Source organism: Paraburkholderia oxyphila NBRC 105797, from assembly GCF_000685075.1.
Classification (GTDB): domain Bacteria; phylum Pseudomonadota; class Gammaproteobacteria; order Burkholderiales; family Burkholderiaceae; genus Paraburkholderia; species Paraburkholderia oxyphila.
Map to the genome: position 1 here is coordinate 1 of NZ_BAYD01000088.1, position 43498 is coordinate 43498.

Sequence of the window (43498 nt, forward strand, 5' to 3'; positions counted from 1 at the left end):
CTTCTGGTGGCTGGGTGATACCGGGACTGGATGCTTGACGTGGCACAACATCGCCGGGGCCTGCGCGACAAGTGTCTTGTTTCCGGGGGCATTCGCGTCTGAAAAGGAAGCATTGAAGCATCGGACACGTCTGAACTACGGGGTGGCCGACACGCATCGACTTTGCGCGATCCCGCGAGCAGTAACGTAATACGTAATAGACCCGCCTTCGGCCAGAACCGCTTATATCGCCCCGCTGAGAGCGGCTGGAAACCGCTGGCGACCCCGCCCCCGGTGTGCTGCATCGACCGTGGCCCGCAGCCGGAAAGTCGTGGCCTCAGCATCGTCCGTGTCCAGTCGCCGTGGGCCATCGCAAACCATCCATCCGCGCGGGCGGATGGCCAGCACCTACCCATTCCCGCCGTTGGCTCCCGGCGGCTTACGCGGGGCTTGCTGAGCCTTTTTGCAACTCAGGGACGATGCGACGTCAGGCTTCGTGCCGGATGGCGTCGAGCGATTCACGTGGCCATGCGCCAAGCGCCGGTTCGCGTGACTTGCCACCGAAGCGGCAGCGGTAGCAAAAGTGCACGCTGACGCCGTTCGCCCCGGCGTGCACCTTGCCGGACAGGCCACTGCCTTCCGTCAGTGTGCGGTTGTGATCGGCGGCAGTGAACTTCAGGACCACACTTTCGCTGATCGTTAGCGATGATTTTTCCCCCACGGTATTCCCCACAACACGGATGCGCTTGTCGGAAACTAGTCGGCCTCGAATCCAACAGGCGAACATCTAACTCGTCGAATCTAAACAGAACAGATGTTTATGAGGCTTGTGCACCGCGAAAGAAATTCATTAAAGTATCCGTAAGGTCGGTCCGATAAAATCGCAACGGTTTGCACTATCCGCCGTCGTCTTGTCGACCCGGTAATCAGGTACGCCGATGCCTCTCGCGCTGAACTTCTACTGGCTGACCAATCTGCTCGCCATCCTCTTCGTGGTCGCGTGTCTCTATGACTCGCGCTACGACGAATATGGCACGCTGACGCTTGCCGCCGCGGCGATGGGCCTCATTGTGATGGCCATCGAAGTGCTGCTGCGCCCCGCTTTCGAGATGTCGCTCTAGCCTTACTTTTGTCTTTCGCGGGACGCAGCGCGATTCCCCTGGCGCTCATCTCTTATTGCGTTTTGCTCTCGTGCGCGCAGCACGCCGATTGCCCGGTGCCGTCCTCATAGCGATCGTGGTGGCGCATCCACTCGCGCATATCCGTCTTCTCGTTGCGCCCCTTCGCCGTGAATTCGAGCATCGCATACGCGCCCAAAACCATTTCCACGCCACGCGCGTAAGCCGAATACGTGTGATAGACGTTGCCCGCTTCGTCGCGATAAAACGCGCTGATGCCCGGCAACTCGTCGCTCACATAGTCCTGTTCTTCATAGTTGTAGAGCGCCTTGCCACGCGCCTTATCCGCGTCGCCGAACGAAACGCGATAGTCGAAGTTGAAGTCGCTGCCATGCGATGAAACCCACGGGAAATGCCAGCCCATGCGCCGCTTGAAGGCTTCGAGCTTCGCGAGCGGCGCGCGCGAAACGGCCACGTAGGTCACGTCGTGATGCTCGAGATGCGGCAGCATGCCGTCCACGTGGTCGGAGACGAACGAGCAGCCCGGGCAGCCCTCCTCCCAGTCGGGGCCGAGCATGAAGTGATAAGTCAGCAGCTGGCTGCGTGGCCCGAACAGCTCCGCGAGCGTGCGCGTGCCTTGCGGCGTTTCGAACGTATACGTCTTCGTCACCTTCACCCACGGCAGCGCCTGACGCTTCGCCACGAGCGCGTCGCGTGCATGCGTAAAGGCGCGCTCCTCGCTGAGCAATGCCTTGCGCGCCGCCAACCATTCGTCCTCCGAAACGATCTTGTGCATCTCCATCATCGACTCCTCCTATGTGTGGATCGGGGTGGGTGCTAGCGCATCCATCCCGGTTCAGCCGAACGCCGTCATTCGAACAGCTCAACCAGACGATCGAGCCCGCTCGCCCAGCCTTCCCGATGCGAGTCGCGCGCGGCTTCGTCGAAGAAACCTTCGTGGCGCAGCGTGATCTCGGTGGTGGCGCCATCGGGGCGCAGCACGACCGTCACGCATGACTCGCGCTCGGGCGTGCTGCGCCACGCCCATGTGAACACGAGCTTCGCCTCGGGCACCACTTCGAGATAGGTGCCGCTCGCGTCGTGCTCTTCGCCGTCGGGCGAGCGCATGATCACGCGAAAGCGCCCGCCCACGCGCACGTCGGCCTCGGCATGCAGGCAGATCGTGTCGAGCGGATGCATCCAGCGCATCAGTTGCGCGGCTTGCGTCCATGCCGCGTAGACCTTCGCGGCGCTCGCGTTGATGCGGCGCCGGAGGACGAGGCTGGGGCCGGCGTGGGCTGCGCCGCTTGCGGGTCCTGCGCTGGCGCGAGCGTCTGCGGTTTGGGCTTCGATTTGGCCTGCACCGTGGTCTGCGCCGTCGCCTGCGCGGCTGCCTGCGTTGTTGCCTGAGTTGCTGGCTGCGCCAGCGTCGGGTTGGGTGGACATGCGTCTTCCTCCACGAAAGCGGCCAGACGATCGAGCGCGCCGCTCCAGAAGCGCTCGTAGTGCGCGAGCCACTGCATCGCGTCCTCCATCGGCCCCGCCGCGAGCCGGCACGCCACCGTGCGTCCGGTCTTCGCGCGCGTGACGAGCCCCGCCTCGGCGAGCACGTCCAGGTGCTTCATCACCGCGGGCAGCGACATCGCAAACGGCTGCGCGAGCGCGCTCACCGAAAGCTCGTCCTGGAGGGCCAGCCGCGCCAGCAGCGCGCGCCGCGTGGGGTCCGCCAGCGCCGCAAAGGTGCGGTTCAGCGTATCGTCTTCATACTTAACCATGAGGTTAAGCATAGAACGTGAGCCGTCGATGTCAAGGCCGCGCGCGGGCTTCGCCCTTGGCCGCACGCGCAGCCCGTAGAATGAGCCTGCGCGGCCACGCGCGCCTGTGCCTGCCCGCCCTTCTCATTCACCTCGAATCGATCACGCCATGCCGTCCAAAATCCGCAATTCGCTGCTCTGGATCTTCGACGCGTTCGAGCGCGAGCCCGACTACCTGTGCAGGCGGATGTTCGGTTGCGACGCCGCCTATATGGACGGCCTGCTGTGCCTCGTCGCTGCCGATCGCGAAAAGCCCTTCAACGGACTGCTGGTCTGCACGTCGCGCGACCGGCACGCGGCGCTCATCGACGAAATGCCGGCCCTGCGCCCGCACCCCGTGCTGGGCAAGTGGCTTTACGTGACGCAGGAAGATCCGGAATTCGAGGCCACCGCGCAACACCTGAGCGCGCTCGTGCTGGCGCGCGACCCGCGCGTGGGTGTGGAGCGGAAGCCGCGCAAGCCGAGGAGCGCGCGCGGCAACAGTGTGCTGCCGAAGTAATCGCGGCCCCCCTGTCCGCGACCCCTGATCGCAGCCCCCAATCGCCCCCCCCCCAAAATGCCGCACGGCCCGCGCCGCCAGAAAGCGGACGCGGGCCGTGAAGCCGGCAAGACGGGCCGCCGTGGCTCCGTCTTGCCGATGACCGGGCTATGTGGGCGCTAGTCGCGCATCAGATAGCCCAGCCGCCCAGGTAGAACGCCACGAGCACGGCGGCGATGAGCACCGTGCCGACGTTGAGCTTGCGGATCTCGCCGCTCACCACGCGGCCGATCACGAGCGTGGCAAAGCCCAGCATGATGCCCGTGACGATGTTGGCGGTCAGCACGATGAAGACGGCGCAGACGAGGCCCGACATCGCATCGACCATGTCGGCCATGTCGAGGCGCGCGACGCTCGAGAGCATCATCAGGCCCACGTACATGAGCGCGGGCGCCGTGGCGTAGGATGGCACGAGGCCGGCGAGCGGCGCGAAGAACATCACCGCGAGGAACAGCAGGCCCACGATCGCGGCGGTCATGCCCGTCTTGGCGCCAGCCGAGACGCCCACCGCCGATTCGATATAGGCCGCTGCCGGCGCACCGCCGAAGAAGCCCGAGAAGATCGAGCTGAGCGAGTCGGCCGTGAGGGCGCGGCCGCCGTTGATGATGCGCCCGTTGGCGTCGAGCTGGCCGGCCTGGCCTGCCACGGCGCGGATCGTGCCGGTGGCGTCGAACACGGCGGTCATCACGAGGGCGAGCACGCTGGGCAGCACGGCGAGCGAGAGCGCGCCCTTGATGTCCATTGCGCCGATCAGCGAGGCATGGCCCGGGCTCGAGAGCGACGGCCATGCGAACACACCGTGGTAGGTGACGGCCGGATCGATGGCGAGGCCGAGCGCCGAGATCGCGACGATCACGATCAGGATCGAGCCCGGCACGCGGCGGCGCACGAGGCCGAAGATCGCGGCAAGACCGACCACCGAGAGGATCGCGGGCAGCGCCGTGATGTGGCCGAGCGTGACCGGCAGGCCTGCGCCCGGGTTCTTGATCACGAGGCCCACGTCATTGGCCGCGATCAGCAGCAGGAACAGGCCGATGCCGATACCGGTGCCGTGCGCGATGCCGTGCGGCAGATTGCGCAGGATCCAGGAGCGCACGCCGGTCACCGAGATGCCCGTGAACACGAGGCCCATCAGGAACACGGCGCCGAGCGCGACTTCGGGCTTGAGACCCTTGCCGAGCACGAGGCCGAATGCGGTAAACGCGGTGAGCGAGATCGCGCAGCCGATGGCGATCGGCAGGCGTGCCCACAAGCCCATCAACAACGAGCCGAACGCCGTGGTGAGACACACGGCGACAAAGACCGCGCTGGTGTCAAAGCCCGCCTTGCCGAGCATGCCCGGCACGACGAACACGGAATACACCATCGCAAGGAAGGTGGTGATGCCGGCGATGCCCTCCTGGCGCACCGAACTGCCGCGCGCGGAAATGTCGAAATAACGGTCGAGAAAACCGCTCGCGCCAACGGCGTCGACGGCATCGCCCTCGCGGATCGCAGCATTGGCAACGTCGGCCATCGGCTGTGCGTGGGGTTCGATCATGGTGAGTGCCTCCTTTATCAGCTTGCTGAAACGGTCCGCGTTCATGTTGCGGATCCGCCATCAGGTTCGTCTCGTCTGGATTGGATTGACTAGGGGTGTCGACGCCAGCCAGGCGCACCTTCCGGCGCGCTATACCCATTCATTTTTTTGACATCTTTTTACAGGGTCGAAGGTTAGGCGAACACGACTTACGCTCCCATCGCGCGAAACACATTGAGGTCATGCCGCGATGCTTATATCGCCGTACACAGGGCGCGTCGCACAGCCACGCCTCGCGTTTACCCCGGTGCGCTGGAGCCGTCTTGCGCATGCCGCTCAGGGCACAACGGGCGGCACGCGCACCCTGATCCGCCCCCAATCGGGTAGCGCGCTGCGGCACGCCTATACCCTGAATGCGCCCTGAATGCACCCGATCGACCCTCCGACAAGGGTTTTGTCAGCGGATTCGCGGCCGTTTCGGCCGGAACAAGGCGCCATGCGGGTTAAACTCTCACGACCCGGTTTTCCCCTCGCCGCGCGCCCTGCGCCGGCCGCTCCTGGAGTTTCTGTTGATGACAGGCGGTTTCCCACGTCCCGTTATTTCCCTTCCGCACGCCTTTGCCCTGCTCGTTCTGGTCGCGCTGTCCGGCTGCAGCCTGTTCCGCCCGTACCAGACGCCCGCGCCCATCGTCGAGGCGACCGTTGCCGTCAGCGCGCCCGAGAATCTCGCGAGCGGACCCGAGGCGGCCTCCGCGCCCGAACCCGCCAGCGCTCCGCAGCCGCCTGAGCCGAAGCCGGCGCCCAAAAAACCGCACTTGCCCATCATCCGGCGCCCCAAGCCCGCGCCGCCGCCGCCGGTGCCCGCTAGCGCACCCGTTGCGCCCACCCCCGCCCCGCTCGTGCAGACGCACACGCTCGAGCGCGGCACCTTCCGCACGCTGCTCGACAGCGAAGTGCAGAAGCCGGACGGCAAGGTCGTGGGCCGCGCCGTGGACATGGTGGCCGGCCCCGGCGGCAAGCCGCAGGAAGTGGTCGTGAACCTGCAAGGGTTCATGGGCGTGGGCGACCGCAAGGCCGACTTCCCGTGGAGCGCCGTGCGCATCAACACGCAGCCGAAGACACCCGCCATCACGCTCGCGCTCACCCCCGCCCAATTGCAAATCCCCGACCGGCCCAAGGCGGGCGCGCCGCAGCCCGGCACCTCCGAGGCGAGTCCGACGCGCCTGCCGATGCTCGACGCCGAGGTCGAGCGCGCCAACGGCGCCAAGGTGGGCCGCGTGGTGGACGTGCTGATCGGCGGCGGCGCCGACCCGCTCGCGGTCGTGCTCGACGTGAGCGGGACGCTGGAGAAGCGCCGCACGATTGCGGCCGACTGGTCGGCCCTGCGCTTCGTCACGAAGAACAATGCGCTCGAAGCCCAGCTCGAGATGAGCGACCAGCAGATCGACGCCTCGCCCCCCTATGCGAACGATCAGCCGGTACGCGCCGTCAGCCCCGCCGCCGCGGGGCCGGCCGCTCCTGCAGCTCCTGCGCGCGGTGCCCAATGACAGGTACCACGCATCCCACGCCCGACCTGCGCAGCGTGCGCGCGCTCGACTGGCTGAACTTTTTCGTCGCGAACGTGCAGACCGGCTTCGGCCCGTTCATCGCCTCGTATCTCGCCTCGCACAAATGGACCCAGGGCGAGATCGGCCTCGCGCTCTCGGTGGGCACGATCAGCGCGATGGTGAGCCAGGTGCCGGGCGGCGCGGCCGTGGACGCCCTGCGCAACAAGAAGGCCGCCGCCGCCTGGGCCATCATCGCCATCATCGTCTCGGCGGTGCTGCTGGCCTCGAGCCCGACCGTCGTGCCGGTGATGGCCGCCGAGGTCTTTCACGGCTTCGCGAGCTGCATGCTCGTGCCGGCCATGGCGGCGCTCGCCCTGGCACTGGTGGGCCGTCAGAACCTGGGCGACCGGCTCGGGCGCAACGCGCGCTGGGCCTCGATCGGCAGCGCCGTCGCGGCGGGCCTGATGGGACTGTGCGGCGAGTACGTCTCGCCGCGCGCCGTGTTCTGGCTCACGGCGGCGCTCGCGCTGCCCGCCCTCGTCGCGCTCGCCATGATCGAGTACGACAAGCACGCGAACGCGCCCAAGCCGCTGAAAAGCGCCAAGGCCGACAAGGCCGCCCAAGCCAGCAAGGCCGCGCCCGCCGACGAGCCGCGCGAGACCCTCTTCGACCTGCTGCGCGACAAGCGCATGCTGACCTTCGCGGCCTGCGTGGTCCTGTTCCACCTCTCGAACGCCGCGATGCTGAACCTCGCGGCGGGCGAAGTGACGGCCGGCATGGGCGACAACGTGCAGCTCGTGATTGCGGCCTGCATCATCGTGCCGCAAGCGATCGTTGCGCTGATGTCGCCGTGGGTGGGCCGCACCGCGCAGCACTGGGGCCGCCGGCCGGTGCTGATCCTCGGCTTCAGCGCGCTGCCGCTGCGCGCGCTGCTGTTCGCCGCGGTCGGCAACCCGTACCTCCTCGTGCCGGTACAGATGCTCGACGGCCTCTCGGCCGCCGTGTTCGGCGTGATGCTGCCGCTCATCGCCGCCGACGTGGCGGGCGGCAAGGGGCGCTACAACCTCTGTATCGGGCTCTTCGGGCTATCGGCAGGGATTGGCGCGACGCTCTCCACGGCGCTCGCGGGGTTTATCGCCGACCATTTCGGCAATACCGTGAGCTTCCTCGGCCTCGCCTCGGCGGGTGCGGCCGCGGTGCTGATGGTCTGGCTCATCATGCCCGAGACGCGCGATGCGCTCGAGGATGAGACCGTCGGTGACAAGACGGCATGATGACGGCCTGAAGACGGCATGGGTGTGGTGCCGGCAGGCCCGGGATCGGGCCGGCCAGCGCCGCACTCGAGCGCATCGAATATCCGGATTGAAAGACGCGAAGCGCGACGACGCTGGGCCTGCCATGACCTAGCGCGGCCAGCGGACGCTGGAACAGAACCTTGGGAAGGCTTGTGGGAGACGCCGGACGAAGGCTCCGGGCGGAGCGCCAAGCCAGGAAAACACCGGAATTGCTACTGAAAAAGACAAAAAGCCAACCGCCCGCATCGAGCACTCGATGCGGGCTCTGCTAGCTGCGGAGCCGCCGCCTCTACCTGGACGCAGCCCTTCTTATGCCACAGTGACGCCCTAATTACGCCGCCAGCGCCTCGTCGAGACGCGCAGCCACGACGCCGCTGGGAAAGGCGTCCAGCTTGCTCGCGAGGATCATCGCGTCGGCGTTGGCCGGGCGATGACGGCGGTTAGGGCTCGGGCGGAACACCGCGTCGCCACGGCGGATCTTCTCGCCGGTCAACGCGCACACCGCGCTGCGACGCGCGGTGCAAACCCGCCACAACTGGTCGGAGTAGCGCCCATAGGTGGCGTCGCTCCAGCAGACGGTGATGCTTTCCGGATCATGACGCCGGATCAAGGTAATGCCTTGCGCATCCCACGAACGCACGGTGGCGCGGCGCCGGTTGGCCGCCTCCGATGCGCTGCGCGTGATCGGTACCGGTTTGCAACTCCTGATGCCATCGGGCTCGCTGTCCGGGCCGAAGGGCTCCGAGGCGGCGGACAGAAGATCAATGGTTTGTTGCCATGCGCTGCCGGTATCTAATTTCGTCATAATGCACCTCGTGCACGTGGAAACGATTCAAATATGCCGGTCGAATAAGCACTCTGCCACGTCGGGATTATAGCGTGCGATTCTCGCAAGCCACAGAAAAAACTGAATATTCACACGATAATCCCGGATGCGCGGCAAATGAAGCCATCGGACTTTCAGGCGTGATTGTAAGACAGCAATGCTAGTTTCTTTACATTTGTGCGTGCGACTTTTTTGCCGGTTTGTTGATCTTTAACATTTTCAGCCAGGAAAAATTAACCGGAAACGCGCTCTGGACACCAGTCGACAATGCCTTAGTAATACTATTGCGCGTCATGCAAAGGCATGCGACACACCGGCGCCTCGTCACTCCGGATCGGCCGCGACGGACGTTGCGTCTATCCCCGGGCCGTTTGGCGGCGACGCCCGCGTAGCCTGGCCGTTGCTCCCCGATCAATGAAACGCATGACACTTCCATGACATATGCATATTGGATTGCCGTTTCATACGGATCATCCGGGACGCGAAGAATTGTCGCACACGGCATGCGCATCCCAGGAAGGTGGGATTTCGAGACTCGCCTCTATTTCATGAGGTATTAATCGAAAATGAATTGTGCTTTAGCCGTTTTGTCATGCGCAAATGGGCCAACTCGAATGCACCAAATGAGCAAGACGCGCGCAATAGAAACGGCGATTCCCGGCCGCAAATTGACCATTCAATTGATGCCTAATGACGGCATGAACAGGATGCAAGCCCGTGCCCGATTTGCCGAATCGGCATCATCTCGCGCGCGTTTCAGGCGCCTCTACCTTGATCGAGGAAATCCGCTGCGCGGCGCCTGAGCATCGCGCCAAAATCGTCGAGCCAGCCAATCGACAGACGCCAGCTTTGCCAATAAAGCTCGACGTCGAGTGCGCGCCCCGGCGTGAGTTCGACGAGCTCGCCGCGCGCGAGGTGTGGCGCAATCATGCGCTCGGGGCACATGCCCCACCCCAGCCCGCTCACGCAGCAACGCAGAAAGCCCGCGACGTGCGGAATCCAGTGCAGCGGCGCGTCCACCTGCGCGCGCGTGATACGCCGCACGAAGCGCTTTTGCAGTTGATCCTTGGGATTGAACTCCACGCACGGTGCGCGGCGCAGCGCCTCGCGCCCCACGCCCTCGGCGAAATAGCGTTCGAAAAACGCCGGCGAGCACACCGCGAGGTAGCGCATGCGGCCAAGGCGCGTCGAGCGGCAGCCCTGCACGGGCTCGGCCTGGGTCGTCACGGCGCCCTGCACGCTGCCGTCGCGCATGCGCTGCGCGGTATGGTCCTGGTCGTCGATCACGAGATCGAGCAGGATGCCACGCTCGACGCAGAAACCCGCCACGGCGTCGATGAACCAGGTGCCCACGCTGTCGTCGTTGACCGCGACGCGCAGCGTGGGGCGCGACGCGTCGAGCGCGCCCGCCACCGTGGGCATGCCGCCGCCCAGCTCCGCTTCGAGCAACTGCACGCGCTCGGTGTGGCGGCACAGCAGCGCGCCCGCCGCGGTGGCCACGCAGGGCTGGCCGCGCTTCACGAGCACGGCGCCCACGCGCTCCTCCAGCAGCTTCACGCGCTGCGAGACGGCCGAAGGCGTCACGTTGAGCGCGCCGGCCGCGCGGTCGAACGAGCCGTGTCTCACGACGGCGGCGAGCGCATCGAGCAGCGCGTAGTCGAGCATTAGCGTTCCTTAATCCAGTTTAAGAAAATGAGCTTTGCTTAATCGGGCTCCGGCGGCAGACTAGCGCCGTTTGCTTCCTCTGTCGAGACACTTGCCGCAACGCCCGCCCGCTCGCTCTCTGCGGTGCGTTGCGCTCCGCACCCCGATTTCAGCCACCGACCGCTCAACCATCATGAACTGGCTCGCTTTTTCGCACGGCGCCGCGCTGTGCGCCTCCCTGATCGTCACCATCGGCGCACAGAACGCCTTCGTGCTGCGCCAGGGCATCCTGCGCTCGCACGTGGGCAAGATCGTGCTGCTGTGCACGCTCTCCGATTTCATCCTGATCGGCGCGGGCGTGGGCGGCGCCTCCGCGCTCGTCGAGCGCTACCCCACCTTCGTGCATTTCGTGCTCTACGTGGGGCTCGCGTGGCTCGTGTGGTTCGGCATCGGCGCGCTGCGGCGCGCGGTGAAGCCCACGCACGCCGTGCTCGAAACGGCGAGCGCACAGGACACGCCCGCGCAGCGCGCCTGGCCGATCATGCTGATGACGCTCGCGTTCACGTGGCTCAATCCGCATGTCTATCTCGACACGTTCCTGCTGATCGGCACGGCCGGCGCGCGCGAGCCGGAAGGCAGCCGGCTCGCGTTTGCGATCGGCGCGATGTGCGTGAGCGCGGTGTGGTTCGTGGGCCTCGGCTTCGGCGCGCGGGCGCTCGCCCCGCTGTTCCGGCGCGCTGCTGCGTGGCGCGTGCTCGATGGCGCGATCGTCGGCATGGTGCTGTTCATCGCGTTCGCCCAGTTGCGCTGAAGCGCGGCGCATAGCGAAGCGCCGGTCTGCCCCTCCCTTCAAGGCCGCTCGAGCCTTCTTCTCGCCCCAATATCCCCTGAGTCCCTGGCCGTGCGGCGTGCCCCCAAAGTCCGCGCCGCGCGGCGCCATGCCTGACGAAGGGGGCGCCGGCCGCATACGGCGTGCCCCAAGCGCCGCGCCCTTTACAATGCCCCCAATGCGATCCGCGCGATGTGGCATCGCCGCGGCACGTTGATGCCGGCTGCATCGGACCTTCACTCTCGTACTGCGTCATGAACACCAGCCAGGCTTATTCGCGGCCCGCCCGCCTGTTGCAGATTGCCTCGTGGATCATCGCCATCGTGTTCGCGATGTTCCTCGACATGCTCGGCAGCCTCGTGATCCGCGACCTCATGTTCGCGCCGCAGGGCGGACCGCCGCGCGCCGGGCAATTCGTCGACAACGCGGCCGTTGCGCCGCTCGAGGCGCAAACGCGCGAACTCGAGCGCCAGCGCGGCGCGCTCAACGACAAGGCGCAGACGCTGCGCATCGCATACGACCGTGCGAACACCGACTATCGGGAAGCCCAGGAGAGCCTGCGCAACTGGCTCGCCACACGCACGGCAACGGGCGACAGCCGCAACGACATCGAACTGCTCGCGCGCACGCGCAAGCTCGACTTGCTGCAGGCGAGCGCCAGCGACTGGCAGCGCCAGCGCGATGCGCTCGCCGACCAGCAGCGCGCGCTCGATGCCCGCAGCGAGCAACTGAACGCCCAGCTCGCGCGCCTGCAGACCGAGGCCGACGCGCGCTACGCCGCCGCACAGCGGCGCTACGAGCTCACGGTGTTCGGCTGGCGCCTCGCGCTCACGCTGCCGATCCTGCTCGTGGCCGTCTGGCTTTTCATCCGCCACCGCAAGAGCCGCTACTGGCCTTTCATCTATGGCTTCGGCCTCTTTGCGCTGTGCGCGTTCTTTGTCGAGCTCGTGCCGTATCTGCCCGATTTCGGCGGCTATGTCCGCGTGCTCGTGGGCATTGCGCTCACGGTGTTCGCGGGGCTCTACATGCTGCGCGCGTTCCAGCGCTACGTCGAGCGCAAGCGCGCCGAAATGCAGCAGAGCCAGAGCGAGCGAGCACGCGGCGTGGCCTGCGAAAAGGCCATCAGCGCCTATCAAAAGAAGCTGTGCCCGTCTTGCGACAAGCCCTGGCACCTGGGCGGCGATCAGGTGTCGTTCTGCATTCACTGCGGGCTGCGACTCTTCGAAATCTGCACGTGCGGCGCACGCAACTTCGCCTTCTTCCCGTTCTGCAATCAATGTGGCACGCATTTGACCCATGCCGATGACGAAGGCGTTGCCACAGATCGTGCCGGCTCGGCAGCAGATTCGGCGCATCGATGACACAATGGCTCCGCCCGACGCGGTAACCATCGAACAGGACCACCGCTATAAGCCTTGTCTGGAGATACTTTCAGATGAACGATCAGGTACTCGACACCTTCGATACGGCGCAGCTGATCCCCGATTTCAATGCGCCGCAACTGCCCAGTGAGCGCCCCGACCACGCGACGCTGCACGCCGCCGAACACAATACGCGCCACTGGACAAGCCGCGAAAGCGGCCCGCTCACGCCAGGCTCCGACGCGCACCGCCGCGAGACCTGCCGCATGTTCCGCGAGACCTTCAACCCCTACCGGCCTTCCGTGCTGGAATGGCCCAAGCTCGAGCCCGAAGCGCTCAAGCGCATCGTCGAGCTGCCGATCTGGGACATCGCGGTGCAGACCGAAGGCAAGGCGCGCCTGCGCATGGCGGCCTACGCCGCCACGATCGACGACCCGGACATGCGCGCCGCGCTCGCGCTCAACGCCTGGGAAGAAAACCGCCATAAGGAAGTGCTTTCGCGCATGGTTCAGGCCTACGGCATCGCGCTCGCGAGCGAGCCGCCCTATGAGTTTCCGAAGGACGCCGAGTGGGCCTATCTCGTGACGGGCTACAGCGAATGCGTGGACAGCTTCTTCGCGTTCGGGCTCTTCGAAGTCGCGAAGCGCTCGGGTCTGTTCCCGCCCGAGCTCATCGACACGTTCGAGCCCGTGATGCAGGAAGAGTGCCGCCATATCCTGCTATTCGCGAACTGGGTGGCCTGGCACCGCACGCGGCTCTCGTGGTGGCGGCGCGTGCTGTTCGAGCTGAAAGTGGTGCGCGTGTGGATGTTTCTGGGCTGGGAGCGCATCGGCCTCGCGCGCTCGATGGACGCCGAGGGCAACGAGCAAGAGCACGATAACAACTTCACGGTGAACGGCGCGCAGTCGGTCTCGGACGTGGACCTCAGCGTGCCGGATCTCATGCGCCTGTGCCTCGCAGAAAACGACCGGCGCTTCGCGGGCTACGACACGCGCCTGCTGCGCCCGGAGACCATGCCGAAACTCGTGCGCTTCGCGCTGCGCTTCATGCGCAAGAAGCCCTCGACGCAGTCAAGCTGACGCATCGTCTTCAAGCGCTTGCGTTGGCAACAGCGCTCGTTTCGAAGAGCGCGCCCACGCGCTCGGCATCCGCAACGCGCCACGCGTCGTCCAGCAGCGCGCGCGCCTCTGCTTCGCTCGCCGCTTGCGAGAAGGCCGCAAGGCGCACGAACTTCGTCGTCAGCTCTTCGCGCGAGAGCGTGTTGCCGGGGTCGCCCTTCGGCTCGTCCACGCGCGCGCGCAGCGTGCGGCCGTCACGCGTGGTCACGCTCACCTTGCCGATCCAGCGTGCCGGATACGCGCGGTCCACCTCCTCGTCCAGCGCCATCGTCACGCGCTCGCGGAACGCGGCAATCTGCGCTTCGCGGTAGCCGTGCTCGAATTCGTTCACGCCCGCGTAGCCGCGATACGCGCACAAACCCAGCACCGTGCCCATGTTGAACTTCGCCTGATGGACCGTGGTGGGCACCGTCACGCTGCCCAGCACGTCGATGGCGCCCTGGTGCACGTGCGCGGTCACGGCGGCGATATCGTCGGGCGCGAGCCGGTGCTCGGCCATCGCGGCGAGCAAGGCGTCGGCGGCCGGATGCGTATGGCGGCAGGCCGCGTGATACTTGAACGAGGTCTCCACGATCGCCCAGCGCTCGCCGAGACGGTCGACGAGCTTCGCCGGGTCCGCGTCGCTCGACATGCCCGCTGCCATGCCCTGCGCGCCTTCGAGGATGCGCTGCGCGCCGCGAAAGCCGTCGGCGGCCAGTTGCGCCGCCATCAGCCCGTTGGCGGCGGCCATGGCCGTGTGCAACTGCTTGGAGTCGGCCGCGTCGCGCAGGAACTCCCACAGGCCACTCGCCTGCGTGCCCGCCGAGCCGAACGCGTCGAGCATCTGCCCGGGCGTGAGCTTCAAGAGACGCCCCGCCGCCGCGGCCGCCGCAATCGCGCCGACCGTGCCGGTCGTGTGGAATATTTTGTAGTGCGAACGTCCCATGAATTCGCCGACACGGATGCCCACTTCGTAGCCCGCCACCGAGGCCGCGATGAACTCACGCCCCGAAGCACCGAGCGCCTGTGCGAGCGCGAGCGTGACCGGGAACACCACGGTCGCGGGATGGAGCACGGAGCCGTTGTGCACGTCGTCCTGCTCGACGAAGTGCGAGGCGGCGGCGTTCGTCATCGCCGCGAAATACGGCGTGCTGCGGCTGCGGTCGATCACGACGTCGCACGCGTCCTCAGGACTCTGCGCGCCGCGCGCCGCGCGCGCGAAGCTCGCAATGGTCTCGACCGGGCGCGCGCCGCTGCCGCCGAGCGCGGAGCCGAGCCAGTCCACATAGAGATTGACGGCACGCTCGACGACCGGCACGGGAATGGCGTCGAAATCAAGCGTGGCGGCAAAGGCCGCGAGCGTGCGGCTGGGATGGTCTGTCATGGCAGGATTCATGGGAACGTAATCGAAATACGCTGAGTGGTCAGGCTCAGTAGAACGTCGCGGTGGCTTGCATCGTCAGATAACCCTCGTGGTCCTTGGCCCACAGCTCGACAGAGCGGCCATCGTCGGCCGGCCTGCCGCAAAGCGTGAACGCGTTGCCGCCGAAGGTGGGACGCACCACGCGAAACGCGAACGAAGCGACGCTCGCGTCGGGGCGCTCGCGATGCACGAGATCGAGCAGCAGCGTCGCAATCAGCGGCCCGTGCACGATGAGCCCCGGATAGCCCTCTTCCTGCGTGACGTACGGGAAATCGTAGTGAATCCGATGGCCGTTGAAAGTGAGCGCGGAATAGCGGAACAGCAGGACGGGGTCACCCACGAGCGTGCGCGACCACGTCTGCCCCTGCGGCGCCACGATGGGCTTCGGCACGCTCGCGCCGGGCTGCGGGGCGTCGCGATAGACGATGTCGTGCTCTTCCTCGATGCACAGCGCCCCCGCCGATTCGTAGCGATGCTGCACCGTCACGAACACGAGCCGGCCGCTGCGCCCGGTCTTGTCCTCGATGCTCGCGATCGTCGAGGTGCGCTGCGCCGTCTCGCCCGCGCGCAGCGGCGCGTGGAACGTGAGGCGGCCGCCCGCCCACATGCGGCGCGGCAGCGCGACGGGCGGCAGGAAGCCGCCGCGCTTCGCGTGGCCATCCGGGCCCACTTGCGCGAGCGGCGCCACCGGCAGGAAATAGAGCCAGTGCCACAGCGGCGGCACGGTGTTGCCGGGCGCATCGCGGTCGAGCGTCGCCGCGAGCGCGCGCAGCGGAAACGACGTGATCTCGTCGCTGAGCGTTTCGGTCTTGTCGAGCCACGCCTCGAGCGGCAAGGCTTGCGGGACTTCCGGTTCTGATTGGGACACGGCAATCCTCCGTTGCGGTAATGGATCAGGCCTCGCCGCGCAGATGCGCCGACGCCTCGTCCTCCACACGTTGCCACAGTTCGAACGACATGGGCCGCTCGCCTTCCTCGAGCAGATGCCCGACCAGCCCGATCGCGCGCGCCATCACGCCGAAGCCGCGCACGATGCGCCACGGGAAGCCGAACTCGCAGCAGATCGCACCGATGGCGCCCGTGGCGTTGATCGGCAGCGGCTTGCCCGAGACGCGCTCGGCCTCGGCGCCGATCAATTGCATGAGCCTCACATAGTCGCCCGACAATCCGTTTTGTGCGGCCAGTTCGAACAGGCGTGGCGTGCGCGGGTCGATGGGCTTGTGCAGCGGATGGCCGAGGCCCGGGATCGGTGTGCCGCGTGCGCGCCACGCGGCCACCGTGTCCACCGCGAGCTTTTCGAGGTCGTCGCAGCGTGAGCCATAGGGCAATGCTTCGGAGAGCATATGGCACGCGCCTTCCATGCTGCCGACGAACACCGAGCCGAGCCCGCACAGCCCCGCCGCCACGGCCGCCTGCAACGACTCGGGCGCGCCGGCGTAGGTCATGCGCGCGGCAATCGCGCTGGGCGTCATGCCATGCTCGACGAGGGTGATGACGATCGCGTTGAACATCGCGGATTGCTGCGGCGTGGCGGCCTTCCCGGTGAGCTGCAGGAACGCGAAGTCGCCCAGATTCATGTGGCCGAGCACTTCGTCGGGCAGGCTCTTGCCGCGCACGACGATGCGATCGGGCGTGCTGTACGCAATATCGGAGCGCACCAGCGGTTTCGGTTGACGGGCCATGACTGCGGTTCCTTCGTGTGTGTATGCGATTGCGGTGAGGTTTCGGTGATCGAGGGCGCGCGATTCAGCGCAGCGTCGCAGTGCCGTTGTTGAGCACCACGACGTCACGCTCGACCACGCGCGCGCGCAAGCTCACGGCGTTGCCGTCGCGCCAGATCTCCGTGCGGATCGTCTCGCCCGGATAGACCGGCGCGGCGAAGCGCGCGTGAAAGCGCGCGAGCCGCGCCGGGTCGCTCGCGCACAGCGTCTTGAGCAGCGCATGCGCGGCCACCGCCCAGGTGGCGAGGCCGTGCAGGATGGGCCGCTCGAAGCCGGCCGCGCGCGCGACCTGCGGGTCCGCGTGCAGCGCGTTGTCGTCGCCGCACAGGCGGTACAGCAGCGCCGTCTCCGGCCGCGTCGGCAGCGTGCAGACGTAGTCGGGCGCGCGCTCGGGCACCGCGGGCGGCGCGGCAGGCGCCTCGTCGCTCAGGCCGCCGTGCGCGCTGAAGCCGCCGTCGCCGCGGCAAAACGTGAGTTGCGTGAGCGTGGCGTAAAGCTCGCCCGTGGCCTTGTCGGTAATGCTACGCTGAATTTCGAGCAGCGCGCCCTTGCCTTCGCCCTTGTCGACCACGCGCGTGATCCGCGAGCGGCCGATCACCGTGGCCGCGGGCGGCAACGGCTTGTGAATCTCGATGCCCTGCTCGCCGTGCAGCAGTCGCACCCAGTCGATGCCGCTCTTCGGATCGCGCGCCCAGAAGCCGGGAAAGCCGAGCACCACCGAGAAAGTCGGCGCCACGCGCAGTTCTTTCCCGTAGACGAAGGCGAGGTCGTCGGGATCGATGGGATCCGCGCCATAGCCGACGGCGAGGCTATAGAACATCGCATCGCGCGCCGCGTAGGTCTGTTCGATGCCCTCGAAAGGCCAGTTGCGCAAGGTGTGGTAGTCGATCGTCATGGCTGTGCTGAAGATAGAGAACTATGGAGTGCGAAGCGGTCGCTCACGCTTCGCGCGCGGGCCACTTGAAGAGCGGCTCCGCCTTGTCGCGAAAGCGCCTCACGGCCTCCTGGTGGTATTCGGTCGTGAATGCGATGCCCTGCGCCGCGGCCTCGATTTCCAGCATCGTGCGCAAGTCGCTGCCGAGCGACTGATTCAACGCGCGCTTGGCCACGCCGAACGCAACCGGCGACGCGGCGGCGAGGCTCGCCGCGAGCTGGGCCGCGCGCGCGTGTAGCTGGTCCGGTTCGACGATCTCGAGCACGGCGCCCATCGCCTTCGCCTCCACTGCACCCATCTCGCGCGCCGTGAACACGAGATCCTTCGCACACGCGAGGCCCACCACGCGCGGCAGCGTATAGAACGCGCCGCAGTCGGGCACGAGCCCCACCTTCATGAACGGCATGCAAAAGCGCGCGCGCGTGCTGGCGATCACGAAATCGGCGGCGAGCGCGAAGCTGAAGCCCGCGCCGTAGCACACGCCATCCACCGCGGCGATCACGGGGCGGTCGAGGTCGATCAGCATGCTCACCCAGCCATGCAGATCGTCGATGCGTTCGCGCCCGGCCTGGGCGCTCGTCACGTTCATGCCGCGCACATCGCCACCCGAGCAGAAGTCGCTGCCCGCGCCACGCAGCACCACGGCGCGCACGCTGCGCTCGGCGCGGATGCGCACGACCGCGTCGTGAAGCTCGGCACGCATGGCCGCGTTCATCGCGTTCTTCGCTTCGGGGCGGTTGAAGCACAGCGTCGCGATGCCGTCCTCGATATCGACCAGCAGGGTTGAACCGCTCATGCGGCCGCTCCCTGCGCATGCGTGAGCTCGGCGAGCGCCTTGTCGAGGGCCGTGAGCAGATGCACGGGCTCGACGCCCGCGAACTCCACGTCCGCGCGCGCAAGGAACGCTGCGACATGCGCGCCGCACGCTTCGCGCGTGGCCGCCAGTCCCGCGAAGCCCTCTTCGAGCCAGGCCACCGAGCGCAGCGGGCGCGGATGCCAGTCGCCGTTCACGATCGCGCGCTGCACCACCCCGTCGCGCACCAGCAGGCTCAGCCAGATCAGCCCGGCAGGCGCTTTCTCGCGGCCCCGCACGACGCGGTCGCCGGCCTGCTCGATGGGCCCATAGCGTGTTGCTTCGCTCTTCTCGTGGAACCAGGCATCGTCGACGAGCTCGCGCGTATATTGCTGGGCGTAGGCGTGCTCCGCTTCGCCCAGCTCGCCTGCTGCGAGCGCGATATCGCCGAATGCCCGCCGCACGCACGCCTGAACCCACGCGCGCAGCTCCGCCTCGCTCACCGCACGGCCCAGCTCCTGCTCCAGATACGTGTAGCGCGAGCCGAGGTCCTTGTGCTTCTTGTCCTTCACTTTTTCCGGCGCCATCGGCATGGCGCGCGCCGCGATTTCCGTGTCGATCGCCTTGACGTTCAGCAGGATGCGGAACGTGAGCACGCCACTCTCGATCTTCATCGAGGTGGCCACGAGCTTGCGGCCGTCGATCTCGACATCGTTGAGCGGCCGGTACGACGCCGCAAGCCCGAACACCTCGCGCAGCGCCTCGGCCACGTGCCCGAGAATGGCCGGGAAGGCGGCCGCCGCCGTATCCGGCACGCCCGGCAGGTCGACTGGCAGATACAGCGCGAGAAAGGCCGAGCCGCTGCCCGCATAGATCGCCCCGCCGCTGCTCACGCGCCGCCGTGCGAGCACGTTGTTGCTGCGGCAGAACGGCAGGTCGAGCACCTGGTTCGGATCTTCGTTCACGCCCACGGTGATACTGTCGCCGTTGAAGACGTTCAGGAGTACGGTGGGCGGTGCCAGACCCTCGGCCACGGCGCGCTCGATGGCGGGCGAAACCGAGGTCGAAAAATCGGCGTAATTGTGGTCGCCCACGACATAGCGCCATGGCGCCGGAGCTGCTTTTACGTTGTTCATGTTGTCTCTCTCCTTTGGTCCTGCACCAGCGCCGTACCTTCGAGCTTCGCGACGACCTCGATCGCGTCGGCGTGAATCAGCGTCTGGCGCTTGAAGCGCTCGGCAATAGCGTCCAGTTCGGTGGGCGCCCCCTCGACGAGCAGCGTGAGATGGTCGCCACCGTGCGCCTTTGCGCCCACCACGAGACGGTATGCTCCCGTGGCACCCGCGATGCCGACCAATACGCTCTTGATCTCGGACGGGTACACCTTCACGCCCTTGATCTTCACCATCGAATCGACGCGCCCGAACACCACGCGCGGCAGCGACACCGTGCGGCCATGCACGCTTGACGTGCGCTCGAGCACGGTGAGGTCGCCGGTGCGGTAGCGCACGAGCGGCTGCAGCTCCTTCTTCAGATGCGTGAGCACGAGCTCGCCGCGCTCGCCGTCGGGCAGCGGCGCGAGCGTGTCGGGGTCGATCACTTCGGCATGGAGCAGTTCGTCGAAAACGTGCACGCCTGCGCCACCGGGGAACGTGCGCGCCACCGGCAGACATTCGGATAACGAATAACTGTCGATGAGCAGCGTGCCAGGCATCGCGGCCCGCACGCGTGCATAGAGCGCCTCGTTGCCGCTAAAGGGTTCGCCGCCCGCGAAGAACACGCGGGGCACCGGACACCCCGCTTCGATCAGCTTGAGCGCATGCGTGGGATTGCCCGCGAGCACCGTCACGCCGCACTGGCGCGCCACCTGCGCAGCACGCTCCGTTTCGCCGGGGCCATGCGGGATGCACGCGACGCCACGCGCCTCCATCTGGCTCTGGTAGAAGAGCCCGGCCACGAACAGGTGATAGCCGAACGTGACCATGCAGACGTCGCCCGGGCCAATGCCGCAGGCATCGAGGTGCTGGCCGCATGCCGTTTCAATGGCGCGCAGATCGGCGGCGCTGTGCAGGATGGGCACGAGCGCCGCGCCCATGGGCGTCAGATGCACGCGCACGGGCGGCACTGGCGGCGCGAACGCACCGTAGCCGGGCTTGCGCATCTCGGCCACCAGTTGCGCGCGCGACATCAGCGGCACGCGTTCGGCGAATTCGGTCGTGCTTGCCACGCTGCGCGGCAGCCGTCCCGCGTAGAACGGATGTGCATGCAGACGTTCGAGTTGCAGATTGAGCGAATCGAGCGGATCGCGCATGTGTCCTCCATGATTGAGGCGGGCGGCGGTGCCATGCCGCCGACCTCGTGTTCGATGCGCCGCGCTCGCACACTGGCGCGCGACGCCCTTGATGCGTCCAGCCTTACGCCGCGCGCTCGAAGATGGCGGCGATGCCCTGCCCGCCGCCCACGCACATCGTTTCGAGGCCATAGCGCCCCTTGCGGCGCTGCAGCTCGTAGAGCAGCGTCGTGAGCATGCGCACGCCCGTCGCGCCGATCGGATGACCGAGCGAGATGCCCGAGCCGTTCACGTTCAGGCGCGACTCGTCGTGCCAACCCCAGCCCTTGAGGACCGCGAGGACCTGGCATGCGAACGCCTCGTTCAGCTCGACGAGATCGAGCTGGTCGAACGTGAGGCCGGTCTTCTGCAAGAGCTTGTGCACGGCGGGCACGGGGCCGATGCCCATGGTCGCGGGCTCGCAGCCCGCCGCGGCCCAGCCCGTGAGATAGCCGAGCGGCGTGAGGCCGAGCTTGTCGAGCTGGTCTTCGGCGACGATGAGGCAAGCCGCCGCCGCGTCGTTCTGCTGACTCGCATTGCCCGCCGTCACCGTGCCGCCCTCGATGAGCGGCTTGAGCTTCGCGAGCGACGCCTCGCTCGCATCGGTACGCACGCCTTCGTCGCGCGCGAACAGCACGGGGTCGCCCTTGCGCTGCGGCACCGCAACCGGCACCACTTCCCCGGCGAAGCGGCCCGACTCCCACGCCGCAGCCGCGCGCTGGTGGCTGCGCACCGCATAGGCGTCCGCCTCTTCGCGCGTGATCCCGTATTCCTTCGCGAGGTTCTCGGCCGTTTCGATCATTCCCGAGATGTAACCGAAGCGCGCCTCGGGCTGCGAGCGCTCGCGGCCGCGCTCGAGCCGGTCGTGCATGCGCACCGAGCCCGAGCGCGCGCCCCAGCGCATGTCCGTGGTGTAGTACTCGATATTGCTCATGCTCTCCACGCCGCCCGCCACCACCACGTCGGCAGCGCCGCTCTGCACCATCATCGCCGCGGTCACCACGGCTTGCAGGCCGCCGCCACAGCGGCGGTCGAGCTGCATGCCCGGCACCTGCACGGGCAGCCCCGCTTCGAGCGCGGCCCAGCGGCCGATGCAAGGGGTCTCGCTATTGGCGTACGACTGCGCGAAGACTACGTCTTCGATGCGCGCCGCGTCGATGCCGCTACGCGCGATCGTCTCGCGCAGCACCGTTGCGGCCAGCGTCTCTACCGCAACGGGGCGCAGACTGCCGCCGAAGGTGCCCACCGGCGTGCGCACCGGCGCAACAATGGCTGCTCTTCTCATTTCGTTATCCTCTGTATTCTTTCGATTAGCGTTCTGTATCGGTCATCCAGGCTGGCCCATTCAAGCCACTAGCGTGTCGCGCTGCACGTGATGCGCGGCCGCTAACGCCTCGCGGCATTCGGGCGGCGCGATCGCCAGCATCCTCTCGGCGCGCTGTGCCAGCGTCAGCCCGCGCAGGTCAGCCACGCCGTGCTCGGTCACGATCACGGCAGCATCGCCGCGCGGCGTGCTAACCGGCCCGGACAAGCGCGCGACGATGCGGCTGCCGTGACGCGTGCTCGACGCAAGCGCCACGATGGCCATGCCGCCGCGCGAGCGCGCCGCCCCGCGCATGAAATCGAGCGCGCCGCCCACTGCGCCCACATAGCGCCCCGCCGCCACTTCCGCGTTCACCTGGCCAGTCAGATCGACTTCGAGTGCGGAATTGATCGTGACGAACCGGTCGATGCTGCCGAGCACGTCGATGTCGTGCGTATAGGCCGTCGAGCGAAACTGCACCTGCGCGTTGCGATGCGCGAAGCCGTAGACGCGGCGCGTGCCCATCATCGTGCCCGCGATGCTCACGCCTACATCGCGCGTCTTGCGCGCGTTGGTCACCACGCCCGCTTGCACGAGGCCGGCGATCGCGTCGCCGATCGTGCCCGTATGCACACCCAGGTCGCGCCGGTCGTCCAGCCGCGCCGCAATCGCTTCGGGCAGCGCGCCAAGCCCGAGCTGCAGCGTCGAGCCATCCTCCACGAGGTCCGCCACGTGGGCCGCGATGCGCGCCTCGACTGCCCCGGCCTGTGCCGCCGGCGCTTCGAGCGGCATGCGCTCGGTGTGCACGAGCACGTCGAAGTCTTCGGCGCGCAGCATGCGCTCACCGTAGGTCCACGGCGCCGCCGCGTTCACTTCGGCAATCACGACGCGCGCGGTGTCGATGAGCGGCACGAGATATTCATGCGCGATCGAGAGGCTATAGCGGCCCGACTCGTTCGCGGGCGCAACTTGCAGCAGCAGCACGTCCACGCGGTTCGGCCCGCGCGTGAAGGTCTCGCGGAACTGCGAGTAATGACACGGGAGAATATCGAGGACGCCCGCGCGTTCGAGCCTCCGGTTCGTGCCTGCCGCGCCATACGCGAGAAAGTCCACGACGTCTGCATGCGCCGGTTCGAGCGTCTCGGACCACGACGCGCCAATGAACACGCGAAAGCGCCCGCCGGCCCGACCCTGGCCGCCCTGCGCGGCGATGGCCTTGCGCTGCGCCATCAGCCGCGCCGTGAGCGTGCAGGGCTCGGCGCCGCACTGCCCCCACGCGACGAGGTCGCCGGGGCGTACGTATTGCGCGAAATCGAGCGCGTCTGCCTCGACGACACGCGCGGCGCGCGACATCAGACCGGGTCCCAGCTGAAGACGTCGGCCGAGACGTCGAGTTCATGGAACGAGCCGCGCAGCGCCGGCATGGCGTGCTGAGCGATCGTCTCGGGCGTCCAGCCTTCGCCGCGATGCACGGAGCGCACGGGACGCGGCTGGCTCATCAGGAAGATCTCGTTGTTGCGCACGGCAAAGATCTGCCCCGTGACATCGGCGGCCTGCTCGCTTGCGAGGAACACCGCGAGCGGTGCGATCTTCGCGGGCGTCATCTGCTTGATCTTTTCGACGCGCGCTTCCTGCTCCGGCGAATCGATCTTGATCGAGTTGATCATGCGGCTCCACGCGAACGGAGCAATGCAGTTCGATCGCACGCCGAACTTCTGCAGATCGAGCGCGATGGACTTCGAGAGCCCCGCAATGCCCAGCTTCGCCGCACTGTAGTTGGCCTGCGCGCGATTGCCGATCAGGCCCGAGGTCGAGGTCATATGCACGAAGGCGCCGCTGCGCTGGTCCTTGAAGTGGTCGGCGGCGGCGCGCGACACGTAGTAAGAGCCGTACAGGTGGACCTTCACGACCGAATCGAACTCCTCCTCGCTCATCTTGTGGAAGAAGCGGTCGCGCAAAATGCCCGCGTTGTTCACCACGCAGTCGATGCGGCCGAACACGTCGAGCGCGTTTTGGACGATATGCGCCGCGCCCGCGGCATCGGCCACGCTGTCCGTGTTCGCGGTGGCCTGACCGTCGAACGCCTCGATCTCGTTGACCACGGCCTGCGCGGGGCCGTCGTTGTGGCCCTCGCCCGAGAGCGATGCGCCCACGTCGTTGACCACGACCCTGGCGCCCTGGCGCGCCATCGCCAACGCGATGTCGCGGCCAATGCCGCCGCCCGAGCCCGTCACCACCACCACCTTGCCTTCCAGCATCCGTTGCGTTGTCATCGTTCGTGCTCCTCCGTCCCGCGTTGCACGGGCATTCGTTCCAATGAATCTGCTGTGTCGGCGCGCGCCGTCTCGCGGTTTGCCGCGCCGTTTGTCGTGTTTGCAGCTTGACGCAACGTACGCGCGGGCACAATTTGGATATGCCGAATGCCCGATTCGTCCAGGATTAACCCGTAATTCCGCTAATGGCGCGTGTTGCGCTGCGACGCAATAATGCGCAAGATCCGCAGAGTCTTGCCGCTTGTGCGCTGCTCGCACAATCTCGTTCGAACGAACGTTGACAGTGGCGGCGCCGGCCCCGCGGTCACCCAAGCACCAAGGCACTACTGGGCGAAACCATGCATTTCGATCTTGTCGACCTGAAGCTCTTCACGCACGTGGCAGAGGCCAGCAGCCTCACGCGCGGCGCGGAACGCGCGCATCTCTCGCTGCCCGCGGCCAGCACGCGCATCAAGAATCTCGAAGAGCAAGTCGGCGTGAAACTGCTCTCGCGCACGAGCCAGGGGGTGACGCTCACGGCGCCCGGCGAGACGCTGCTCGCGCATGCGCGGCGCGTGCTCAAGCAACTGGAGCAATTGCGGGGCGACCTGCAGGAGTACTCGCAGGGCGTGAAGGGGCATGTGCGCGTGTTCGCGAACACCACGGCCATGAGCGAGTTCCTGCCCGCCGTGCTGCGCACCTACCTCATCAATCATCCGGATGTGTACGTGGATATCCACGAGCGGTTGAGCCCCGACATCGTGCGCGCCGTGCAGGACGGCACCATCGATATCGGCATCGTGGCCGGCGACGTGCGCACCGAGGGGCTCGAAGTCATGCCCTACCGGCGCGACCGTCTCGTGCTCGCGACCGCGCTCTCGCACCCGCTCGCGCAGGCGAGCGAGATCGACTTCGCCCAGACGCTCGACTACGACTTCGTGGGCCCGCCCGACGACAGTGCAATCTATGCCTTTCTCAAGCGCGCCTCTTCGGACTTGCAGCGCACCATCCGTTGGCGCATTCAGGTCAGCAACTTCGAGGCCGCGTGCCGCATGATTGAAGCGAACATCGGCATCGGCGTGCTGCCCGAGGGCACCGCGCGCCGCCACGCGCAGACCATGGCGCTCAAGATCGTGCCGTTCACCAACGAGTGGGCCGTGCGCAAGCTGCAGATCTGCGTGGCCGAGCGGGAGGCGCTGCCCCTCTTCGCGCGCAAGCTCGTCGATCTGCTGGTGGCCGACGGCATCGGCCGGCTTGAATGAATCTCCCGTTTTGCCCGCTATTTCGGGGCTGAATCCGCGAAAGAGCGGCGGCGAACCTCGCGCCGCCGCCTTCGCGAATCAAAGCGCTTGCGCGTCGCGCATCATGTTGCGCGCGATGACGATCTGCTGAATCTGGCTCGTGCCTTCGTAGATGCGGAACAGGCGCACGTCGCGATAGAAGCGCTCGATGCCGTAGTCGGCCATATAGCCCGCGCCGCCGAAAATCTGCACCGCGCGGTCGGCCACGCGGCCGCACATCTCCGAGGCGAAGAGCTTCGCGCATGCGGCCTCGGTGCTCACGTTCCTGCCTTCGTCGCGGCGGCGCGCCGCGTCGAGCACCATGCAGCGCGCGGCATAGAGTTCGGCCTGGCTGTCCGCGAGCATGGCCTGCACGAGCTGGAATTCGCCGATCGGCTGGCCGAATTGCTCGCGTTCCATCGCATAGCGCAAGGCGTCGTCGAGCATGCGCTGCGCCACCGCCACGCAGATCGCGGCGATATGGATGCGGCCCTTGTCGAGCACTTTCATCGCGGTCTTGAAGCCCACGCCCTCCTTGCCGCCGATAATATTCCCGGCCGGCACCTTCACGTCCTCGAAGATCACGTCGCAGGTATGCGCGCCCTTCTGGCCCATCTTGCGGTCGCGCTTGCCGAAGCTGATGCCGGGCGTCTTCGCATCGACGATGAAGGCCGTGATGCCGCCCGCGCGCGGCTCGTCGGGATTGGTGCGCGCCATCAGCGTAAACATGCCCGCCTGCGGCGCATTGGTGATGAAGCGCTTGGTGCCGTTCACGACGTAGTGGTCGCCGTGGCGCTCGGCGCGCGTCTTGAGCGAGGCCGCATCGGAGCCCGAGCCCGGCTCCGTGAGCGCGAAGCTCGCGATGACCTCGCCGGTTGCGAGCTTCGGCAGCCAAGTTGACTTTTGCTCCTCGGTGCCGTCGATCACGATGCCCTGCGAGCCGATACCCACCGTCGTGCCGATGATCGAGCGAAACGCGGGCGAAGTCTTGCCGAGCTCGAACATCACGAGCACTTCTTCTTCCATCGTCAGGTCGAGGCCGCCGTAGGCCTCCGGAATCGTGAGGCCGAACAGGCCCATCGATTTCATGTCGTTCACGATGTCGGCGGGAATCTCGTCGGTTTCCGCCACGCGCTCCTCGTTCGGCACGAGGCGCTCGCGCACGAAGCGCGCGACGTTATCGAGCAGCACGTTCATCGTTTCCTGGTCGCGAATCATTATTGGCATCCCTTATGAGTTGAGTTCGGCAGCGCCTCGTTCCGGTCAAAGCTCCGGACAAAAGCGCGCCGCTTCGAATTGGAACGACGCGCTAGCGGCGGCGCGCAGCCAGCTCGCGCAGCGGCTGCTTTTGGAGCTTGCCGCTCGCGGTGGTGGGAATCATGTCGATGGGCACGATCTGCACGGGCCGCTTGTAAGGCGAAAGCCGCTCGCCGATATAGCGCTGCAGCGCCTCGATATCGAGCGTCGCGCCCTCTTTGGGCTCCACGAAGGCCACGACTTCCTCGTTGCCTTCGGCATCGGTGCGGCCCACCACGGCTGAGAGGCGCACGGCCTCCCAGGTGTTGATGACCGACTCCACTTCGATGGGGTAGACGTTGAAGCCCGAGCGGATGATGAGGTCCTTCGAGCGCCCGACGATAAAGAGCGCGCCATCGGCTTCGAGCCGCCCGAGGTCGCCGGTCTTGAGCCACCCATCGGCGTCGATCGCTTCAGCCGTGAGCGCGGGCTCGCGATAATAGCCATGCATGACACCGGGGCCACGCACCCATAGCTCGCCCGCCTCGCCCTGCGCGACTTCGCGGCCGTCGGGGCCCACAATGCGCAGTTCCGCGCCTTCGACGATCTCGCCCGAGGACGTGTCCTTGCGCGGCCGGTCCATGCGCGTGATGAAGAGCGAGCCCGCGTACTCGGTCATGCCGTAGCCGTGATGCAGCGGCATGCCGAAGAGCGCTTCCACTTGCTGCTTGAGCGTGGGATCGAGCGGGCCGCCGCCCGTGTAGAGATAGCGCAGGCGCGGCGCCTGCACCGCGCCGCCATGCTCGCGCGCCCACGCGACGATCCGCGTGAACATCGTGGGCACGCCCTGCAGGATGGAGATTTCCGAGGCGCGCAACGCCTTCACCACCTCTTCCGCCGAGAAGCGCGTGGCCAGATACAGGCTCGCGCCCGCCTCGAAGGTGGCGAGCAGCAGCGTGGCAAGGCCGAAAATGTGCGACATCGGCATGACCGCATAGGCGCAGTCGGCGGCCGTCATGTCGCGGGAAGTGGCGGACACATGCGCGAAATGCAGCAGCCCGCGATGCGTGGCCATCACGCCCTTGGGCTGGCCCGTCGTGCCCGAGGTGTAGATGAGGAGCGCCACTTCGTGGGCAAGCGCATCGGGCTCGCTCACGGCTTGCGGGTCGGGGTCCGCCATCATCAGCGGGCCGAGCCCCTCTGGCGCGATTTCTTTCGCGCGCTGGCGCACGCCGTGACGCAGCGCGTCGGGCGAAGCCGCATGCGTGAAGAGGATCAGCCGCGGCCCGCAATGCGCGCGGATCGTCTCGATCTCGCGCTCCGAGAGCCGCGCGTTGACGATGGCCGGCCACGCGCCGATTTCCGAAAGCGCGAACAGCAAGGTGATAACGGCCGAGCAGTTCTCGGCCACGACCATCACGCGGTCGCCGGTGCCCACGCCCTGCGCGCGCAAAAAGCGCTGCGCCGCCTCCACGTTGCGCCAGAGCTGGCCGAAGCCGGTCTCGCGGCCCTCTTCGCGTATCGCCGTGGCCTCGGGCGCCGCCTGCGCCCAGTGCCGCGCGATGTCGCTGATCTTGCGCGCCGCCCGCGCCACGCCTGTCACCACCTTCGCCTCCTGTCTTTGCTCTCTCGGTTCTCTCACGGCACGCGTGCACGCGCCGCCTCGCGACAGTTCTCAGTGTGGTGGAGCGGCGCGCAGCCAACAATTCGTTTTCAAAGAAGCCGGCATTCGTCTGGCCGGAAGTCGGCAATAGCCCCGATGTTCATCCTGCTTGCGGCTCCTGCCAGCAGCCGCGATATCGTCAGCAAAACGTAATATTCGTGCTCGGGACCCGGTACGCTCGCGCTCACGCCCTAAAGCTCCAGTATCAGCCGTTTGCCGCGTGCGCGCGAGCAGCAGGTCATCATGCGGGTCTGCGCCTCGCGTTCGGCGCGCGTGAGCACGACATCGCGATGATCGATCTCGCCCGCCAGCACGCGCACTTCGCACGAGCCGCACAGGCCTTCCTCGCAGTCGCTCTGCACGTCGATATTTGCGCGGCGCAGGGCCTCGAGCACGGTCTGGTCCGCGCCCACCTCGAGCACGACGCCCGAATCCTTGAGCTCGACCTCGAAGGCGTGCTCGTTCGCCGGATCGAGCTTGCCGGCGCTCGCGGCGAAGTGCTCCATGCGCAAAGCGTCTGCGGGCCACGCAGCGCTCGCGGCCTCGAGCGCGTCGAGCATGCGCGCCGGGCCGCACGCGTAAACGCGCGTGTGCTCGTCCACGCGCAGCGCGCCGAAGTCGTTGCGCGTGCTTTCATCGGAGGCGTAGAGATGCAGCCGTTCGCCATGCAACTGCGCCAATTCGTCGACGAACGCCATGGTCCGGCGCGATCGGCCGCTGTAGTGCAACACGTAGTCGATGCCGAGTTCGCGCGCGCGGCGCGCCATCGCGCTGATCGGCGTAATACCGATGCCGCCCGCGATGAAAATGGCGCGGTGCCCCGCCTCGCGCGTCTCGTCAAGCCGGAAATGATTGCGCGGCCCACGGATCCTCAGACGCATGCCCTCGCGCAGCGCGTCGTGAATCCACGCGGAACCGCCGCGGCTCCGCGTTTCGCGCAACACGGCGATTTCGAACGCGCCCGTGTCGGCGGGGTCGCCGCACAGCGAATACTGGCGCGACAGCCCTTCATGGCCGCTTTTGCCCAATTCGTCGGCGGCTATGCCGAACTCAGTGCCGCATTCCACGTCGATATGCGCACCGGGCGCCCAGCGCGGCAACGTCGCGCCCTCGGATGCGGCCAGACGCAGCCGCACGATGCCCTCCGCCACGGTCTCCACGCGCTCGACCACCACCGGGCGGCTCAAGGCATGCGACGACGGCTCGCCGATGCGCACCGGCGAGCGCGCGCCCAGCAACGCACGATTCGTGCGCTCGGGGTTCTGCGCGGGGTCCCATTCCACCCAAAGATGCTCCGGACCCCGAAACGACGTATTGGGCACGTAAGTAAACTGCTGACCGGCCAGACGCATATGCGGCAGCCGGCGCGTGAATTCCTCGAGAAAAATCTGCATCTCCATGCGCGCGAGGTTCTTGCCCATGCACTGGTGCGCGCCATAGCCGAACGTGACGTGGTCGCTCGCATTCTCCCGCCGGATATCGAACAAGTCGGCGTCGGCGAAATGCTGCTCGTCGTGATTCGCCGACGACGTCACGATCAGGAGCTTCGAGCCCGCCGGAATGTCGATGCCGCCGAACTGTACATCTTTCGTCGCCAGACGCCGCCACGCCGCGATCGAGCCGTTGTGGCGCAGGCACTCCTCCACCGCGTTCGGTATCAGGCTCGGGTCTTCGCAGAGCTCGCGCCACACGCGCGGATGCTGCAGCAGCAGCTTCATCGCGTTGGCCGTGGCGTTCGCCGTGGTCTCGTGCGCCGCCACGATGCCCGCCATCATCATCGAATGCAGATAGGAATCCGTGACGACCTCGGGATGCGCCTGCTGCTTGCGGATGCCGTATTGCATCCAGCCGGGGCCCTCGGGATTCTGGCGCATCTTCTCGAGCACCTTGCCCGCGAACTGCCAGAAGTTGCCCACCGCGTGCGCCACCGCCACCTGCTCTTCAGGGCGCGGGCGGCCCCAGGTGTTGACCGTGTGCGCGATCGAGTAGCGGCGCAGCATGTCCATGTCTTCCTCGGGCACGCCGAGAAAATGCAGCGCCACCGTGAGCGGCACTTCCCAGAGGATTTCGTCGACGAGATCGGCGCGGCCCGAATCGATGAAACGGTCGACGTATTCGCGCGTGAGGCGCCGCACCATCGGTTCGTGGCGCTTCAGATGTTCGGGCGTGAACGGCTCCATCAGCACGCGGCGACGCGGCATGTGCGCCGGCTCGTCTTCGTTCACGAGCGTGCGGTTCATGGCGTAGCCGTACGACTCGAGCACCGCGTTGGCTTCGTGCCCGGTTGGCGTGATCTTTTCGAGCGCGATGGAGGGCGAGAACGTGAGGTTGTCGCGGAAGATCGCCTTGATGTCGTCGTAGCGCGTGACCACCCAGTAGCCGAGCTGCGGGCTGTAGAACACGGGCTCCTGCTCGCGCGCCCAGCGCACGTATTCGGGCGGGTCCTGCTGGTAGCCGTCGCTGAACGGGTCGAAGGCTGCAGCGTTCGCGCTTACCGGGCAGCGCGCGGCGGCGGCCGGGGCCGCGTGAGCCCCGTGGGGAACGGGGCAACGCCCTGCCGCCGCATTTTGGGGCCGGAAATCCGGCGGCGGCGCAGCGGTATCGCCGGGTGTCTCGCTCATGGTGCTGCCTCCTGCAACGTTGCGCCGATATCGTTTTGCGTAACTCTAGTACGCATTGCGTAACGTAAAGATAGGGGTTAACCTCCACGCATGCCGTCACGCGTATGGCGGGGCGGCGTCACCAGGATCGCTGAATGATTAAAAAAGCCGCATCCATAACACCCGCGCCCGCCGGCGCAGCGACGCGCGAGCGCCGCCAGCGCGTGCAGTCCGCGCAAACCGGCATGGCCGTGCTCAAGGGCCTCGCGCGCCTGGGCGGCCGCGCAAGCCTCTCGGGGCTCGCGGGCTACGTGGGCGAGAGTCCCGCCAAGGTGCACCGCTATCTGGTGAGTCTCATCGAGGAAGGGCTCGTCGCGCAAGACAGCGCAACACAGCAGTATCTGCTCGGCGCCGAAGCCATGATGATCGGCGTGGCGGCGATGCGCCAGGCCGATCCCGTGCGCGCGGCCGAGCCCGCGCTCGTGCGGTTGCGCGAGGCGCTGGAGGTGACCTCGTTCGTCGCGGTGATGGGCAATATGGGACCCACGATCGTGCGCTTCGAGGAGCCGGGTCTGCCGGTCACGGTGAACGTGCGTGTGGGGTCGGTGATGTCGCTGCTGTGGTCGTCCACGGGCCGCGTCTTTCTCGGGCTGCTCGACGACTCGCGCGTGCTCGCGCTGGCGCAGGAAGAATTCAGGCATTCGGCCCCTGCGTTGCGCGCACTGCTCGAACCGGATAAAGCGCGGGACGATACGGACAACGAAACGCACGCCCCCGCCCCAGTCGAAAGATTGCGCCGCGCGGTGCAGGCCGAAATCGAAGCGCACCGCTGCGCGAGCGTGAAGGACACGAACCTCAAGGGCATCAGCGCCGTGTCCGTGCCGCTCTTCGATCACACCGGCCGGATCTGTGCCGTGCTCACGGCGCTCGGCGCAACCGGCGGCTTCGACGCGTCGCCCGAGAGCCCCGTGGCCGACGCGCTGCGCCGCGAAGCGGCTGCCGCGAGCGCCCTGCTCGGCTTCACGCCGCCGGCCACGCGGGCGGCGTGAAGCAGCGGGATCACGGCCCGTGCGGCGGCTGCGCGCCGGGCCGGTAGCCGTCGTCGAGCGTCTTCAGGAAGGCGATCACATCGTCAATGTCGCGCGCGTTCCAGACGGGCTTGTCACCGGGTTTGCTGGTCAGCGGCGCATCGATGGTGTCGACGTTGCGGCGCAAGGCCGGCGGCAAGTCGTCGAACTTCACGACCTGGCCGTGGGCGTCACGCGGATACCACTTCTCCGGGTTCGTATCGCGTTCGACGTAGAAGCGCAGCGCGTCGCGCAACGTATGGAAGCGGCCATTGTGGAAGAACACCTGGCGCGTCGCCACATTGCGCAGCGTGGGCGTCTTGAAGAGGCCGCACATCGTCTGGTCCTTGGTGAGGTCGTGGCGCAACGGCCCGCATAGCCCCTCGTCGTAGTACGCCGGATCGCGATTGACCCGCAGCTCGGGATTGCGCGGCACGCCGAGCGCCTCGAACTGGAAATCGGTGAAGAGCGGATGCGCGCCGTTCGCGCCGGGCTGGTCGATATGGCAGGACGCGCAATTGCCGCCGTTCGGATCGTCGAAGAGCTTCTTGCCGCGCCGCTCGCTCGCGGTGAGTTGCGCCTTGCCGTCGAGGTAATAATCGAACTTGCTCGTGTACGGGTGAAAGTCGGGCTCTTCGAGCTCGTAACGCTCGATTGCCGTCATTGCCTCGCGCAACGCCACTTGCGGCGAGTCGAATACCGTCTCGCCGAAGACCTGCTTGAAGCGTGCCGCGTACGGTGCGCCCGCAAGCTTCGTGACAACCGAAGCCGCGTCGCGGTTCGCCATCTCGCCGGGATTGAAGAGCGGAAACGTGGCCTGGTCGCGCAGGCGGTTAAAGCGCCCGTCCCAGCCGAAACCGCCCGCGGGCGAGTTGTCGTCCTCGAAGCGCTCGCCGAGGCTGGCCGCCTGCACATGCGTCCAGATGGGCGTGCGGTCGAGCACGTAGCGCAGCGTCGGCACGGCGCGTGTGCCCTGCGAACGCAGATCGGCGCCGCCGAGCTGCGCGGCGAGGCCGTTCGGCGGCCCGTAGGCATGCGCGGGGCTGTGGCAGCTCGCGCACGACATGCGCCCCGAGGCCGAGAGCGACGGATCGTAGAACAGCAGCTTGCCGAGCGCAGCCGTGTCGCTGAAGACGGGCTTTGCCGCGGTCTGCGGGGCCGCCGCCGGAGAGGGGATGCGCGTGGCCTGCGCCTCGGCCATCTGCGGCGCGCTCGATGCCACGATGGCCATGCCGGCCGCTACCGCCGCCATAGCGGCGCGAGCGGGTATGGAGCGCGCAGCCTTGACGACGCGGCGCGCCGCCCGGGTCGCGGCCCCGGTCACGAAACAACGGTCGGTCATAGGCTTACAGGTTCGTGAAGATGTCGTTGCCGAAGCCCACGAGCCCGGTCTGCCCCGCATAGCCGAGATGACTGAGGCCGAAGATGTCCTCGATGCTCTTGAGCATCGAGTAGTGGTTGTACGGCACCGTCGAGACCGTGCCCGGCTTGATGAACCTCGAGATCATCACGGCGCCCGTCTGGTCCCCGCCGTAGTTCGACTTCGCCAGGACGAGCGAGATGTCGCCGAGCGCTGCCGGCAGACCCGGAATCGCGCTGGCCGACACCGAGCCGTATGCCTGCGACTGCGGGAACGCCGCGAGGTTAGGCCCCGGCTGTTCGCTGCAGCAGGTGTCGCCCGCATAGGTCAGCGTCAGCGTGGCCGGCTTCGTGCTCGTGTTCAGCGTCTGACTCGCGTAGCTGCTCTCATCGAAATTGATGATCAGGAGTCCGTCCTGCTTGAACGCAGGCGAGGCCGTGATAATGGGCACCCACTTTTGCAGGAACGCGTTGGCGCTCGTGAGGCCGCCCGGCTGGCCGTTCACGCACGGCGAGTCGTGGCCGTCGTCGCACAGGTTCGGCGTGATGAAGTTGAAGTTGGCCGTGGTCGCGATCAATTGCAGATCGTTTTGCAGATGGTTCAGGTTCACCACGTTCGTCCCGCAGTCGGACGAGTCGATGATCGAGTGGAAGTACATGAACGGATTGTGGCGCGTCGCGTACTGGTCGCCCTCCGGCACGGCCGCGCTCGGCGCTTCGGCGCGCTGCGTCTGATCCGCGGTGTTCAGGGCCGGGTGGCCGCAGGTGGCGGCTTCGCGCGCCGGGTCGTTGCCCATGTCCTCCGCGTAGCCCTTCCACGTGTAGCCCGCCGCCTTCAACTGATCGGGCAGTGTCTTGATGCTCGCCGGGAACACGCAGCCCGTGCCGATCGCCTGACCATCGGAGGTCATCCCGGTCAGGTTGTAGTCCTCATAGTCCGAGCAGTCGTTATCGGTTTGCGGCGTGGGCGCCTGGCCGCTCACCATGGCGATGTAGTTGTCGAGGCTCACGTGGCCCGTGCCGTAGTAGTTCTGCACGACCGCCCCCTGCGAAGCCAGGGTCTGGGACAGATACGGCGCCTTCGAGCTGGAGCCGAAGGTGCTCGCGTAGTTCTCGTTTTCGAGCGTGATGACGAATACGTGGCGGATTTGCTGCTGGCCGGTCGCGGCCGGCGTTGAGGAGGAACCGCAGGCGCTCACGAAGAGCGCCGCGAAAAGCGCAGCAAAAACGGACGCGTAAAGCGCCCAGAGCTTGCCCCGGAAACGTAAAGCCATGGATGTCCTCTGTTTTGTGGAGTTGTTGTGGGATTCTTTGTGAGCACGCGCTGCATGCACGTGGTTTGGAGCCGCGAAGATTAGGCAGCGTATGTGACGAACGCGTGAAAAACGATGCTGATCTCCCGTTAAAACGCCTGCATCGTCCAAATGAACTATGTGCGCGCACACAACCGCATGGCCTGACCAGCGCCCTCCAGAGATGGACGGCATGTGAGCGCCGTTATGTGCGCATGCGTGGCGGCTGGCTGGGTTTTCCGCCGGTGTCACGCCGAGGGGCTATCATGTGCGTTCGAACTGTAGATGGAACGAACGAATCACATGGCCTCCCCCCAGGAAAACGTCAGCATGGCGGTGTTCTGCGACTTCGAGAACGTCGCGCTCGGCGTGCGCGACGCGAAGATCGACCGCTTCGATATCAAGCCCGTGCTCGAGCGGCTCTTGCTCAAGGGCAGCATTGTCGTGAAGAAGGCCTATTGCGACTGGGACCGCTACAAGGGCTTCAAGGCGTCGATGCACGAAGCGAGCTTCGAGCTCATCGAGATTCCGCACGTGCGCCAGTCGGGCAAGAATTCCGCCGACATCCGCCTCGTCGTGGACGCGCTCGACCTCTGCTATACGAAGTCGCACGTGGACACCTTCGTGATCGTGAGCGGCGACTCCGACTTCTCGCCGCTCGTCTCCAAGCTGCGCGAAAACGCCAAGAAGGTGATCGGCGTGGGCGTGAAGCATTCGACCTCGGACCTGCTCGTCGCGAACTGCGACGAGTTCATCTTCTACGACGACCTCGTGCGCGAGCTCGCGCGCGAGCAAAAGGAGCGCGCCAGGGCCCGCGGCGAAAGCGGCGCGAACGCGAAGCGCCAGGCCGGCGACGATCGGCGCAACACCGCCGAAAGCGCCGCCGAGAACGCCGAGGAGCGCGGCGAGGAACGCAAGTCCAAGGCGATCACGCTAGTGGTCGAGACGCTCGACGCGCTCGGCTACGAACGCGGCGACAGCGGCAAGATCTGGGCCTCGGTGCTCAAGAGCGCCATCAAGCGGCGGCGGCCCGATTTCAACGAGGCGCGCTACGGCTTCCGCGCATTCGGCAACCTGCTCGACGAAGCGCAGGCGCGCGGCCTGCTCGAAGTGGGCCGCGACGAGAAGTCGGGCACCTACGTGACGCGCACGAGCCAGCCGGCGAGCACGGCGAGCGCGAGCCCGGCCGAAGAAGCCCCGGCGCCGCGTGCGGACGAGTCGCGCTCGCGACGCAAGGGCCGGCGCGGTGGCCGCGGCGCGGCTGCGGCGGGCGAGAATGGGCACGAGCAGGCGCGCGAAGCGAGCGACACGCGCGAAACACGCGAAATGCAGGAAACGGCCGAGGCGCATGTGTCGTTCGAATTCGAGCACACGCGCGAGTCCGAGGCCAGCGCGGCGATGTCGAACGGCGACCTCTTCACCGAGGCCGCCGAGAAGCAATCGCATGGCGCGCACGCACGCGAGCGCGCGCGTGAACACGCGCACGGGCACGACGACGCGCGGCACGCAGACGACATGCCGCTCTTCGGACAGCCGCCGGGCGGCGCGCAAGAAAGCACGGCCGTCGAGACGCCAGCCGCGGCACGTCAAGCGCCTGATGCCCCTGAGGCAGCCGAAGCGCCTGAAGCACCACGGCGCGCACGCAAGACCGCATCGCGCAAGAGCACCGCGCGCAAGAAGGCCGCCCAGCCGGCAGCGCAGGAAGCCGATGCGGAGCCGCGCGAGGTGACGGAGCAGCCCGCGCCCGAAGCCGACGCGGACCACGAGCCCGCCAGGAAGAAAGCAAAAGCGCCGAAGAAGTCAACGGCGCGTGCACGCCGCCCGCGCAAGGCGGCTGAGGAAAGCTGAACGCCGCGAACTCAGGTAGCAGGCAGCCTGAGAGGTAGCGTCAAAAGCGGCGCGTGAGGCGGCGTCAATCGTCGCCGAACGGGTTCGCAGGGCGCTTGCGCGGCGCCGGTTCAGTGGTGCTTTCCTTCCCGGACGAAGGCGTACCGAATGGATCATCGCCCGCCTTCGAGGCGTCGGACGGCTTGACCTCGCCGAACGGATTCGCTGCCGGCGCGGGCTTGGGTTCACCGAACGGATCAACGCTCGCCGGCGCGTGCGTCCCGCCAAACGGATCGTCAACTGGCGCGCGCGGCGCCTCGCTCTCCTCCTCGCCAGACGCCGCGAGGTTGTACTCCGCCTGCACCTGCGCGAGCACACCGGCGATGCTCGCCTCGAACCCCGCCGCGTTGCCGAAATTGCGCATCGTCCAGTTGCAGCCCGTGCGATCGGGGGTCTGCAGTTGTGGACGCGGCACGCCGATCTTCACGCCGTCGTCCACGACTTCCTGGAGCCGGTGAATCCGGCGCTTCACCTCCTCCTGCAGCCGCGACGCGTTGAGGGTCTTGCGCAGCATCGGGCACCTCCTTTTCCATGCTCGAATCGAAGAGCGAGTCTAGCGTACCGCGTAGCTCGAAGCGACACGATGCGAAGGCGTGATGCAAAGCCACGCGATGGCACCAGCGGCAGCCCACGCGTCACGGCTGCTGCACCTGCGGCACGAGCGGGCGGTTCATATGCGCGAGCGCGTCGCGCATGGATTCACTCGGAATCACGATCTCCCCCGTAAACGGCGTGTCGAAATCGACGATCACATACACCGTCGACGAAATCGACACCGCACCCAGCACGATCATCACCAAGGCGAGCGCGTTATGCGGCGCGATCAGGCCGAAGCTCAGGAAGATCAGCATGAGCCACAAGGTGAGCATCGCGAAGAAGGGCGGCGAGATGGTGGCGTGCGCCTCTTCGATCAGGCGCCAGCGCGCATCGCGCACGCGCCCGAACAGATCGGTCAGGCGCGCCGCGAGCGCGGCCTGATAGCGGTCACGCGGCTCGAAACGGCCGATCTGTTGGCCGACCGTATTGAGCAGCGCGCCGAGCGTCTCGCTTTCGATTTCGCCGTCGGTCGCGGGTTGCACGCGCGGATAGTAGTCGCCGGGCGGCGGGGTCTCCTGTGGCCACGTGGAGGCAACGGCCGCCGCGGTGTAGCTGCGCAGGGCGGCGCGCGCGGCGGCGGCATCGGGACCGTAGTCGCGCAGGCGATCGTCGAGCTGAATCAGGTCCGCCGAGTAGGCGCGCATGTCGTCGGTGGCCGTGTCGTAGCTCGTCTTCGCGGACGCGATCAGCAAGCTCAGCACCAGCGCCGCGAACGTCACGAGCATGCCGAGCACCAGTTGCACGAGCTGCACCGTTTCATGCTTGCGATGCTCTTCGGGCAGCAACGGCTTGAGCAGTAAGCCGAGCCCCGTGCCGCCCAGCAGCAGTACGAACACCAGCAGTGCGCTCTCGATTTCAGTCATGGCGCAGCACCACGCTGTGCTTCGTTTGCGGCGCTATCGGCGGTATCGGGAGTCTCGCCGCGTGCTGCCGCCGAGACGGGCGCCGCCGTGCCGTGCAATTCGGGCGTCGGCGCTACTTGCGTTGTCTGGGCGTTGATGTGAGCGTCCGCGCCAGTCTCAGCGAATATGTCCGGCTCGCCAGCATCCACCGCGTGCGCATCCGCACCTTTCCCTAGCAGCAAGTCCGGATGCGCGCGCGGCACCGCCCGCTTCCATGCCGCGTCCAGTTCGCGGCGGATCGAATCGTAAATCTCCTTCGAAATCGAGCGGTCCTCATACATCGCCACCACGCGCGCGCGTCCCTCGCGCAGCGCGTAGAGCAGCATCATGCGGCGCTCGAGCACGTCCGCACCGTTCCCGCCAAAGCAGCGCCGCACGTTGTCCAGCCCGCGCTCGGCCTTCTCGATGCGACTCTTGAGTATCGTGCGGAGCAATTTGGCCAACCGCTCGCCCAGCAGCGGCGTGAGACTCGCATCGGCGAATTCCAGCAGCTCGTGCAGCACCACGCGGCGGCACATCAGGAGTTCGAACTGATCGGCGAGCGCGTCCGCGTACGGCTGGTTGATATGCAGCCAGCGCGCCACGAAGCGCGCGACGCGCAGCCCCGGCGTCTCGGCGAGTATCTTCGCCGCCGCGCGCTGGTAGCCGATGCGCCCGCTTTCGCGGGCGGCCTCGATCATCGCGTCGGTGTTGCGCATCATGGCGTCGAGATTGCGGATCGTGATGATGCCGCTGCCGTACCGGGGAATCAGGTCGCGCTCCTTGCTCGCGAGCGTGGCGAGCCCGATGGCAAGGCGCTCGCGCTCGGTGAGCGCCGCCTCGATATCGAAGGCCGTCGCGCTCAGGTCGATGCTGTGCCTGAAGCTGTTGCAGGCATCGTCGGCGATCGACTCGGGTATGCGGAAGGTGCGCGCCGCCAGATGCACCTGCTCGGACACGCCCAGCGAAGACAGCCGCACCGCCTGCTGCTGCAGCGCTTCCTCCTGCGGCGAAAGCAGATCGAGCTTGAGCCGCTTGATGAGCAGCTTGAGCGACGAGCCGTTCACGATCAGGCTCACGAGCACGAAGCCGGTGGCGAGGATGGCCACGAAGCGGCGCGTGGTCTCGGGCAACGCCTCGTTGCGCGCGAGGCCGAGCGCGAGCACGAGCGTGACCGCGCCGCGCAGCCCGCCCCATGCGATCACGAGCTTGTACGCGGCGCTTACGGGCTCGGTGAGCTTCAGGCGGCTCAAGAGCGGCAGCATGCCGAACGCCACGACGAGGCGTGCCACCAGCGCCGTCACCACCACGACCACAAGCGCGATGAGATCGAGCCAGTGCGCGTCGCGCAGCGTGGCCGGAATCTGCATGGCCGCGAGCAAGAAGATGGCCGCGCCCGCCATGGCCGCCACCTGCTCCCAGATCAGCTGCAGATGCTGCCAGTTCACGGGTGAAAGCCGCGTGCGGCCAAGCCCGCTGATGACGAGCCCCGCCGCCACCACCGCGACCACGCCGGAGACATGGAGCGTTTGATCGGCGAACAGATAGAGCGGATACGGCAGCGCAAAACTCAGCGAGATCTCGGCCTTGCCCTCTCCGCCGAGCGCCGGCAGCAGATACGCGAACGCGCGCCCGGCCAGCGCGCCCACCGCCAGGCCGCCGAGCAATTCGATGGCGAGCGTGCGCAGCGCGGCGCCGCCCGTTGCGGCGGCGGTGTCGCCGGTGATAGCGGCGATCAGCACGGTCGCAATGGCGATGGCGGCCGCGTCGTTGAGCAGGCTCTCGCCTTCCACGAGGCGCACGAGACGCTCGGGCGCGCCCACTTCGCGGAACACGGCGAGCACGGCGGAGGGGTCCGTGGTCGCGATCATCGCGCCCAGCAGCAGGCCATCGGTGAGCGGGCCAAGGCCGGTCAGGCCGATCGCGCCCCCCACCATCGCCGTGGCAACGAAGACAGCCACTACGGCAAGCAGCAGAATGGGCGCGGCGTCGCCGAGCATTTCGCGCACGTTCACGCTCAGCGCGGCCTGAAACAGCAAGAGTGGCAGGAAGATCCACAAATAGGCTTCGGGCGGCAAGCGCGGCGCGAGCGCCGGCGTGAAGACGCTAGTGGCCAGTTGCGGCCAGGCCTCGCCACTCACGAGATAGATGCCGCCAAGCGCGAAGCCCCAAGCGGCCAGCAGCACCGATTCGGAGAGCGCGAAGCGCAGGCTCACGGCCTGCACCACGGCGATGCTCGCCAGCAAAAAGCCGCTCAGGAGTAGAACGTGGATGATCATTGTTATCCGCGCGACGATTTCAGCGCGCCGCCATCCATACCACGGTCAGCGATCTCACCCCTTGCGCGCCCTGTATGAGCACGCCCTCGATATCGGCCGTCGCGGAGGGCCCCGTCACCAGCGCCGCATAGCGCGCGCCGCGAAAATCGTCGCGCCGGTAGGCATCCTGAAGACCCGCCACGAGTTCGCCCGGATCGAGCAGCACGTAGAGATGCTGCACGAGGTAGCCCAGCGCATTCACCACGTACTCGCGCTCGGAAAGCCACACCGAGCCCGTTTCCGCCACGCCGAAGCGCGCCCGCACGACGCCCACCTCCACGTCTTCGAGCGACACGGGCGGCGTGGCCGTGTCGAGCGCACGCGTGCCCTGCACCTCGGGGGCCGCCGACGCGATCGAGGCCTGCGCGCCGAAGCGCTCGCGTATCAGCGCGAGCACGGCCTCGCCCGATTCGGCCTGCTCCTCTTTCCCGCCCATCAGCGCGAGTGCGGCGCCAAAGCGCGCACGCAAGTCGCCGGGCGGCGTGTCGAACAGGGGCACCTCCGGCAGCGCCTCGGCTGCGGGCTGCGCGGCGCGCACGCGCGCGAGGAACGCTTCACGACTCGCCATCGCCGCCTCCCTTGCTGCCTTTGCCACCTTTGCCGTCTTTGCGGTTCTTGCGGTACCACGCATGAAAGGTCGTGGACGGTACGTGCGGCAGCGTGCGCTGCCGGCCCCAGATATTGAGCGGGTTGTAGAGCACGAAATTGGGCAGGCGCCGCAGCGCACCGTCGAGCGACGCCACGGCCGCTCGATACATCTTCGGACTCCCGAGCAGCCGCCCCGCCATCTTGAGCACTTCCTGCTTCACGAACGGCACTTCGTGCTGCGCGGCGATCACCTCGCGCCACTGATAGATCTGCTCGTGAATGTTGATCTTCACGGGGCATACGTTCGTGCAGCTGCCGTTGAGCGTGGACGCGAACGGCAAGGCGCTAAAGCGCTTCAGGTCGAAGGTCGGGTTCATGATCGCGCCAATCGGCCCCGCATAGGTGCTGCCATACGAAAGGCCGCCGCTGCGCCGGTAGACCGGGCAGGTATTCATGCACGCGCCGCAGCGGATGCATTTGAGCGAGTACCAGAAGTCCGGCATTGCAAGCCGCGCGCTGCGGCCGTTGTCGACGAGGATGAAGTGCATCTCGGCGCCCTCGCGCGGCGCGCGGAAATGCGAGGTGTATTGCGTGATCGGCGAACCCAGCGCGCTGCGCGAGAGCATGCGGATGAACACGCCCAGATCGGAGATGCGCGGAATCAGCTTCTCGATGCCCATCGAGACGATGTGCACGGGCGGCACGTTGGCCGAGAGATCCGCATTGCCTTCGTTGGTGCAGACCACCACCGTGCCGGTCTCGGCCACTGCGAAGTTGCAGCCCGTCATGCCCGCCGTCTTCTCGCGCACGAACCACGGACGCGTATTCATGCGCTGGCGCTCGGCGAGATAGTGGATGTCGTTGTTGGACGGGTCGGTGCCTATCGTGCGGCCGAATACTTCGGCCACGTCGTCGCGCAGCTTGTGCACCGCGGGCACGACGATATGGCTCGGCGGCTGCCGGTCGAGTTGCTGGATGCGCTCGCCGAGATCGGTTTCCATCACCGCGATGCCGTGCTGCTCGAGGTACGCGCGCATCTCGCACTCGTCGGTGAGCATCGACTTGCTCTTCACGAGCGCCGTGATGCCGCGCTCGCTCAGGATGCGGGCGACCGTCTCGTTGTGCTCGCCCGCCGTATCGGCCCAGTGCACCTGCACGCCATTCGCCTCGGCGGCGCGTGAGAACTGGTCGAGATACTCGGACAGGTGCGAGAGCGTGTGCGCCTTGATGGCCGACGCGAGCTCGCGCAGCGTCTCCCATTCGGCAATCGCATGCGCCTGGGCATCACGCTTCATGCGCAGGTCCCAGAGCCGTTTGTCGTGGAAATCGACATGCTCGGGACGCGAAAGAAAGGCGCCCGCGAGCTTCGCGTGCTCGACCCGCTTCGGGCGATCATCGGGTGACTTTGGCGTACTCATTCGCGCGCTCCGTTGAGCACCTGAGCAATATGGATGAAGCGCACATCGGACTGCATGCGCTCCGCGCAGCCCTGCTGATGCATGAGGCATGACATGTCGCCCGAGACGATGTATTGCGCGCCCGCGCTCACATGGTCGACGACCTTGTCCTGCCCCATGCGTACGGAAACCGCTTCTTCGGTCACCGCGAACGTGCCGCCAAAGCCGCAGCATTCGTCGGGGCGCTTCGGCTGCACGAATTCGATGCCCTTCACGCCCTGCAGCAACGCGAGTGGCTTCGAAAAGGGCTTGCCCGGCACCTCGGAGATCGAGGCCTCATGGAGATGGCGCAGCGCGCTGCAACTGTTGTGCAGGCCCACGCGCCAGGGGAATTCGGCCCACGGAAATTCGCGCACGCGCAGCACGTCGTGCAGGAACTCCACGAGCTCGAAGGTATGGGCGCGGACGTGGCGGACGGCTTCGGTCTGCTCGATGGCGGTGAAATGATCGCGCACGTGGTTTACGCAGCTCGCCGAGGGGCCGACGATAAAGTCGTAGCCTTCGAAGGCGCGCGCGAATACGCGCTCCGCACCGGCTGCTTCGGCCCGCGCGCCGCTGTTGGCCATGGGCTGGCCGCAGCAGGCCTGATCGAGCGGATAGTCGACCTCGCAGCCGAGGCGCTCCAGCAATTCGAGCGTGGCGATCCCGACCTCGGGATAGAACGCGTCGATGAAGCACGGAACAAAAAGGGCGACTTTCATGCGAGGGCTCGCGCGAGAAAGTGGACCGGAACATTCTAGCGCTGATCGGCGCGGCAAGCGCGCCAGGTGGGATGGGGCGCCCTTGCTGCTTCACGCGGGCCGGGTCTGCTGATTTACTGCGCTGCAGCGAGGTGGTCGTGCCGACGTTTGCTCAATGTACGGTGGCGGGCGCGTCCCCTCCCCCCGTTAAAGCGTCTTTGAGATGTGCTTTTTTGTGGTTCTCGGGCGCGTTGGCCTTAACTTGTTTTCG

At 66.9% G+C, this 43498-nt stretch carries 37 protein-coding genes and 1 pseudogene; 10 read left to right on the top strand and 28 right to left on the bottom strand.

What is annotated here, in order from left to right; all coding sequences use genetic code 11:
* Positions 1–466: 466 nt before the first annotated feature.
* Positions 467–766, bottom strand: coding sequence for a hypothetical protein (locus tag BO1_RS36160; RefSeq protein WP_156992590.1), 300 nt, complete (start codon positions 764–766; stop codon positions 467–469).
* 151 nt (positions 767–917) lie between these two features.
* On the opposite strand from BO1_RS36160, the gene BO1_RS36165 reads away from it, so the two are divergent.
* Positions 918–1100: a hypothetical protein gene (locus BO1_RS36165; protein ID WP_028221745.1), complete on the top strand. Its 183-nt coding sequence runs from the start codon at positions 918–920 to the stop codon at positions 1098–1100.
* A 52-nt stretch (positions 1101–1152) separates the two neighbouring features.
* On the opposite strand, the gene BO1_RS36170 is transcribed toward BO1_RS36165, so the two are convergent.
* The 3 genes from BO1_RS36170 to BO1_RS58330 all read right to left on the bottom strand — a co-directional run bounded on the left by BO1_RS36170 (position 1153) and on the right by BO1_RS58330 (position 2872).
* Positions 1153–1902 carry a DUF899 domain-containing protein gene (locus BO1_RS36170; protein ID WP_028221746.1) on the bottom strand — a complete coding sequence of 250 codons (750 nt, stop codon included), beginning with the start codon at positions 1900–1902 and terminating at the stop codon, positions 1153–1155.
* A gap of 65 nt (positions 1903–1967) precedes the next feature.
* Positions 1968–2360, bottom strand: coding sequence for an SRPBCC family protein (locus BO1_RS54160; protein WP_084688480.1), 393 nt, complete (start codon positions 2358–2360; stop codon positions 1968–1970).
* Entirely contained in the window at positions 2306–2872 is a 567-nt protein-coding gene (locus BO1_RS58330) for an ArsR/SmtB family transcription factor (RefSeq protein ID WP_084688478.1), read from the bottom strand. The genes BO1_RS54160 and BO1_RS58330 overlap by 55 nt, the downstream gene beginning before the upstream one ends.
* Before the next feature lie 148 nt (positions 2873–3020).
* Between BO1_RS58330 and BO1_RS36185 the strand changes: the two genes are divergently transcribed.
* Entirely contained in the window at positions 3021–3410 is a 390-nt protein-coding gene (locus BO1_RS36185) for a hypothetical protein (protein ID WP_028221748.1), read from the top strand.
* Between the two features lie 169 nt (positions 3411–3579).
* Here BO1_RS36185 and BO1_RS36190 read toward each other — a convergent pair whose 3' ends face one another.
* On the bottom strand, positions 3580–4965 hold the full coding sequence (locus BO1_RS36190; RefSeq protein WP_407670044.1) for an NCS2 family permease: 1386 nt from the start codon (positions 4963–4965) through the stop codon (positions 3580–3582).
* Between the two features lie 575 nt (positions 4966–5540).
* Here BO1_RS36190 and BO1_RS36195 point away from each other — a divergent pair.
* Entirely contained in the window at positions 5541–6515 is a 975-nt protein-coding gene (locus tag BO1_RS36195) for a PRC-barrel domain-containing protein (RefSeq protein WP_028221750.1), read from the top strand.
* Positions 6512–7789 (top strand): MFS transporter, encoded by a 1278-nt coding sequence (locus BO1_RS36200; RefSeq protein WP_028221751.1) that lies wholly within the window; start codon positions 6512–6514, stop codon positions 7787–7789. The genes BO1_RS36195 and BO1_RS36200 overlap by 4 nt, the downstream gene beginning before the upstream one ends.
* A 352-nt stretch (positions 7790–8141) precedes the next feature.
* Here BO1_RS36200 and BO1_RS54170 read toward each other — a convergent pair whose 3' ends face one another.
* The gene (locus tag BO1_RS54170) at positions 8142–8615 is read right to left on the bottom strand and encodes a DUF3331 domain-containing protein (protein ID WP_062876984.1); all 474 of its coding nucleotides are present in this window, start codon (positions 8613–8615) and stop codon (positions 8142–8144) included.
* Positions 8616–9392: 777 nt separating this feature from the next.
* Positions 9393–10301 carry a LysR family transcriptional regulator ArgP gene (locus tag BO1_RS36210; RefSeq protein WP_028221752.1) on the bottom strand — a complete coding sequence of 303 codons (909 nt, stop codon included), beginning with the start codon at positions 10299–10301 and terminating at the stop codon, positions 9393–9395.
* Positions 10302–10473: 172 nt separating this feature from the next.
* On the opposite strand from BO1_RS36210, the gene BO1_RS36215 reads away from it, so the two are divergent.
* The 3 genes from BO1_RS36215 to BO1_RS36225 all read left to right on the top strand — a co-directional run bounded on the left by BO1_RS36215 (position 10474) and on the right by BO1_RS36225 (position 13549).
* A complete protein-coding gene (locus tag BO1_RS36215) occupies positions 10474–11091 on the top strand; it encodes a LysE/ArgO family amino acid transporter (protein WP_028221753.1) in 618 nt (205 codons plus the stop codon).
* Positions 11092–11363: 272 nt separating this feature from the next.
* Positions 11364–12470 carry a zinc ribbon domain-containing protein gene (locus BO1_RS36220; RefSeq protein WP_028221754.1) on the top strand — a complete coding sequence of 369 codons (1107 nt, stop codon included), beginning with the start codon at positions 11364–11366 and terminating at the stop codon, positions 12468–12470.
* A gap of 74 nt (positions 12471–12544) precedes the next feature.
* A complete protein-coding gene (locus BO1_RS36225) occupies positions 12545–13549 on the top strand; it encodes a hypothetical protein (RefSeq protein ID WP_028221755.1) in 1005 nt (334 codons plus the stop codon).
* Between the two features lie 10 nt (positions 13550–13559).
* Here the strand turns inward: BO1_RS36225 and BO1_RS36230 are convergent, their stop codons facing one another.
* From BO1_RS36230 to BO1_RS36275, 10 genes are all read right to left on the bottom strand, one after another.
* Complete coding sequence (locus BO1_RS36230) at positions 13560–14951, bottom strand: MmgE/PrpD family protein (protein ID WP_028221756.1); 1392 nt, start codon at positions 14949–14951, stop codon at positions 13560–13562.
* Positions 14952–14997: 46 nt separating this feature from the next.
* Positions 14998–15858, bottom strand: coding sequence for an FAS1-like dehydratase domain-containing protein (locus BO1_RS36235; RefSeq protein ID WP_043288020.1), 861 nt, complete (start codon positions 15856–15858; stop codon positions 14998–15000).
* A 25-nt stretch (positions 15859–15883) separates the two neighbouring features.
* Positions 15884–16672, bottom strand: a complete 789-nt coding sequence (locus BO1_RS36240) for a citryl-CoA lyase (protein WP_028221758.1) — start codon at positions 16670–16672, stop codon at positions 15884–15886.
* Positions 16673–16736: 64 nt separating this feature from the next.
* A complete protein-coding gene (locus BO1_RS36245; RefSeq protein WP_028221759.1) occupies positions 16737–17606 on the bottom strand; it encodes a MaoC/PaaZ C-terminal domain-containing protein in 870 nt (289 codons plus the stop codon).
* A gap of 43 nt (positions 17607–17649) precedes the next feature.
* Complete coding sequence (locus BO1_RS36250; protein WP_028221760.1) at positions 17650–18441, bottom strand: enoyl-CoA hydratase/isomerase family protein; 792 nt, start codon at positions 18439–18441, stop codon at positions 17650–17652.
* Positions 18438–19574 carry a lipoate--protein ligase family protein gene (locus BO1_RS36255; protein ID WP_028221761.1) on the bottom strand — a complete coding sequence of 379 codons (1137 nt, stop codon included), beginning with the start codon at positions 19572–19574 and terminating at the stop codon, positions 18438–18440. Before BO1_RS36255 ends, BO1_RS36250 begins: the two co-directional genes overlap by 4 nt.
* Positions 19571–20749, bottom strand: a complete 1179-nt coding sequence (locus BO1_RS54175) for a phenylacetate--CoA ligase family protein (protein WP_052409721.1) — start codon at positions 20747–20749, stop codon at positions 19571–19573. The genes BO1_RS36255 and BO1_RS54175 overlap by 4 nt, the downstream gene beginning before the upstream one ends.
* A 103-nt stretch (positions 20750–20852) precedes the next feature.
* Positions 20853–22052 (bottom strand): acetyl-CoA C-acetyltransferase, encoded by a 1200-nt coding sequence (locus BO1_RS36265; RefSeq protein ID WP_028221762.1) that lies wholly within the window; start codon positions 22050–22052, stop codon positions 20853–20855.
* Between the two features lie 60 nt (positions 22053–22112).
* The gene (locus BO1_RS36270) at positions 22113–23423 is read right to left on the bottom strand and encodes an acetyl-CoA hydrolase/transferase family protein (protein ID WP_028221763.1); all 1311 of its coding nucleotides are present in this window, start codon (positions 23421–23423) and stop codon (positions 22113–22115) included.
* Complete coding sequence (locus BO1_RS36275) at positions 23423–24328, bottom strand: SDR family NAD(P)-dependent oxidoreductase (RefSeq protein ID WP_028221764.1); 906 nt, start codon at positions 24326–24328, stop codon at positions 23423–23425. The genes BO1_RS36270 and BO1_RS36275 overlap by 1 nt, the downstream gene beginning before the upstream one ends.
* Before the next feature lie 353 nt (positions 24329–24681).
* On the opposite strand from BO1_RS36275, the gene BO1_RS36280 reads away from it, so the two are divergent.
* Complete coding sequence (locus BO1_RS36280; protein ID WP_028221765.1) at positions 24682–25584, top strand: LysR substrate-binding domain-containing protein; 903 nt, start codon at positions 24682–24684, stop codon at positions 25582–25584.
* Positions 25585–25662: 78 nt separating this feature from the next.
* Here the strand turns inward: BO1_RS36280 and BO1_RS36285 are convergent, their stop codons facing one another.
* From BO1_RS36285 to BO1_RS36295, 3 genes are all read right to left on the bottom strand, one after another.
* Positions 25663–26820, bottom strand: a complete 1158-nt coding sequence (locus BO1_RS36285; protein WP_028221766.1) for an acyl-CoA dehydrogenase family protein — start codon at positions 26818–26820, stop codon at positions 25663–25665.
* Positions 26821–26911: 91 nt separating this feature from the next.
* Positions 26912–28441: a class I adenylate-forming enzyme family protein gene (locus tag BO1_RS36290; RefSeq protein ID WP_084688482.1), complete on the bottom strand. Its 1530-nt coding sequence runs from the start codon at positions 28439–28441 to the stop codon at positions 26912–26914.
* Between the two features lie 251 nt (positions 28442–28692).
* On the bottom strand, positions 28693–31122 hold the full coding sequence (locus BO1_RS36295) for a cytochrome P450/oxidoreductase (RefSeq protein ID WP_028221768.1): 2430 nt from the start codon (positions 31120–31122) through the stop codon (positions 28693–28695).
* 134 nt (positions 31123–31256) lie between these two features.
* Between BO1_RS36295 and BO1_RS36300 the strand changes: the two genes are divergently transcribed.
* Positions 31257–32150, top strand: a complete 894-nt coding sequence (locus BO1_RS36300) for an IclR family transcriptional regulator (protein ID WP_028221769.1) — start codon at positions 31257–31259, stop codon at positions 32148–32150.
* Positions 32151–32160: 10 nt separating this feature from the next.
* Here the strand turns inward: BO1_RS36300 and BO1_RS36305 are convergent, their stop codons facing one another.
* Together BO1_RS36305 and BO1_RS36310 are read right to left on the bottom strand one after the other, a co-directional pair.
* On the bottom strand, positions 32161–33369 hold the full coding sequence (locus tag BO1_RS36305; RefSeq protein WP_407670045.1) for a cytochrome-c peroxidase: 1209 nt from the start codon (positions 33367–33369) through the stop codon (positions 32161–32163).
* 145 nt (positions 33370–33514) lie between these two features.
* Positions 33515–34801 carry an alkaline phosphatase family protein gene (locus BO1_RS36310; protein WP_028221771.1) on the bottom strand — a complete coding sequence of 429 codons (1287 nt, stop codon included), beginning with the start codon at positions 34799–34801 and terminating at the stop codon, positions 33515–33517.
* Positions 34802–35122: 321 nt separating this feature from the next.
* Here BO1_RS36310 and BO1_RS36315 point away from each other — a divergent pair, with 321 nt between their 5' ends.
* Positions 35123–36667 carry an NYN domain-containing protein gene (locus BO1_RS36315; protein WP_052409722.1) on the top strand — a complete coding sequence of 515 codons (1545 nt, stop codon included), beginning with the start codon at positions 35123–35125 and terminating at the stop codon, positions 36665–36667.
* 319 nt (positions 36668–36986) lie between these two features.
* Here the strand turns inward: BO1_RS36315 and BO1_RS54180 are convergent.
* From BO1_RS54180 to BO1_RS36345, 6 genes and pseudogenes are all read right to left on the bottom strand, one after another.
* A pseudogene (locus tag BO1_RS54180) lies at positions 36987–37220 on the bottom strand (hypothetical protein); the annotation flags it as partial.
* Between the two features lie 121 nt (positions 37221–37341).
* On the bottom strand, positions 37342–38166 hold the full coding sequence (locus BO1_RS36325; RefSeq protein WP_028221773.1) for a bestrophin-like domain: 825 nt from the start codon (positions 38164–38166) through the stop codon (positions 37342–37344).
* Positions 38163–40463: a cation:proton antiporter gene (locus BO1_RS54185; RefSeq protein WP_063744739.1), complete on the bottom strand. Its 2301-nt coding sequence runs from the start codon at positions 40461–40463 to the stop codon at positions 38163–38165. The genes BO1_RS36325 and BO1_RS54185 overlap by 4 nt, the downstream gene beginning before the upstream one ends.
* A gap of 19 nt (positions 40464–40482) precedes the next feature.
* Positions 40483–41070: a LutC/YkgG family protein gene (locus BO1_RS36335; protein ID WP_028221774.1), complete on the bottom strand. Its 588-nt coding sequence runs from the start codon at positions 41068–41070 to the stop codon at positions 40483–40485.
* Positions 41057–42508 carry a lactate utilization protein B gene (locus BO1_RS54190; RefSeq protein WP_043288022.1) on the bottom strand — a complete coding sequence of 484 codons (1452 nt, stop codon included), beginning with the start codon at positions 42506–42508 and terminating at the stop codon, positions 41057–41059. The genes BO1_RS36335 and BO1_RS54190 overlap by 14 nt, the downstream gene beginning before the upstream one ends.
* The gene (locus tag BO1_RS36345) at positions 42505–43248 is read right to left on the bottom strand and encodes a (Fe-S)-binding protein (RefSeq protein ID WP_028221775.1); all 744 of its coding nucleotides are present in this window, start codon (positions 43246–43248) and stop codon (positions 42505–42507) included. Before BO1_RS36345 ends, BO1_RS54190 begins: the two co-directional genes overlap by 4 nt.
* Positions 43249–43498 lie beyond the last annotated feature (250 nt).

Excerpts from the sequence above, each read along its gene's own strand:
- BO1_RS36335 (WP_028221774.1), bottom strand. The coding sequence starts at position 41,070 with ATGGCGAGTCGTGAAGCGTTCCTCGCGCGCGTGCGCGCCGCGCAGCCC.
- BO1_RS36225 (WP_028221755.1), top strand. The coding sequence starts at position 12,545 with ATGAACGATCAGGTACTCGACACCTTCGATACGGCGCAGCTGATCCCC.
- BO1_RS36300 (WP_028221769.1), top strand. The coding sequence starts at position 31,257 with ATGATTAAAAAAGCCGCATCCATAACACCCGCGCCCGCCGGCGCAGCG.
- BO1_RS36275 (WP_028221764.1), bottom strand. The coding sequence starts at position 24,328 with ATGCTGGAAGGCAAGGTGGTGGTGGTGACGGGCTCGGGCGGCGGCATT.
- BO1_RS58330 (WP_084688478.1), bottom strand. The coding sequence starts at position 2,872 with ATGGTTAAGTATGAAGACGATACGCTGAACCGCACCTTTGCGGCGCTG.
- BO1_RS36160 (WP_156992590.1), bottom strand. The coding sequence starts at position 766 with ATGTTCGCCTGTTGGATTCGAGGCCGACTAGTTTCCGACAAGCGCATC.
- BO1_RS36325 (WP_028221773.1), bottom strand. The coding sequence starts at position 38,166 with ATGACTGAAATCGAGAGCGCACTGCTGGTGTTCGTACTGCTGCTGGGC.
- BO1_RS36270 (WP_028221763.1), bottom strand. The coding sequence starts at position 23,423 with ATGTCGCGCGCCGCGCGTGTCGTCGAGGCAGACGCGCTCGATTTCGCG.
- BO1_RS54185 (WP_063744739.1), bottom strand. The coding sequence starts at position 40,463 with ATGATCATCCACGTTCTACTCCTGAGCGGCTTTTTGCTGGCGAGCATC.
- BO1_RS36345 (WP_028221775.1), bottom strand. The coding sequence starts at position 43,248 with ATGAAAGTCGCCCTTTTTGTTCCGTGCTTCATCGACGCGTTCTATCCC.
- BO1_RS36165 (WP_028221745.1), top strand. The coding sequence starts at position 918 with ATGCCTCTCGCGCTGAACTTCTACTGGCTGACCAATCTGCTCGCCATC.
- BO1_RS36265 (WP_028221762.1), bottom strand. The coding sequence starts at position 22,052 with ATGAGAAGAGCAGCCATTGTTGCGCCGGTGCGCACGCCGGTGGGCACC.
- BO1_RS36285 (WP_028221766.1), bottom strand. The coding sequence starts at position 26,820 with ATGATTCGCGACCAGGAAACGATGAACGTGCTGCTCGATAACGTCGCG.
- BO1_RS36195 (WP_028221750.1), top strand. The coding sequence starts at position 5,541 with ATGACAGGCGGTTTCCCACGTCCCGTTATTTCCCTTCCGCACGCCTTT.
- BO1_RS36220 (WP_028221754.1), top strand. The coding sequence starts at position 11,364 with ATGAACACCAGCCAGGCTTATTCGCGGCCCGCCCGCCTGTTGCAGATT.
- BO1_RS54190 (WP_043288022.1), bottom strand. The coding sequence starts at position 42,508 with ATGAGTACGCCAAAGTCACCCGATGATCGCCCGAAGCGGGTCGAGCAC.
- BO1_RS36210 (WP_028221752.1), bottom strand. The coding sequence starts at position 10,301 with ATGCTCGACTACGCGCTGCTCGATGCGCTCGCCGCCGTCGTGAGACAC.
- BO1_RS54170 (WP_062876984.1), bottom strand. The coding sequence starts at position 8,615 with ATGACGAAATTAGATACCGGCAGCGCATGGCAACAAACCATTGATCTT.
- BO1_RS36315 (WP_052409722.1), top strand. The coding sequence starts at position 35,123 with ATGGCCTCCCCCCAGGAAAACGTCAGCATGGCGGTGTTCTGCGACTTC.
- BO1_RS36250 (WP_028221760.1), bottom strand. The coding sequence starts at position 18,441 with ATGAGCGGTTCAACCCTGCTGGTCGATATCGAGGACGGCATCGCGACG.
- BO1_RS36215 (WP_028221753.1), top strand. The coding sequence starts at position 10,474 with ATGAACTGGCTCGCTTTTTCGCACGGCGCCGCGCTGTGCGCCTCCCTG.
- BO1_RS36185 (WP_028221748.1), top strand. The coding sequence starts at position 3,021 with ATGCCGTCCAAAATCCGCAATTCGCTGCTCTGGATCTTCGACGCGTTC.
- BO1_RS36295 (WP_028221768.1), bottom strand. The coding sequence starts at position 31,122 with ATGAGCGAGACACCCGGCGATACCGCTGCGCCGCCGCCGGATTTCCGG.
- BO1_RS36280 (WP_028221765.1), top strand. The coding sequence starts at position 24,682 with ATGCATTTCGATCTTGTCGACCTGAAGCTCTTCACGCACGTGGCAGAG.
- BO1_RS36200 (WP_028221751.1), top strand. The coding sequence starts at position 6,512 with ATGACAGGTACCACGCATCCCACGCCCGACCTGCGCAGCGTGCGCGCG.
- BO1_RS36310 (WP_028221771.1), bottom strand. The coding sequence starts at position 34,801 with ATGGCTTTACGTTTCCGGGGCAAGCTCTGGGCGCTTTACGCGTCCGTT.
- BO1_RS36170 (WP_028221746.1), bottom strand. The coding sequence starts at position 1,902 with ATGATGGAGATGCACAAGATCGTTTCGGAGGACGAATGGTTGGCGGCG.
- BO1_RS36230 (WP_028221756.1), bottom strand. The coding sequence starts at position 14,951 with ATGACAGACCATCCCAGCCGCACGCTCGCGGCCTTTGCCGCCACGCTT.
- BO1_RS36240 (WP_028221758.1), bottom strand. The coding sequence starts at position 16,672 with ATGGCCCGTCAACCGAAACCGCTGGTGCGCTCCGATATTGCGTACAGC.
- BO1_RS36190 (WP_407670044.1), bottom strand. The coding sequence starts at position 4,965 with ATGGCCGACGTTGCCAATGCTGCGATCCGCGAGGGCGATGCCGTCGAC.
- BO1_RS54175 (WP_052409721.1), bottom strand. The coding sequence starts at position 20,749 with ATGCGCGATCCGCTCGATTCGCTCAATCTGCAACTCGAACGTCTGCAT.
- BO1_RS36245 (WP_028221759.1), bottom strand. The coding sequence starts at position 17,606 with ATGACGATCGACTACCACACCTTGCGCAACTGGCCTTTCGAGGGCATC.
- BO1_RS36255 (WP_028221761.1), bottom strand. The coding sequence starts at position 19,574 with ATGAACAACGTAAAAGCAGCTCCGGCGCCATGGCGCTATGTCGTGGGC.
- BO1_RS36305 (WP_407670045.1), bottom strand. The coding sequence starts at position 33,369 with ATGGCCGAGGCGCAGGCCACGCGCATCCCCTCTCCGGCGGCGGCCCCG.